The sequence below is a fragment of the Dyadobacter psychrophilus genome (assembly GCF_900167945.1).
GTDB classification, from domain to species: Bacteria; Bacteroidota; Bacteroidia; order Cytophagales; family Spirosomataceae; genus Dyadobacter; species Dyadobacter psychrophilus.
This window is the reverse complement of the sequence record NZ_FUZA01000010.1, coordinates 1-57671: the sequence shown is the minus strand read 5'-3', so window position 1 is coordinate 57671 and position 57671 is coordinate 1. Positions and strand designations below refer to the sequence as shown.

Sequence of the window (57671 nt, the reverse complement as noted above, 5' to 3'; positions counted from 1 at the left end):
GTAGATTGACCGAAAATTTCGGCGCAGCGAACCGTCAGATAAATGGTCAGGCAAATGCAGGAAATGTGGATATTCGGAAGCATAATAATGTAAGAAAGCTATTCGAATATACGGGCTGGCCGGGAATAAAGATTGCCTATTTTGCAAAATTGAATCTCAAACCTGCCATCGCCCAACGCCCCGGCATTTTAGAGCCCAGCAAGTCGCTGTACTGAACGTCAAATGCGTTGTCGGCCTGCACAAATACGGCCAGACTGCGATTGAGGAAAGCATATTCGGCCCTGGCATTGAGTAAAAAATAATCTTTTGAAATGTTCGCCTCAATGGCCGACGCTTCTCTCGCTGCCCGCTTTTTATACAACCCGTTTAGGCTGATTGAAAAACCGGAAACCTGGTAAATCGCAGAAAAGTTTCCCAGGAACTTGGCGTGGGAAGAAACATAAAAAGAAGGTTGCGCGTTACTGCTCTCACTTTTTAGCCACGTTAATCCAGCATTGAAAATCAACTTTTGATTGGTAGAAAGTGAGTTAACCGTTTGTAAATCAAGCTCAAATCCGGTTGTGTTCACTTCGGCAATGTTCAGTGCCAAGCCAAATGTCCCCGTGGGAGAAAGGTTCTCTTTACGCGGCATTTGCGCATAAGGCGTTGAAACGTAGTCGATCAGATCATTTTGCAATCTTTGGAAGAATGTGCCTGAAACTTTGAACTGATTTGTGCTGCTGTTGGTCAAAAACCAGTCGGCCCCGGCTTCGTAACTGAATGATTTTTCGGCCTTCAATGCTGGATTACCTACATTTCCGCCTGTTACCAATGCTTTTTGATAATTGTTAAACCTTTCGGTGAAATCGGCGTCCCGGATGGTTTTCCCGGCGCTCCCGCGCAGTTGCCAATTGTCCTTTTTGTAGGATAAATTAATCTGCGGCACCACTTCTGAGCCAATGCTTTCACGCCAATCCAATCTTACAGAAGGTGTTACAGTGAAATTGGGGCCAATATTTTGTACCAAGGAAACAAATGGCGCGAGCTGGCTCAGGGAATGGTCGCCGCGGTCATTGGATGCAATGTTCCTGTTTTGATAATTAAGTCCGGCAATCAGGTTCGTGCTTTGTGTGAATGTTTGTTGCCAGGTCAGTAAGCCTTGCCATAGTTGTGATTTGCTATTATTAGCAATTGAATGTGGATTGAATAAATATTGGTCTCGTACAAATTTATAGCCTCCATCAAGCGTAATGGCCGTTTTGTCTTTTTTATAACCTATTTTAATTTGATTCCAGGATGTTTTTACCTTTTCACTCGCCGTGTCGGATTTCAAGGCCGTGTAAAAGTTTTGGGCAGCGAAATCACGGTGGTCGTAGGAACTTCTGACAGCCACATTAAGGCTTGGAGAAAGCGCATAGTTGAGAGAAACGGACGCTGTGTTGTTATGAAAATATCCCTTAATGCCGCGCTGCTGAACCCCGGAAGCATTATTGGATAAAAAACCTGCTGAAACCGCCAGCTTATCTTTTTGTACAAACGCGCCCACATTGACATTTTTCAAACCATATTCACCGGCTGTCAATGCTGCATTAACGCTCGTTTTTTGGGTTTCTTCCACATTTTCCGCCTCACTCCCCGATTGTAATCTTGCAGCAAAGGTTTTGGAAATGACATGAATTACACCTCCTACGGCATCAGAACCATAAATAGCCGAAGAAGCGCCTTTTAAAACTTCAATACGCTCGATTTCAGAAGGGGAAATGGGGATATATGCATTAAAATGGCCTGTATTGGGATCATTCAGCCTTAGCCCATCCAGAATAATGAGCACTTGCTGGAATGTTCCGCCGCGCAGCACAATGTCACTTTGCGAGCCCATTGGCCCGCGCGCCTGGATTTCCACGCCTGGCACATAGCGGAGCAGATCATCAATGCTGTGCACGGGCAGGTTCTGAAAATATTCACCTTTAATGACGGCAATGTTCCGGCCGGTTTGAGAAGCACGTTTTTCAATAAGAGAAGAAGTGACAGTAACAGGATCAAGCGAAATATCCTGCGCAAAAAGAGGATTTGACAGAGCAAACAAACTAAAAAGTCCAAGACTTGTAGAAGCAAAAATTGCCGGGTTTTTCAAAACCCGGATCAGAAGAGAAAGGCAAGTTGTCATCATGGCGTGGATATCAGAATCAAATTATTTTCGACAAACTTACTATCTTGCCGGACTGTTAATATGCTCCGGTTTTAAGTTTATGAGTAGTCCGGTTGAAATTCCATTCCAAAGTATAGTGACCATTGACCGGCAAAATAGTACGCCGGTTTACCTGCAAATATCGCGGCAGATGATCAATGCGATCCAGCGTGGTGTGTTGTATACGGGTGCGAGGTTACCAGGAACCCGCTCGCTTGCGGAAATTTTGGAGGTGCACAGAAAAACGGTGGTTGCGGCTTATAATGAGCTCGATGCGCAAGGCTGGATCGAACTCAGGCCGAACAAAGGAACATTTGTCACCCAAAAATCACCTGCAAATTCAGCGAATCCGTTGCCTTTCAACGCTGATTATCTTATCAAATATCCTCAGAAAGCAGGATTTGCATTTGAGGAAAGCATGCTTTTGGACCGACCAGTGTCTGTTTCAAAAGCGGAGTTGGAATTCACCGACGGCCTTCCCGACGTGCGGCTGGCCCCTATGGACAAGCTGGCAAAAGCATATTCCAGCGTTTTGAGAAGGAATAACAACCGCAAATTGCTCAGCTATTCGCATGTGGAAGGTAATGCTTTTTTTAGAGCAAAACTCGCTGACTATCTGAACAATACGCGTGGTTTGCACATTGGAAAAGAGAACATTATCACCACGCGCGGCATTCAAATGGGCATTTATCTGGCCTCGATGCTGCTCCTCAAAAAGGGCGATAATGTGGTTGTCGGTAACCTGAGTTACTATGTTGCAAACATGATTTTTCAGCAGGCCGGAGCCAACATAATCTCTGTCCCGGTGGACGAGCAGGGCATTTCTGTGGAGGCTGTGCGGAAATTGTGCGAAACGAAACGAATCCGGATGCTGTACATTACGCCGCACCATCATTATCCAACCACCGTCACGCTGAGTGCGGAGCGGCGCATGGAATTGCTCAATCTTTCAGTGCAATACGGCTTCATTATTCTGGAAGACGATCACGATTACGATTTTCATTACAACAGCAGTCCGGTTTTACCGCTGGCAAGCGCTGATCCGGCCGGAATGGTGGTTTACATTGGCTCATTTTGCAAAGCGCTTGCACCCGGCTTGCGTTCCGGCTATATTGTTGCGCCGCAAAATCTGATCACCGAACTCGGGAAATTCCGCCGGATCATCGACAGGCAGGGCGATCTGATGATGGAACAGGCCCTGGGCGAACTGTTGGATGAAGGTGAAATTCAGCGGCATATTAAGAAAGCGCAAAAAGTTTATCACCAGCGCCGCGATCTTTTGGATACATTGCTGCGTACGCATTTTGACGAATATCTGAATTTCAAAACACCTCCCGGCGGGCTGGCGATCTGGACGGAGTGGCGAAAAGACATCAATCTGATGCGGCTCAGCAAAACGTGTTTGAAGCAAAACCTGCACTTACCGCAAACATTGCTCTTCCAAACCGGCCAGCTCAGCGCTATGCGGCTTGGATTCGGAAACCTGGACGAAGGAGAAATCAGGACAGCGGTTGAAATCCTGAATTATTCAATTAATTTGTGATTTAATCATATCCTTCTGGTTTTCACCTTGCTTTCTTTCCCAAACTATGAATAAGAGAACCTTTATTAAACTTTCATCTGCATTAATGACAGCTCCATTATTTTCACCATTAACTGGCTGGGCAAAAGCCGATAAACTGAAAAACTGGGCCGGAAACCTGGAATACAGCACAGAGCGTCTTGATCAGGCGAAGACTTTGGGACAAGTTCAGGAGCTTGTAAAGAAATATCCCAAACTGAAAGTGCTCGGAACGCGGCATTGCTTCAATAACATTGCGGATACGAAGGACCAGTTTATTTCATTGGTGAATGCGGAGGAACACATTGTTTTGGACGATAAAAACAAAACGGTGACTGTCAATTCCGGGATGAAATATGGTCAATTGAGTCCGTATTTGCATAAAAAGGGATTTGCGCTGCATAACCTCGCGTCGTTGCCGCACATCTCAGTTGCCGGCGCTTGCGCGACTGCAACCCATGGTTCGGGGGATAAAAATGGAAACCTTGCTACGGCAGTTTCGGCTATGGAAATCGTGACTGCTGGTGGCGACGTGGTGCAATTGAGCCGTAAAAATGATGGTGAAAAATTCAATGCCGCAGTTGTTAACCTCGGCGCTTTGGGTGTGGTTACAAAGGTTACGCTGGACGTGCAGCCGACATTTATGATGGGGCAATTTGTTTACGAGAATCTGCCTTTGGATCAACTGAAAGATAATTTTGAGAAAATAGAGTCGAGCGGATATAGCGTCAGTTTATTCACAAATTGGCAAAGTAAGGACATTACGGAGGTTTGGGTTAAGCAGAAAATAGAAGACGGGAGACCTTTGAAAGCTGAAAAAGAATTCTTTGGCGCGAAACTCGCCACCAAAAATCTCCACCCGATCCCTGAACTTTCTGCTGAAAACTGCACAGAACAAATGGGCGTTTCGGGACCCTGGTACGAGCGTATGCCGCACTTTAAAATGGGTTTTACGCCCAGCAGCGGCGTTGAGCTGCAATCGGAATTTTTTGTGCCGAGAAAAAACGCTGTGGATGCAATTATGGCCATTTCGAAACTGGGAAGCCAGGTTGGTCCGCATTTGCTTACTTCTGAAATACGGACTATTGCAGCGGACGATTTTTGGATGAGCCCTTGTTACAAGCAGGATTCTGTGGCCATTCACTTTACCTGGAAACAGGAATGGGATGCAGTAAGCAAGCTGCTGCCGATCATTGAGCGCGAACTGGCACCTTATGAAGTGCGCCCGCACTGGGGAAAACTGTTTTCGGTCTCTCCGGACCTGCTTGCAAAGCGTTATGTCAAAATGGAAGAATTCATAACATTGGCTATTGAAATGGACCCGAAAGGCAAATTCAGAAATGACTTCCTCAACCTCAATATTTTCCGGGTTTGAAAAATTATTAAGTGGTTTCGTGAATGATTACAGCCCTTTATTTTGTTGCTAAATAGTCCGCTATGAATATTTTATGCTGACTAACATTCGTTTTGTAAGCGTGGATTAACACATTGTAAACCAAGTAAAATAATGGCAGCAAAATTAAAGGAACTTCCGGACGCAGGACAACCTGCGGCAGCCCGCGAAATCACATCAGATAAGATTACGGAATTATATATGCACGATTGCCTTGAACACAACAAAAAGCCCGAGTCGGTTTATTTGTTCTGCAAGCGGCACGGCATTATTGAAAGGGAATTTTACAAGCATTTCTCTTCGATTGAAGCAATAGAAAAAAGCGTTTTTGTGAGTTTTCACAAGCTTGCCGTTGAGCTTATGGAGCAAAGCGGCGATATGCCCTCGCTTGGGTTCAGGGACAAGCTTTTGACCTACTACTTTACTATTTTTGAGATACTTACGGCCAACAGGAGTTATGTGGTCTTTGACCTGAAAAGTGAGAAAAACCGGCTGGCCGGATTGATGAAATTGAAGGATTTCAGAAACCAGTTCAAAACATTTGTCAGCGAGATCAGCGAAGGCTATCTCAAATCGAAAAGTGAGCGGATCCGCAAAGCGCAGCAGGAGGCATTGGAAGAAGGCGCGTGGATCCAGTTTATGGTAACGCTCAAATTCTGGCTGGATGACGAGTCCATCGGCTTTGAAAAAACAGATCTTTTCATCGAAAAATCAATCCGTGCAACGTTTGATCTCATTGATATTACGCCCCTAGAAAGTGTGATCGATTTTGGTAAATTTCTCATTAAAGAAAAGTTGAAGTAAGGAATGGAAACAATTGACAGCATACCTACTTCGAAAATTCAGCGTGCAACCAGATTGATTTCGACCGGTGTAAAAATCGGAGGTAATTATTTAAAATATTATGGTGAGAAGATCACCAATCCCGAGTCGGCGCGGGATAACTTGAATACCAACAACGCTGAGGATATTTACGACGGGCTTAAAAACCTGAAAGGCAGCGCTTTAAAAGTGGCGCAAATGCTGAGTATGGAGAAAAACTTCCTTCCGCAGGCGTACGTAGAGAAGTTTTCATTGTCCCAATTCTCCGTTCCGCCGTTGTCGGCCCCGCTGGTTGTGAAGACATTCAGAAAATATTTTGGCAAATCCCCATTGGATCTTTTCGATTCTTTCGACGCTAACGCAATCAATGCCGCCAGCATTGGTCAAGTGCATAAGGCGACGAAAGATGGAAAAGATCTGGCCGTCAAAATCCAGTATCCGGGTGTTGCGGAAAGCATTTCGTCCGACCTGGCGATGGTGAAACCGATTGCCATGAGCATGTTCAACATTCAGGCGAAGGATTCGGATAAGTATTTCAAGGAGGTGGAAACCAAGCTTAACGAAGAGACCAATTATTACCTTGAAATAGCACAAAGCACGGAAATCGCTGAGGCTTGTGCCCATATTCCAAACTTGCGTTTCCCGAAATATTATCCTGAGTTATCTTGCGAAAGGGTCATTTCCATGGATTGGATGACAGGCAGGCACTTGTCTGAATTTGCAAAAACCAATACGGATCAGCATTTAGCCAATAAGATCGGGCAGGCACTCTGGGATTTTTATATGTTCCAGGTTCATCAATTAAGAAAAGTGCATGCCGATCCGCATCCGGGTAACTTCCTGGTTGATGATGCCGAAAATCTTATCGCCATTGATTTCGGCTGCATTAAGGAAATTCCGGAGTCATTTTACACGCCTTATTTCGAGTTGGCGGAGCCAGAAAAACTGAATGACCCGGAAATTTTCTATTCGAGAATGGAAGCATTGGAAATTCTTTCAAGCAAGGATACGCCGCAGGAAACGGTTTATTTTTCCAAGCTATTCAAAGAGATCCTTTCGTTGTTAACGCAGCCTTTCCAATCCGAAACTTTCGATTTTTCGGATGAAGCATTCTTTGGAAAACTGGCAGCGCTGGGCGAGAAGTATGCCAATGATAAGGAGCTTCGGAAGATGAATGTGAACCGCGGATCCAAACACTTCATTTATATCAACCGTACGTTCTTCGGACTTTTCAGCTTATTGCACGATTTGAAAGCAACCGTTGAAACAAAGCAGTTTGTAGTGTAATTGATTGATTGTCAAATTATGTTGACCGGAGAAGATCTAAGCATCTTCGCCGGTTTTCTTTTTGAATTTCCGCTTGTTAACAAGCCTGAACAGATTATTATTGGCTTGTTCCGGTGTTTGGTCACCCAGTAAAATTCCCCAGGGTTTGACCCCGTCAATCCGGTCGAAAACCACTTTCATCATTGCAATAGCCGGGATGGAAAGGAACATTCCCGACAAACCTGCCAGCGCACCGCCCACCAACACGCCAACGATCGAAACCAGTGCATTGATCTTCACTTTGGAACCCACAATGAGCGGCACAAGCAAATTATTATCGACAAATTGAACCGCGATAAATACACCTACAACGCCAAGCAATGTATGCGCATCGGGATGGCTGATGAACGTCACCATAACGGCCAAAGCTGTGGCCACAAGCCCGCCAATGTAAGGGATAAGGTTAAGAATGGCGGCCATAATGCCCAAAAGCATGGCATATTGCACATTCAAAAGCAGCAATCCCACTGAGTTCAGAACCGCCACGGCAGTTGTTTCCAAGAGCAAACCCACCATATAGCTTTGAATAATGGATTTTATTTCGCCAAGCACTTCCAACACACGTGGTTTGTGTTCTTCCGCAAACAATACGACCATGAAATGCAGCAGCATTGTGCGATAATATAGCAGCAGAAATGCATATATAGGGATCAGGATCAATGTTCCCAGAGGGCCGGTAACGACGCCGAGCGTTTCAGCGCCCTGGAAATTTTCGAGCGTTTTGTCTTGGGCGTTTTTAAGATATTCGGCCTGTTTACTATAACTGACGCTATATTCCTGCCGTATCCATCGCCGTGCATCCCGGTAAAATTCATTGATGTTTCGTTTTAGCTTGGGCCATTCATCGGAGAAGTCGGAAAGCTGCATAGAAAGCAGGATCGCGACGCCAGAAACAAGCACCACGGTCAGCAACACCGCTAATGTGATCGCCAAAATCTTGTGCATCCCCATCCGCGTAAGCCAAGCCTCCACCGGCCTTAGCAAAACCGCTATCAACCCGGCCATCGCCAAAGGGACGATAATGTCTTGCCCCAGGTAAATTGCGAGCATTACCAGGCCAATGGCCAGGAGGGAATAGGCGAGTTTTTGGTGGAAGGGGGCTGGGGTGGTCAAGGTCTGAATGTTTAGCGATCTAATATAATGTAAAATAGATTGTTCTGGTTAAATCATTAACCAAGCCGCTTCCGCATAAACACGCTATGCCCGATTTCCTGGTTTTGATCGTGTTTTTCTGAATTTGAATAGCCGAGTTTGTGATACATGGCAATGGCTTCTGGTTGTCGGTTGCCTGTTTCCAGGACGGCTTCCAGGAAGCCAAGCTCCCTGGCCCAATTTTCTAATTCCTTGACCATAGCGGACGCCGTGCCCTTGCCTCTCCATGCCGGGTCCACGAACATGCGTTTTAATTCGATTGTTTTTTCGTCGTAAACTTTAAAGCAACCGCAGCCAATTGCCACATTATTTGCGAAGGCGAGAATCACGGTAGGAAGATTGGTGATGCGGTTATATTCTTCGTAATCCGCTTTTTTCGTATTATATAAAAAGCAAAGCTCATCGTCCAGAAGGTCGGTTAAGCGTTTGAAATCTGGATTTTCGCTGTTTGTTCGGATCATTGCGTATCGGGGAATGGATTGCGAAATTAGATTATAAGCAGCTTATTGTTTGTCGAGTTTGCTTAAAAAGTCATTGGCGTGCTGCAAATGTGCTTGTTGCTTTGTTTCTTCCATGTTGTCAAATGTCCTGATCAACATGCCTAGCCTGGGGTTTTTCAAGAAAAAGTTACGGTTTTTGTCCATGAATCGCCAAAACAGTCCGTCCCAGGTTTGCTGCCAGTCGCCTTTTGGGAAATCGCTCATTTTCATGAGATAATTGCTGCTGCTGATGTAGGGTTTGGTTGCCATGAGGCCGCCGTCTGCAAACTGGCTCATGCCGTAAACATTGGGCACCATTACCCAATCGTAAGCATCGATAAAAAGCTCCATGAACCAGCGATAAACGTCATCCGGATCGAATTCGCATAATAGCATGAAGTTTCCGATGACCATTAAGCGCTCGATATGATGGCAGTAACCAATGTCCAGCACCTTCTTGATGACGATATCAACAGGCTCAATGCCTGTTGTCCCAGTCCAAAACGACTTGGGGATTTTTCGTGTAAATCCCCAGTAATTTCGCGTCCGCTCTTTGCTGCCCTTGTACTCATAAACACCATGTATGAACTCCCGCCAGCCAATAATTTGACGGATAAAACCTTCCACTGAATTGAGCGGGATATCATGTTCTCGGGCATATTTCAATGCTGCGTTAATGACTTTTTTCGGCATCAGCAAACCTGTATTAAGCATAGGCGTTAATACGCTGTGATGGAGAAAATGTTCTGAAATGACCATCGCATCCTCGTATTTGCCAAATTCTTCAAAGCGTTTTGTCATGAACTGATCCAGCCAGGCATCGCTTTCCTCAAAGGTTATCGGGAACTGGACTTCGACCGGAATGTTTCCATAATTGGTCGGGTAATGTTTCTCAACGTAAATTTTTGCTTTGCTATAATGTTCATTTACAGCTGGAAAGCGAATTACAGGAGGTTTTTTTTTTTTTGGAAATTTTAAGCGGTTTTCCGTATCGAAACTCCATTTTCCTCCTTCCGGTTCACCGGCTTCGTCAACAAGGATTTTGTATTTTTTGCGCTGTACCGTATAAAAATCTGCCTGAAAATATCTTTTCTTGTTCAAAAAATACATTTCCAAGTCTTCTTTTGAATTCACAAACATCGGCGTTTCGAACTCGATAAGCTCGATTTGAGCCTTTTTCGCCGTCGTTGCCAGTCGCTTTTGAAGCCAGTTGTCTGTTACATCCACATAGAAAATCTCCTGGACTCTTTTATTTCTCAACATAGGAACCAGCTTCCTGACATCTGCGAGCGCATCCTGTGCCTCAATGTAATGCACATTCATTTTCTGGCTTTCCAAATGTGCTTTGTACGCTTGCATGGAAGCCCGGTGAAAAAGTAACTTATGCTTGTGAAATGAAAACTGGTTGAAAAACAAATCTTCTTCTACCAGAAACACGTCTCTTTCGGGAGCGAGCGCAGGATGTTTCTCAAATAATTGATGCGGAAAAATTAACGTAATTGACTTCATTTGTCTCTCCATTGTCGATTCATTTCGGCTTACTCCATTACTAAAATCATGCGAATCCATTTATCATTATTTTTCGCCTTTGTTGTTTCCATCGGTTTCTGCGCCGCACAGGGCGGTTTCCGCGTTGTGCCGTTGGGCGTGAGGGGAGGCGGGGACGATGGGAATTTGTCGGCCTACATGGTTGCGCCTGCCAATTCGAATGCATTTGTTTGTCTGGATGGAGGAACTGTAACAAATGGGATTGCAAAAGCAGTGGCAAATAAGGTTTTCCCTGTCCCGGCAGATGTTGTTTTAAGAAAATATATCAAAGCTTACCTGATCTCTCACCCGCATATGGACCATCTCTCGGGCATGGTTATCAATTCCGTTGAGGACACTGCAAAGAATATTTATGGGACGGAATATTGCATTGAGACATTAAAAAGCCACTATTTCAATTGGGAAAGCTGGCCCAACCTAACGAACGAAGGGGCCAGCCCGGCTTTGAAAAAGTACAGTTACAAAATGCTCGGCGAGGATCAGGAGGTGAACATTGACCAGACTGAAATGTCGGTTAAGATATTTAAACTGAGCCATTCCAATCCATATGAAAGCACCGCTTTCCTGATCAAAAAAGGGGGAAGTTATCTTTTATATTTTGGTGATACGGGTCCGGATGAAGTGGAGAAATCTGATAAGATGGCGACGGTTTGGAAAGCAGTTGCGCCACTGGTTAAGTCGAAGCAACTTGCGGGAATATTTTTGGAGGTTTCCTATCCTAATAAGCAGCTCGACAGACAGTTATACGGTCATTTGACGCCGAAATGGTTCATGAAAGAGCTCAATGTGCTGGCTGGATTATCGGGCGTAGGAAGTTTGAAAGGGTTGAGTGTTGTCGTTACACATATGAAACCAACCGGGGATAATGAGTCCGCAATCAAGGCGGAACTGGCTGGTGATAATGCGCTGGGATTAAATCTTATTTACCCGGAACAAGGCAAATCATTTGAATTGAAATAACAACTTCCGGCTCGAAAGTCACATTCGCCCCGGAAGTTGACAACATTATTTTTTAGCAGGAACAGGTGTAGGTTGTGCGGGCACTTTCAGCTCCATTCCCAGCTTCTCATTAAATTTCTCAATCAGGTAAGCAGAAAGCAGTGGCGACGCTTCTTCGTGGTTTTGGTGGACGAAAAAGTAAACATTTTCAATCCCTTCTTCCACCCACAGTTTCAGTCTTTCAAACCAATCGTCCAGTCTGGTGTAGTCAGAATCCACATTTGCACCATTATAGCGAACGAATGCAGTCGGTGTCGTCAACCGCATGTGCAGCAAGTCGCGGCGACCGGCTGAGTCTGTGACGATGTGGGTAATGTTGTTTTTTTCTAAAACTTTATAGAGTTCTTCGCTGTCAAACGAACCATCGTACCAGCCTGTGTGTCGAAGTTCCAATGCAAGCGGAAAGCCGGATGGCCATTCTTCCAGATATCCTTTTAACGCATCCCAGTTTTTCGGACCAAAATTATCTGGCATTTGCAGGAAGAGCATTCCCAGTTTTTCCTGCAAATGCGCAATGCCGTCCAGATACACTTCTGTCGGCTCTTTTGCGTCTTTCAAGCGTTTCCAGTGGCTTATTCCCTGGTGCAATTTTGGAAAAAACCGGAATTCCGCCGGTGTTTTGTTATACCAGCTTTCGATCGTTTCAACAGGGAAGTTGTTATAAAAAGTGGCATTCAATTCAATGCTGTTGAACTGTGTTGCATAATAACCCAGCTCATCTTTTGTTCCTTTGGGATAAAAACTTTTGAGGTCCGCCTTGTTCCATTTAGCACAACCAATGTAAATATTCGGCTTGCCTTTTTTAGCGTCGTTTAACAATTTCTTGTTTGCAGCAGCATCATCAGGCAATTTAAAATCAACGTCGTCTGGATTATCAACTTTTCCGAATTTCATGGTCCGATGTCTAAAATGATTTATAAATTAAATTTCCTTCTGTTTAAACAGACGGGAAAATTTTCTGTTTTTACCTGCCGAAATCGTCTTGAACACGGACGATGTCATCTTCGTCGGATGGATTTGCTGCATCTGTATGTTTCCAGATTTCAGCCACAAAGCCCCATTCGTCTACGCCTACCAGGCGGTGACGCTCCCCTTTTTGCAGTTCCACAACCGTTCCGATCGGTAACTGGCGCAATGGTGTTTCTTCATCCGTATCGCTGATCACGATGCCAGCATTGCCGCCAATCACTTTCCAGATTTCGGCACGGCGGTGGTGATATTGCCACGAAAGACGCTTGTTAGGCGCTACGACCAATATTTTAGGGCTCAATTTCTCATAACCCGCAAAGTCTTCCAGCGATAGATGCGGGAAAAATGTAGATATAAATTTCGGTGCTTCGGATTCTTCCAACACAAAAAAGCCGCCCCAGGGTCTTGAGTGATCTTTGCTGACTACGGTAAATCCCTGCTCGTCTATAAACTGCTGAACTTTCGCAAAAACAACATCCTTATCGGCTGTTGCTGTAAATGATTGTATCATAATATTGGATGTTGGTAAAATCAAGTGATGGTTTCAAAATTAGGATAAAAAACAAAAAGATGCCCCAAAATATTCAGGGCACCTTTTGAATTATATCTACTAATTTATACTATTTGTCCCACCATACTTTGGTGGTGAAGTCGTCAGGCAAGGTTGCGCCTGTTTGGTAATTCGGGTTACCTGCAACTTCGTTGGTTGGGTAGCGAAGCCTTACCGGAATTACGCCGCCTGTTACATTACCCGGGTAGTTGGTCGGTGTTAGTTTTGGATAGCCTGTTCTTCTCCAGTCGGACCATGCTTCCCACCAATTGAAGAACTTGTTAACCCACATTTGCTCACCAATCATCTCCAATGCAGGTTTTGTGACGCCATACGGATAGGTTGTCAGGTATTTGGCAACAGCCGCATCTGCCACAGTCAGGGTTGCATCAAATGGTGTATACATTTGCATAGAAGCTTTTACACCAGCATCGTAATGTGATTTTGCGGTGCCTGCGATTCCGGTTCCGATTTTTCTTTCAATCGCCTCTGCAAGGAGAAATTCTACTTCTCCATAATTCATAATCATGTACGGATCAGAGTCTTGCAGCATTTTCGTGTTGATACGTGAATATGTTTTGGCTACGTCAACTGTTTTGCCTTCCAGCTTGTCAAGCATAGCCTGATCGTAGCCGTTTGGCATTCCTTTTTGTTTCAATGGATCAACGATTGTTCCGTTTATGCCGCCGCTAATGATCATTAAACGTGGATCGTCATCCGTTGCAACACCTTGATTTGTGCCTTTCAAGAAGTTGACCAATGTTGCGCTCAGGTAAGTTGGCTGGCCGCCATCTCCCGGATCAAAAGCCCTTGAGATACCATTCTGGTTTGTCCATTCGTTTGGTCCGTCAGACATTTTAACCCAAACATTGTCGGCATTGCTGGCAAATACACCACCCGCTGCCGCTTTCGTAACATAGGTAGCTGCTTTGGCCGGATCTACATTGGAAATACGCATCGCAAGACGTAGCATTAACGAGTAACCCCATTTTTTCCATTTCGCAATGTCTCCGTTGTAAATAAAATCCGCTGCTTTAAATCCTTCATCCGGGTTGGAAGCGCTTAACGCTGCTGATGCCTCGTCAAGTTCTTTCAGCAAGTCGGCATATACCACATCTTGTGTATCATATTTTGGGAAAAATATTCCTTCAATGCCTTTATTGGCCTCCGAATATGGGATGTTACCGTAGAAATCTGTTAATCTGGCGAAACTGAACGCGCGGATAATCCTTGCTGCCTCACGCATGTTTTTGTATTTACCTTCTGCAAAACCGCCAGGACCCGACTGTTTCAGGATTTCAGCTACGTTTTTTAACTGGTCATTGTAAGTAAATTCAAAAGGCGCAGCATTGGTTTCTGCATTGCTTTGATATTTATCACCGGGCGCAATTCCGCCGCCTGAATTGGCCAATTGCTGGATCGCATAGGCACACATGCCAATGTTCGTACGCCAGTCGATGTATCTGTTATCACCGGTTGTACCATTGGAAGCGATGGCGAGCTCAGTAGAGGTGAAGATGAAGTTCAGGTCCACTTCGTTCAACGCCTGCGGGTTAATGTTCAGATCGTGCAATTGCTTGGTATCGCAACCCGTAACCAGCACCACTGCGAGACCGTATTTTATATATTTTTTCAAATTTTTCATTTCTCAATAATTAAAATGTTGCTCTCAAATTGAAACCGTAACTGCGTGTCGAAGGAAATCCGAAATAGTCAAAACCTTGTGAGTTTCCGTTTGAATAAGTCGATTCAGGATCAACATTGTCGATGTTCTTGAACAGGATAGCCAGGTTACGACCTACGAAAGAAAGCGTCAGATTTTGCAGCGGCGTTTTTTCCAACAATTTTTTAGGGAAAGAATATCCTAATGTCATTTGTCTCAATTTTACAAACGATGCATCATACAGATACATGGTGGTTACTGCATCCGCTTCACCACCCACAGACCCCCAATAGTTATAAGCTTCTTGCGGAGTAAGTGTTTTGTTAAATGGCTTGTAATCAGTGCCTTCCTGTGTAACACCAGAAACAGTCAACGGAGCTTCACCTTCACGGCCTTGCAGCGAACGCTTGCTTACTCCCCACTGATCCAGCCTCATGTTTGTTCCCGAAAGAATGTCACCGCCTACCTTGAAGTCAACCAGGAATGATAAGTCAAATCCTTTGTAATTGAATGCATTGGTAAGACCTCCGGTCAGCTTCGCGATACCATTACCAATCACTTCGTAGCCAGCTGAACCTACCGGACGTCCGTCGCTGTAAAATACGGGTTGTCCATCTGGTGAAAGTTTCTGCACGCGGCCCGTGATCATACCAAATGGCTGTCCGACGATGTTCTTAATGTAAGAATTTCTGGTGCGGGGTTCGTCCATAACCAGCTCATCCACACCATCGATCAGTGATTTTACCTTGTTGGAATTCCTGGCCAGGTTCAGGGTAAGATCCCATGTCACATTGCTGGATTTCAAAGGAGTCGCAGTCAGCAACAACTCGATCCCTCTGTTTTGCAATTTTCCAAGGTTTACAGAAGTGCTGCCAAATCCGGAAGCTCTTGAAATGGTTGCATTCAGGATATCGTCTGTGGTTTGCTGATCGTAATAGGTAAAGTCCACGCCGATTTTGTTGTTGAACAAACGGAAGTCAATACCGATTTCCGTTTCCGTAACTGTGAGCGGTTTCAGCATTGAGTTTGGAATGTTTCCGCCGTTGCCCATCGCAGAAGAGAAAGACGCCATTGGATATCCCAAATGCGGGTTACCATTCAATGAGTAAGTCAGATTGGTCGCATATGGTCCAATTGTAACATTGCCAACCTGTGCCCACGACGCCCGTATTTTACCGTAAGAGAGCCAAGCCGGCAATCCTTTGATCGCATCCGAGAATACAAAGCTGCTACCAATGGATGGGTAAAGAATGCTGTTCGTTTCAGGATTAAGAACTGAAAACCAGTCGTTTCTTGCAGTTGCGGTTAAGAATAGGAAACCGTTATAAGAAACTTCCGCCGATCCCAAAAGGGAATTAATGCCCGATTCTTCCGGTGTATAATCCCATGTTTTGCCTTTCAGGTTGTTAAGAGCAGGGAAGAACGCAACATTGAACCCGTTACCATACACATTGGTATATTCGTATTTCCTGCGCATTCTGTTACCGCCTCCAAATGCAGTAATGCCGAATTTGCCGAATTCTTTGGTTATCCCAATAGTATATTCCGCGTTGATTTCCTGCACATCCCAGTTACCCAGGTTTCTTGCGCCACCGCGTTGGTAACCAGTTCCTTCCGGCGTTAAGCCTTCCGCACGGCGGGAATATTTGTCCATTCCCACACGTCCTTGTATAAACAACCAGTCAGTAAGCTGGTATTTCAACTGTCCCGAGGTGATGATCCTGTTCTTTTGGTCGGATTTGATGAATTGATAGGCAGTCCAGTATGGGTTCTGGCCCCAGTTGTTATTGGCCTGCTGGAATTCTTCACCCACTTTTTTGCCCCAAAGGCTTAGACTTGCTTCGTCCGTTCCGGCCGGGATTGCGCCCGGCTTGTTGGGATCGCCATAGTAATCCAAAACATTCTGGTCTCCCGGAATTCTCCATATCGCTTGAATAGCATTACCCGGCGAATCGGATACATTCGGCCGGTTTTTTGCCTTTTCTTCTGAATAGAGCACTTTCGCATCTAATGTCAGTCTTTTACCAAATTTCGCATTGGTTGATAAGGAAAGGTTTAATCTGTCAAAACCTGAATTCGGAATGATAGAAGTGCTTTTCAGATTCGTTACCGATGCGCGGAAATTTTGGGTTTCGTTGCCACCTGAGAACGCCAGGTTGTTTGTAAAAGCATGGCCTGTTTTCAGATATCTGGAAAAATTGTCGCCTGCATGAGCATAAGGGCGCATTTTTCCGTCAAAACCGATTACCTGGCTGTTGTCGAATTTAGGCCCCCAGGAATCGTCGCCCCATTCGTAAGCCTGGTTTTGGTTGGCTGGCTTTGTTGCGACACGCTCAACATATGAGCCCGTTCCATACGTTTTTTGCAGATCCGAAAGATCATTCAGTTTTTCAAAAACGTAGTTCGTGCCAAATTCAATGCCTACGCCTTTTCTCTTGGTTCCGCGTTTGGTAACGACGTTAATTACGCCATTCGCAGCACGGGAGCCGTAAAGAGCAGCTGCATTTGCACCTTTCAAAACAGTGATCGATTCAATGTCATCCGGGTTGATACTTGAGAGGCCGTCACCTTCATCCGAACCACCCCAAAGGCCCGCTTGTCCGAAGTTGTTGTTGTCCATCGGGATACCGTCGATTACATACAATGGCTGGTTATTCCCTTGTAATGACTTATTACCGCGAATAATTACCCTGGAAGAACCCGCAGGACCGGTGGCGATCTTGCTCACATTCACACCTGCAACCCGTCCCGCAAGCGCGTTACCCAGGTTTGCTTCCCGTGCAGATGTAAGATTGTTGCCATTCACCTCTGTGATAGAATACGCCAGCGCGCGCTTATCACGGCTGATACCCAAGGCTGTAACTACTACTTCATTCAGTGCGGTGGCCTCAGCAGCAAGATTTACATCGAGGGCGCTCGCGTTGACGACAACTTCTTTGGAAACATAACCAATATAGCTGAATGTCAATGTTTTTCCTTTTTCCACAGAGATAGAATATTCTCCTTTATCGTTAGTTGTAGTTCCACGGGTTGTTCCCTTCACCACAACGTTCACACCGGCAATTTCACCGCCGGATGCGTCATTTACTTTCCCGGATACCGTCATTTCCTGTGCATAACTCCTGAGAGTGAGCATGGAGAGAAGTACCAACACAATGTTCAGTACATTTTTTTTCATACGCTTTCTTTTCTGGATAGGTTAATCGATTGGTAACATAGCAATGGTAATATAATCCGACTCAAATATACGTCTGTCAACAGCATACTCGTATAGTTCTTTTTTATCTAAAAATAACACATTTTTAACGGTTGCGTAATTTTTGAATTGAGCGTCGCTCATTCACATGGCTGTGTCGTTCATGGATATACGTTGCCTATTTTGGTTATATTGCCAGCAGCGTTTTTCGGGAATAGCTGAGGTTTTTCTCAATCAACGCATGTAGTGTTTTACGCGAAGCCGCAGCACTGAATCCGTCTGCCGGTGTATTGGAAACGTAATTTAAAAGTCTTTCTAATGTCGAAGTCGCCACGTGCGTTCGGCAATCGGAAGAAGCATAATAAATGAACACATGACCATCGTCATCCAGAATCCAGCCGTTGCAAAAAACTACATTGGAAACATCTCCAATACATTCTTCTCCTTGCGGTGCTAAGAAATACCCCGCAGGTTTGTGCGTAATTTTTGCGGGATTGAGCAAGTCCGTGAGGAATAAATACAGCACGTAGCGCAGCCCGGCAGCTGTTTGTCTTACGCCGTGTGCCAAATGAAGCCAGCCTTGCGTCGTTTTCAATGGAGGTGGGCCAAGGCCATTTTTTACCTCATAAATTGTGTGATATCGTTTTGGGTCAATAATATGTTCCAAATCGATTTTTGCATTTTCAATGCGTTCAGCAAATCCCATAGCAATGCCTCCGCCGCTTCCGGCTGTAATGAAACCGTCCTGCGGGCGGGTGTAAAAGGCATATTTATCCTGTATAAACTCGGGATGCAGCACTACATTCCTTTGCTGAGGCGAATGTGTTATAAGATCAGGAAGGCGTTCCCAATGTTTCAGATCGCGTGTCCGCGCAATCGCGCATTGCGCAATGGCAGCTGATTCGTCTCCTGGCTTTGCACCCGGATCCTTGCGTTCCGTACAAAAAAGTCCGTAAATCCAACCGTCTTCATGCTGCGTAAGGCGCATATCATAAACATTTCCATCCGGCTCGCCGGTTTCCGGCATATGCACCGGAAAGTCCCAAAAAGTAAACTGGTCAACCCCATTGGGGCTTTCTGCCACTGCGAAAAATGATTTCCTGTCAGCACCTTCAACGCGCGCCACCAGCAGGTACGTATCATTGAGTTTGATAGCACCCGCATTGAATGTTGCGTTAATTTCAAAACGTTTCATCAGAAACGGGTTTGTGTCCGGATCAAGATCGTATTCCCAAAATACGGGCGCATGGGCAGCCGTCAAGATCGGGTACTGATAGCGCTCATAAATGCCGTTTCCAAATTCAATCCGAACATTTGGACGGGATATAAGCTTCTCGTAGCCAGATTGAATTTGTTTCAGCCGTTTCTGAAAAATGTTCATACTGCGTAAAGCTTTTGTTGTTAGCTCAATTGTCGGGTAGTTTCTGATACCAGGTTTTCCAAAGGATCAATATCGAAACAGCCAGTATTATCGCTGCAATGGCTGTTTGGGTTGGCATAAGTAACACCAGAAATACAGGCAGTGCAGTAATGGAAGTTTGAGCGGCAATGCCTACCAGCACATTAAACATATCCCACCCGAAATTTCGGTTTGGAACGAATAATGGGTCTTCCGCCTGCACTACGGCAGTAACCGGCCCCCAAAATCCCCAGGGTCTCACTGTTTTATAAAAATTTTTCAATGTATCAAAGTCCGTCGCCGGGGTCAGCAATGAGCCTGCGACGGCCCCAATTGTGGAAATAAGCAGGATTATCGGGAAGTAAAAAAGCGGGACAGTGCCCGGGAAAATATAAGGAGCGGCCAATGCACAAATGATCCCTGAGAACATTCCCCAGAAAAACCCGCTGCTATTGAACCGCCACCAATGCCATTTCAATACATTGGAAGCGATATAGCCCCCAAATAAAGCTGACACGATCCATTGAAGAATAGTGTTGACGTCTTTCGCCAGAAAACCAAGCAGGATGCTGATCGTCACAACGGCGAGTCCCAGCAAGTAATTCATTGTCGAAATCTGTTTATTATTTGCTTTGGGATTAAAAGATTTTAAATAAATATCATTGACAAGATAAGCTTGCGCTGCGTTAAATGTTCCTGCAAATGTCCCCATAAAGGCACCCATCAGCCCAACCAGCACCAAACCCAGCAACCCAGGCGGAATATATGTGTTGAGCACTGCCGGCAGGATCCGCTCAAAATCGGTTTTATCTGCGATTGAAATGTTGAGGTCCTTATAAAACAACAAACCAAGAATGGTTACACCTATAATGAGCAAGTAGCGTGTGGGAAGCAGCACCACATTTACGATCATGCTCATCAGCGCAGCCTCCCGAGGTGATTTCGCAGAAAGTATTTTTTGCATATCGTAACTGGGAACCGGTCCGGCCAGACTTGCTAAAATGCCTTTGGCAGTCATTAAAGCAAAGAAGTAGCCAAATGGAGAAAATCCGTTTGCCCTGATCTTCTCATTCACTTCGGGAATATGCGCACTCCAATCCAAACCCAGCTCTTTGCCAAAAAGAATATTATTCCAGCCAATGGGAACCGGAAGCGACCGGGCGTTATACAAAGCCGTCATGGCAATTATCGCAATGACCACGGATACAAAAACCATGATTGCGTAATGGATCATATCAGCCCAGACGATACTTTTCATACCACCTAACAAAGAATAAAACACCGTGAACAATGTAAAAATGACACCGTAAAAATGCGCCGCATACTCTGGTGCGATTGCAAAAGGCAAATAGGGTTGTACAAAACGCCAGGGAATAAAGATTTCGATAAACTTGCCCAAACCGATAAATCCGTAAGCCATAAAACCCAGGCAGCTCAGAAGTGCAAATGCAATGATGGTCTTATGCGACGGCAATGCATCTTTTTTATTCCCAAACCGCGTTAGCATCCACTCGGCGCCGGTCGAAACATTGGATCGCCGCAACCATATCGACAGATAGACCATCATAAAAATCTGGTTGAAAACCGGCCAGAGCCAGGGAAGCCAAATGCTTTTTACGCCGTAAATAAACATGATGGAAACCATCCAAACGGTTCCCGAGATATCAAACATTCCGGATGCATTTGAAATGCCGAGCATCCAGAACGGCATTGACCTCCCGCCAAGCATGTAGTCATTTTTACTTTTCTGGGCTTGTTTTTTGAGAATAATCCCAATCACCGTTACCAGTATCAGATAAGCTATGATGACAAGGAAATCAACGGGTTTTATTTTCATGAAAAAGGTCAGGCATCCATGGTATTCTTATTTTGGTGAATTTAAAATACAAATGATAGATTACAATATGCAATGTGCTGCTCATCCTTTTTACAAACTTATGCACTATCACAGCCCGATGTATAGTACTATTTTATCTATCATTAGAATTTTTTGAACGGACCATACCTGATAATATTGGTTTAATGAAATTTTAGGCCTGCTAAATCGTGTTTTTCAAAATTTTCTATCACCATAGGTGAATATTTGTTGCGTATTCTGTTATTTTGGTATAATACATTTTAAACATTAAATGGTTATATTTAACATAACATGTTAACCTAGCTAATATATGAGTGAAATTTACCGCGAAATTACCCCTTTGACTCAGTACGACTGCTTTACAATCTTTGCCAGGAAAAAAACCGTTTTTGATTTTCCCTTACACAGCCACGATGAATTTGAATTGAACCTGGTGCTGTCTGGCAAGGGTGTGAAAAGGATTGTAGGGGATCATACTGAGGTCATTGATGACGCCGAGCTGGTGCTGGTTGGCAATAATTTGCCGCATGGCTGGCTCAATAATTCCTATAAATGGGAAGAAGGCGTGCCCGAAGTTCATGAAATTACCGTTCAGTTTCACCGGGACCTTTTCGACGACAAATTCCTGAAACGTAACCAATTGTTCTTTGTCCGTTCATTGCTCGAAAAGTCAGCGAAAGGCATTGCTTTTTCCAGGGAAACCATTGAACGCATTACGCCGCGACTTACGGCGCTCGTTCAGAAAAGCGGATTCGACTCTATTCTTGAACTCATGTCAATCCTGCATGATCTGTCGGTATCCAGAAACATGCGGACGCTTTCCAACAGCACATTTACGGGCGAAAATGTCAATTTTAACAGCCGGAGGATTGAAAAAGTGTTTATGTATATGCGTGACAATTATGACAAGGAAATTAATCTGGAAGGTGTTTCCAAACTGGCAGGAATGTCGGAAGTCTCATTCAGCCGCTTTATCAAGAAAAGGACGGGAAAGACTTTCATTGAAAGCTTAAATGAGATCAGGCTTGGGCATGCTTCGCGATCGCTGATCAATACTACGAACACGATTTCGGAGATTGCCTACAAATGCGGATTTAATAATTTGTCGTATTTCAACCGGATTTTCAAGAATAAAAATGGCTGCACGCCCAAAGAGTTTCGGGACAATTATTCGGGGACCAGGACATTTATTTGATTGGGTTAAAAAGTGAAAAGTTCAGAGTTTAAAGTCGGTTAGACCATCAACTCTGAACTTTCCACTGTAATCTCTTAACTCTATAATCTACACTTTAAGCATCCAGCCGAATGTATCTTCAACTTTGCCCGTGCGTAGGTCGGTCAAATAAGTTTTTACTTTATTAACAAACGAATCTTCTTTAATCTCGGGAAGCTGATAATCAACTCCTTCGTAAGCAATAGATGCAAATGGAGAGATAACAACAGCCGTTCCAGCGCCAAACGCAGCTTCCAGACTTCCATCTTTCAAGCCATCAATAATTTCTTTTACACTTACTCTGCGTTCTTCCACCGGAATCCCCCAATGTTGTGCAATGGCAACGATGCTTTTGCGGGTAATTCCGTCCAATGTGGTTTCGGAAACGTATGGTGTAACAAGTTTGCCATCCATAATAAACATAATGTTCATCGTTCCGGATTCTTCAATGTACGCATGCTCGCGGGCGTCGGTCCAGATTAACTGGTCGTAGCCTTCCTGCTGAGCAAGTTTGGCCGGATAAAGCGAGCCAGCGTAGTTACCGGCGCATTTTGTTCCGCCTACACCGCCTTCGGCAGCACGGATGAAATGCGTTTCAACCTTCACGCGCGGCGGTTTTGCATAGTAAGTGCCGACCGGGCTGGTGAATATGATAAAGTAATATGAATCAGAAGGTTTTACACCGATATATGGGTCCGTAGCAAACATATAAGGGCGAATGTATAGGGAGCAACCCTCTTGCGATGGCACCCAATCCGCATCCTGGCGCAGCAATTCTGTAAGCCCAGTCATGAAGACTTCTTCCGGGATTGTAGGCATGCAAAGGCGTTCAGCCGATTTATTCAGTCGTTTCCAGTTGTCGATAGCGCGGAAAAGAAGCACTTCACCTTCTGCACTTTTATAGGCTTTCATGCCTTCAAAAATAGCCTGGCCATAATGCAGGGCGGCAGTGGCAGGGCTTAGCGCGAGGTCACCGTAAGGGACAATCCGGAGATCTTGCCATTGGCCTTCGCGGTATTCGGCGATAAACATGTGGTCGGAAATGTTCCGTCCAAAAACGAGATTGTCGAAATCAACCTCTTGCAAACGTGATTTTGTCGTCTGCTGAACCTCTATTTGCAACGTGTCGGCTGTCATAGTGCCTAAAATTTAAATTGCGGATACTGATTTCAAGGATCTTTTTGTATCTTCCTTAAGTCCCGCAATTTAAAAAAATAAATCTATAATCAACAGATATTTAGTATAACAATTATTTTTTTGAAGCGACCCTTGGTTTCCACGTAACTTCCTCAATTTCCAGCTCATAAGTCATCGCGCGGCAGAGCATAAAAAGATAATCAGAAAGGCGATTCAGATAGCGAACCACAATGTCTTCTACTTCCTCGCCCTGTTGTAAATGGATCACCGCACGCTCCGCACGACGGCAAACTGTTCGTGCGATGTGCCCAAACGAAACGGACTGGTGTCCGCCAGGCAAAACGAATGCTCGCAGAGGTGGGATTTTCGAATCGATAATGTCCATTTCCGTTTCAAGAAGCGTCACATCATCATCCAGCAAATCAGGCAAAATCCGCTTCACCTGATCCGATTCCGAAGCCAAATGCGAGCCAATCGTAAAAAGCCGGTCCTGGATTTCTTTTAAAAGGTCGCGCCGCTGCTCATTGACGGGCTGATCGCGCAGCATGCCAATGTAACTATTCAGCTCATCCACAGTGCCATAAGCATCAATCCGAACATGCGCCTTGCTCAACCGCGTGCCGCCGATGAGGGACGTCGTTCCTCGGTCACCTGTTTTGGTGTAGATTTTCATTTTTACTCATTTCGATGGTTTCCTGCAGCGTGTATCTTTTGGCATTAGGATCTAAAAATAATTTCTCGATTTCTCGCATCTCTTCTTTTGTATGCTGATTTCTGATTACAGCAATAGCTTTACCTTTCGATGCTTTCATAGTATAATCTTTTAGTTTGTCTATTTGCAGGCCAGCAACTTATTGGTATAGTGTGTTATGAAAACGGCAACTTTCAAAGGTAACATTTATAATCATTAACGTTCTCAATTAGGTTTTAGAAACTCCCCAACCTAATTTTGCAGCCAAATTTACTATGGCGAAAAAACCTCTTGAAGGTTACTGATTCATGAAAGTTACAACATTTGGTATAAAAGTATGGCGCTGGTTGTCGTTGGTCCTGGTTATTGCTGCGCTCGTATGGACTTATTCGGTTTTTCCGCAAACGGTCGCTGTCGATTTCTCAGACAATGGTTTGGCGGAAAAATATCTTGAAAAAGAACACATTTTTTACATTGTAATGGCGCTGTTTCTGCTCAATAATGTGCTGATAACCGGCCTTGCCAGGCATATCCCCAATGTGGATCCGATGCATTTGCCTATTTTGAATAAGAAAGTCTGGGCGCAGCACCGCGAAGAGCTGAATGAGCACTTGATCAACTGGCTTTACTGCCTCGTTGCGGTCATCAACACGATCATCGGTATGAGCCTTTTTGCCCTTGCAACTATTAATAGTCAGCAATATAAGCTCGACGTTTTCGATTTTTCGTGGCTGTATTATGCTGGTTTGGGATTAATGATCATTGTTTTTCTTCTGCCGCTCCGACTTTTGTGGACGCCGACTCCTGAGGATAAATTGTAGAAGGGAAAATGAAAGAGGAAGAGTCCAAAGGCAGTGGAAATTGGCAAAATGACTGGCTCAAAGCGGCCGAATCGATTCGTTTGGAAGACTATACATATGATCTGCCTGACGAAAGGATCGCGAAGTATCCGTTAGAAAATCGCGATCAATCGAAGCTTTTAATCCATAATTCCGGCGAAATCGCGCACAAGTGTTTTACGGATCTGCCTGAAAATCTCCCTGCCGAAACGCTTCTCGTATTTAACGACACAAAGGTAATTCCCGCCAGAGCTTATTTTAAGAAGGAAACAGGGGCCGTTATTGAAATTCTCCTGCTGCATCCTGAGCTGCCGACGCGCGTGATTAATGATGCGATGTTGGTGAAAAATTCCTGCGTGTGGGAATGCATGATCGGGAATAAAAAGCGCTGGAAGTTAGCCGACACTTTAACAACAGAAATCAACATTAATGGTCAGCTTGTTACGCTGAGCGTGACTTACGAGGATTATGACCGGAATCTCGTTCGGCTTAATTGGAATGGGGACTTCGTTTTTCTAGACATTGTAAAAGCACTTGGTGAAATCCCATTGCCACCTTACCTGAACCGCGACACCGAGGCTCGCGATTCAGAAACCTATCAAACCGTTTACGCCCATCACGATGGCGCAGTCGCAGCGCCAACCGCTGGCCTGCATTTCACGCCGGAGGTTTTTGAAAAGCTCCAATCAAAAGGTGTAAAGAGATCGTTTCTCACCCTTCACGTTGGCGCAGGAACATTCCAGCCAATCAAGGTAAGCTCCGTAACCGAGCATCGGATGCATTCTGAGCAGGTTGTTTTTACTAAACAACTGATAAATGATCTGCTTGAAAATCTGGGAATGATTATTCCGGTCGGCACTACATCATTGCGGTCTTTGGAAAGCTTGTATTGGTTCGGCGTAAAGCTCTATCGTCAGGAGACGACTGATTTTTTCATAAAAAAGCTCTATCCCTATCCCTTCGAAGAAAAGGATCTTCCGTCTGCAAGCGAAGCATTGCATTCAATTTTAGCTTTCATGGAGCAACACAACACCGACCACATTGTAGGTGAAACCGAAATCTTCATCTTTCCCGGATACAAATTCCGCCTTTGCAAGGCAATAGTAACCAATTTTCACCAGCCAGGCTCCACGCTCATTCTCCTAGTTGCCGCGCTTACCGGGCAAGATTGGAAGCGGATTTATGCTGAGGCATTGGAGAATGATTATCGGTTTTTGAGTTATGGAGATTCATCGTTGCTGTGGCGGAAGGATTGAGCAGCTCAAAATCACTTCACCCCAACAACCTCACTCATTTTTGAAACGCCATTCTCATTAAACGCCTCAATACCAAAGTAATATGGCACACCCACATTTAAAGCTCTCAGCTCAAATGCATTAGGCTCATCATTCCAAAACTGATAAGTCTGATACAATTTATCCGGTGCGATTCCCCAAAGCACGTTATAGCCAATCACTCTCGGCACTTTTTCCCATTTCAAGTCTGCATTTCTAGTGTCTTTTTGGCGAATCACTGAGAAGTTTGCAGGCGTTTCAGGCGCTTTTCCAAACCCATTTCCAAAAACACGGAATTCGCTGATCGCCAGATTGGGTGAAGCAACATATATATGCTCATAGCGCACATAGCGTGCTTTTACCGGTTTGGCCAGCTCAATGTAGGCGCACGGCCGGTCGCGTTTTGGCTCCTGCGTTAGGTCGCTTACAACGTCCCATTTCTTGCCATCATTCGAAGTCAGGATCTTGAATTGTGTGTAAACGACTTCCGGCTTGTTGTCGAAAATGTCCGATTTGTAATCTGAATAATTTACCTGGACTGCCTTAATTTCCTGCTCTTTTTGCAGATCAATGGTCAACGTTTCGCCAGGTTTGTTTTGTTTGGCGACCCAGAATGTTCTTGGATTTTCGTCTGTGATTTTTGCGGCGGACATGGTGTCCATGACGGACGATGCCGTAACCGGTTTTTTGTAGGAAAGCAGCATCCAGCCTGTGAACAGTTCGTCGCCTTTTCCTTTCCATTTTTGCGTCGTCATTTTGTGCGGAAAGTCGCCGAACCGGGTGTTGGCGAACATTTGACCGTCTTTGTCGAAACCGGCTGCATATCTCACAATCCTTCTTTCCATGCCCCAATTGTAGCCGATCCAGGACGTTCCGGTGTTCCAGTAATTGCCATAATTATCCTGAAATGTATTCCCATGCCCTGCCCCGGTCGCGAAGCCGCCTGGCTTGTAGGAAACCGGATTGTAAGGCGTATAAGTGAACGGCCCGAGCGGGTCGTCGCCGACGTAAGTGCCATTGGCGTAAACATTGTATTCCGTGCCAGGAGCGCCGTATTGCAGGTAATATTTACCATTATGCTTGGTCATCCAGGCGCCTTCGGTGAATGGTTTAAAGGGATCGGAATGGTTTGGGCCGAAGCGTTCCCAGCCGTGCTCGTATTGATTTAACCAAAACATAGCCTTGTACTGATCCTTGAAAGCCAGCTTTTTACTATGATCCAGCTCGGCGCCGAAAATCGGATATACATTCGATGAACCCCAATACATAAACCATCTGTCCGTATCCGGATCGTGGTAAATGGCTGGATCCCACGGCCCAATATCCTTTGGCAAGCGCGGTGTCCAACGATTATAAAATTCCCAAATGCCCTTCTCCGGCGCAACGGAATAAAGGATTGGACGTGATTCGAAAGTGGATTGGAACAAAAAAAGCGTGTCACGAACAGAAACAGCCGCCGGAGCACACATATCCTCGAAAGGCCAGCGGTTTGCAGTCAAATATTTCCAGTTGATCATATCCTTGGAATGCCAGTAACCGCCCTGAATCGTCACAAACATGTAATAATCACTCCCTTTTCCTGAAACTTTGTGGTTAATGATCACCGGATCCGCGCCGGAACGGTAACTTATTTTCTCATTCAACTGCTCAAAATTGTATTTGTAATCAATGTCCATCGGATTGCAATAGGTCGTTTGTGCAACCGCAGGCTGGAAAACGAGGACAATGAATGCGCAGAAAATAGCTTGTAAAATGTTTCTGATCATTAGTATGTGAGGTTTGAATGCAGGAAAATCTTTTAATCATGCTAAAATAGGCACTTTCCCGGTAAACCGATAACGTTTACCTTTGCGCTTCGATTTTGAAATAAGAAACACCATTCATAATGACGATTGATTTTGTTGAAGAACTGCGCTGGCGCGGAATGCTTCATGATATGATGCCCGGAACGCATGAGCAACTGAAAAAGGAAATGACGGCTGGCTATATCGGTTTCGACCCAACGGCCTCGTCGTTGCACATTGGTAACCTGGCTACGATCATGCTTTTGGTTCACTTTCAACGTGCTGGCCATAAGCCATTTGCATTGATCGGCGGCGCAACGGGAATGATCGGTGATCCGTCATTTAAGGCATCGGAACGGTCGTTTTTAGACGAAGATACATTGCGCATAAATCAGGAAGGCATCCGCAAGCAATTGGAACAATTCCTTGATTTTGACTGCGGAGAGAATTCAGCCGAAATGGTGAATAATTACGATTGGTTTAAAGACATTGGCTTTCTTCAATTCCTTCGAGAGGCTGGTAAGTTTTTGAGCGTCAATTACATGATGTCAAAAGATTCAGTTAAGAAGCGTTTGGAGACAGGAATCTCATTCACAGAGTTTTCTTACCAATTGCTGCAAGGCTACGATTTTTATCATTTATACAAAAACAAGAATATCCGTTTGCAAATGGGCGGCTCCGATCAATGGGGCAACATTACAACCGGAACTGAAATCATCCGCCGCAAGGAAGGCGACGAAGAAGGCTATTTCAAAGCATACGCATTAACAACGCCACTTTTAACAAAATCTGACGGTTCGAAATTCGGCAAAAGCGAAGGCGGAAACATTTGGCTCGATGCTGAAAAAACGTCGCCTTACGAGTTTTACCAATTCTGGCTCAACCAAGCCGATGAGGATTTACCGCGTTATCTGCGGGTTTTTTCTTTCAAAAACAAAGAAGAAATCGAAGCCTTGGAAACCAGCCACGCCGCCGAGCCCCATTTGCGCATCATGCAAAAAGCATTGGCATCCGAACTCACAATCCGCATCCACTCCGAACGCGCATATCAAACCGTTTTGAAAGCATCAGAAGTGTTATTCGGCAAAGCAACATTAGAAACTTTGCAAAGCATCGAAGCCGACGAATTCGACACAATCTTCGCCGGCGTGCCGCAAACAGAGATCACAAAGGCCGAATGGAGCGAAACGGCCAACATTACAGATTTAATTTCAACAGTTACAAAATCCGAAATTTATGCATCAAAAGGTGAGGCTAGAAGAGCCATTCAGCAAAATGCGGTGAGTGTTAATAAGGTAAAAGTCACTTCTGCAGAGCAAGCTTTGAGTGATTTTAGTTTGCTGCAAGACCGGTTTTTGTTGATTTCGAAAGGGAAGAAGAATCATTTGGTAAGGGTTGTTTAGTTTGCGCTTGAAGACAATTTCGGAGGAATAACCTGTTTATAGAAAAAAAAATGAATTTGTTTGGGGCTCCGGTAGGAGCCTCCTTTTTACTATAGATTTTAAGGGTCCTTTTTCTAGATTTGAAAATTAATCTTAAAATGCTTGTAGGATTTTCTTACAAAAACTTTACTTTTGGATGTCAAAATCGTTTAATTCAATAGAGGAGGCTTTTGCCTGGTTTTTGGAACACGTTTACAAAAATCTTTCGCCGGAAGAGAAAAAAGGCGAATTGGTAAGTGCCTGGCGAAGTTTTACGTTTAAACAAGGCATATCTCAAAAACGTATGATTTCTATTTTGGAGCGCTATGGTTTTGATGTGAATATTTCAGTGACTTATAAAAAGTAAAAAATTTTTGTCCGGCTTTTGTAAGATTTTCATACATAATATTAACTCTAACCACTATAAGGGATGTTTATCAAATCTAACTTAAGAAATGAACAACGGTCTTTTACGGAAGCAGAGGCCCAACTGCTGATTCAGCAACATGAAACCGTTAAGGCGTTTTTCCGCAGAGATAGCAGTGTTGAAATAGTTAACTCGCTAAACACGCTGGTGGAAACTCTTTTGTTTTCGGAAGAATCAGATAATGTAACATCTGAAATGCGCGTGCACATCGCAAAACAGCTGCGCGTTGTGACATTGATTACCAAATTAGGCGAGACGACGGTTAAATGGTAAATCAATATCATTTCTTCGTAATTTGAATACGCTAGGAGGCTCCTCCGGAGCCAAAATCCAACTCGATTATGCTTCTAGAAACAGGGAATCCCTCTGGGATTCTTGCTTCGTAAATGTTCTGGAGGAACTTCCTGTTTCTAGACTTTGTGTAATGCGATTTTTCGACTCCGGATGGAGCCTCCTGATTTGTTAGATTTTGTCAAAACAAGTTTTCCGGCGTTTTTCACGACGACGAAATTTTACCGAAAAAAAGACAAGTTGCGCCGATCGTTCATTCTATATGGATATGCTCAATCAAAATGTTAAATTGAAGCATGGTTAGCACATCTATGTAGGCGAATTTATAATGCCAGTCAGTTGTTTGCGTATTGTCAACTTAAAATAAATCTATGCTACACACGATCACGATAGAAACAAAAGACGATGCCGAATTTGGTCAAATCAAGGATCTGGCGAAAAACTTGGGTGTTCCATTTAGAGAGTCGCATCAAAACTTACTTAGCAAAGAGGAACAGCTGAAATTGCTCAACCAGCTATCTTGGGAAGGCGATGAAACTGGTGATGAGCTCAATGCGATGATTTACGGTGCGAGAAGATCCAGCTCACGAGATGTTGAACTTTAATCAGTTTTTGCTGGACACTAATATTTGTATTCATGCGCTCAAAAGTGATTTTGGTATCAAACAAAAAATTGGCGAAGTCGGAATTGAATCGTGCTTTCTATCCGAGGTAAATATTGCAGAGTTGTTATTTGGAGTTGAAAACAGCGCTGTGCATCGTCGTCATTTAAACTGGCAGCAGTTTGAAAGTTTCCAGCGAATTTTTACAGGCCGGATTTTGCAGATTGGCAATGTTCTACACGAATACGCGAGACAGAAAACCAACCTCCGAAGAATGGGAAGGCCCATTGACGATTTTGATATATTAATTGGATGCACTGCTATTGTTCACAACTTGATCCTTGTAACGCGAAATACCCGACACTTTGTAAATATGCCGGGTATTCAACTTCAAAATTGGATTGATAATTAGATCAGGATTTCCCAGTAAAACTATTCAAAACCGGCGCAGCCGTCGGGTTATACTGATAGGACTGCCAAGTGCTGTCCTCGTAAATCTCCACAATCCGGTAACCTTTATAAGTCGTTCCCCAATTGCCGCCGAAGTGGCCGTCGAAGAAGTAGGGTTTTTTGCCGTAGATTTTGGTGCTGTCCTGGTCGTGGTCGTGGCCGTTGAAGATGGCTTTGATGTTGGGGGTGTTTTCGAAGAGGTCGATGACTTCTTTGCATTCGATTCCGTTCACGGTCCATTTGGCGGGGGTGATGTGCAGGAATACGAAAATGCCTTTTTTGTCTTTGTGTTTGGCGATTTCGTTTTTTAGCCAAGTTGCGTCCGGGCACACGTATTCACCTTTTTCGTTGGACGTGTCGCCGATGATGAATGCGTATTCGCCTTTCGCAAAACTGTGATTTGTAGGATAACCCCAAGTGCTCTGCCACACGTCCAAACCAACTTTATCGTGATTGCCGCGGCTTACATAAAACGGCACGCTGAGGTTGCTGATCGTGTTTTTGAAATCATATAACAATGTCGGGTCGTCGTGGATGAGGTCGCCGTTGAAGAAAAGTAAATCAACGCCTTTCTGCATTTTTTCTCGATTTACCCAGCTGATCAAATCCGTGTGGAATTGTTTGAAATCGGTGTTTGGCTGGCCGTAATGTCCATCGGAAGCAACGATGAACCGCATGGTAATTCTTGCGGGAACATTGTTTTCTGCTGGTTTTGATATGAATGAAAGGCCTGGCAATGCGGGTAAAAGTTTGAGAAAAGAGCGGCGTTTGAATGTCATCAGATCGTTCAGGTTTGGAGCGTTCGGGGTGTTTTTATTATTCCAAAAATAGTTATTCGCGAATGATATTTTCTTTATTCTTGCACCTTGTTAAGAATATTTAATATAAAAATCAATTCATGGATCGCCTAATCCTGCAAAAAGCTGCTTCCTATTGTGCTTATCAGGAAAGAACGCAAGATGAAGTGCGCCAGCGCCTGAAAAAGTGGAATGTATGGGGCGAAGAGGCCGACGAGCTCATTGCAGAGCTGATTTCCATGAATTATGTGAGCGAAGAACGCTTTGCGAAAACTTATGCTGGTGGAAAGTTCCGGATCAAAAATTGGGGCCGGATGAAGATCAGGCAGGAGCTTAACCGGCGTGGGCTGAGTCAATATAGCATTGAAAAGGGAATGGGGGAGATCGAGGATAAGGCTTATGTGGAGGGGCTGAGAACGCTGCTTACAAAAAAGAAAACGCTCCTGTCGAAGACAGAAGCGGATCCCTTTAAATTAAAACAAAAACTAGCCAGATTCGCCTTAGCCAAAGGTTATGAGAGCGAATTGGTTTGGCAAGAGCTTGAAAAGCTGGATTAAAAATCAGAGTCAAACGAGATCTTATGTCCTGAATCTTTATCCTTCACGCCGCTCATCACGCCAGCTTTCTGATATTCTCCAACGCGTTTTTCGAAAAAGTTGGTTTTTCCTGGAAGGGATATTAACTCCATGAAATCGAATGGGTTAGCGGAGCCGAATTGCTTTTCGCAGCCCAATCTTTCCAGCCAGAAATCGGCGATGTATTCGATGTATTGATTCATCAGGTCAGCATTCATGCCGATTAGGGACACTGGTAATGCTTCGCTTACAAATTCTTTTTCAATTGTAACTGCATCCATCATAATTTCAACCACCCGTTCTTGCGGTAACTGGTTCACAATGTGTCTTGTATAAAGCAAACATGCGAATTCACAGTGTAAACCTTCGTCGCGGGAGATAAGCTCGTTCGAGAAAGAAAGTCCGGGCATTAAGCCGCGTTTTTTGAGCCAGAAAATGGAGCAGAATGATCCTGAGAAGAAAATTCCTTCCACAGCTGCGAACGCAATGATCCTTTCTGCAAACACCGGGCTGTTGATCCATTTTAACGCCCATTCCGCTTTTTTCTGAACGCAAGGAATCGTGTCGATGGCGCGTAGCAGATGGTCTTTTTCAGACGGATCTTTAATGTATGTATCGATCAGCAGCGAATAAGTTTCGGAGTGAATGTTCTCCATCGCAATCTGGAAGCCGTAAAAGCACTTCGCTTCTGCATATTGCACTTCGCTCAGAAAGTTGACAGCCAGGTTTTCATTTACAATCCCGTCCGACGCCGCAAAAAATGCAAGCACGTGCGAGATAAAATGCCTTTCACCGTCGTTCAGGTTCTCCCAGTCTTTCATATCCTGAGAAAGATCGATCTCCTCAGCCGTCCAGAAAGATGCTTCATGGCGTTTGTACATTTCCCAGATATCGGAATGTTTGATTGGAAATAGCACAAACCGCAAAGGATCTTCAACTAACAGGGGTTCCTGCCTGGTAAGTTCTTGTGACATAAGTATTTAAAAATTTTAACGGGGACCAGATGTATAATTTTTTGATTTGCCCTGGCCGGATTTGCAGGGCTGGAGAAAACAAATCTACACGCTTTGCCCCGGAAATTCAAGGAGAAACTGATCAAATTCAATTCTAATCGGGCGAATATTCTTAGGACGAATAAGCTAACTTTGTCACGCTCACATTACTTTAAATTTCGCTTACATTGAAGATTTCCGGCTTTACAATTATCAGGAATGCAATTATAAATGATTACCCGATCGTGGAGGCAATAACGTCCATTTTGCCCGTTGTGGATGAAATGCTAGTGAGTGTGGGGCATAGCGATGACGGTACATTGGGGCTGATCAGATCCATTCCTTCGGAAAAAATCAGGATTGTGGAATCGGAGTGGGACATGTCTTTGCGGGAAGGTGGGAAAGTGCTCGCTGTGGAAACGGATAAGGCTTTGAAACAGATTTCGTCCGATTCTGATTGGGCGTTTTACATTCAGGGCGATGAGGCTGTGCATGAAAAATATCACAAAACAATTATTGACTCATGCAAGGAACATCTTGACGACGAACGGGTGGAAGGATTGCTGTTTGATTATGTGCATTTTTATGGCACCTATGATTATATCGGCGACAGCAGAAAGTGGTACAGACGTGAAATCCGCATTATAAGGAATGAGCAAAATCCGAAAGGTGAACCCATTTCGGCTTATCGCGATGCACAGGGATTTCGTCGGGGGAATCAAAAATTGAATGTCATGCATTCCGGTGCGGCGGTTTATCATTATGGCTGGGTGAAAAGTCCGGCGCAGATGAAAACCAAGATGAAAAATGTGAGCCGTTTCTGGAATGAAGGAGAGGCTTGGGAAAAGATCCTCGAATCGGAAGATTTTTTCAATTATGAAGAATTTGACTCGCTAACCCATTTCAAAGGATCGCACCCTTCGGTGATGGAAAACCGGATCGCACGGCAGAGCTGGAAGGTGGATTTGGACACTTCCAAAAAGAAATTCAAGTTGAAGGATGCGCTGCTTTACTGGTATGAAAAACGCACGGGAAGGCGTCTTTTTGAATTCAGAAATTACCGCCTATTGTGACGCAAATGTGCAAATCCGTGTAATGGGATAACAAAATTTAGCGTTTTAATACTTAATATTGTAATTTCAGTTACTCACAAAATTCTTTCTGTTGCATGTTTGAGTATTTTAAAAATTCATTGGCTCGTAAAAAAGCCCGTCGCCAGTTTCAGGAATATCCCCATAAAACGGATAAATTTTTACTGGCGGAAGAAGGTGAAATATCATTTGCAAACTGGAAAAATCCATTGGTTAATCCAAAAGTCATTACGCAGGAAGAAGTCAATTTTTTCAAAAAATTTATCCCAAAAGGAAGTCTTTGTATTGACATTGGAACCAATATTGGCGACACGACCGTGCCTATGGCGCTGGCAACTGGAAAAACAGGCACAACTATCGGTTTTGATCCTAATCCGCACGTTTTCAAAATCCTGGAAAAAAATGTTGCATTAAATGTTGATAAAACCAACATTATCCCGCTGCCTTACGCGATAACGAAAGAAGACGGTGAGTTTTTTTACAGCTCATCGGAAGCGTCATTCGGCAATGGGGGCATTTCGAACGAAATTGTTGAAGACCAGGGCGCGTTCCAACTTCCAGAAAAAATCAAGGGCATTAATCTCGAAAAGTTTTTGAAATCCAACTACACGTCTCTTTTATCAAAGCTTTCGTTTATTAAAGTGGACGTAGAAGGCGCTGATATGGAAGTGATTAGGTCGATTAGCAACTTGATCAGGCAATTTAAACCAGTGCTTGTGGCTGAGTGTTTTCCAAAAGCAACCACAGAAGAGCGCGCCGAATTGTATCACATTGTTTCCGAATTTGGCTACACATTACATTACTTCTCCGATTTCAACGAACACGCAAAGATTATCAAAATTGAAGGCCCACGTGATATGAACAAGTGGAAAACCTTCAACTTCTACGCCATTCCTACTGAATAGCGGCTAAATCCAGCGTTTTCGGCGGAAAAACCAGAGTACAACCAGCGAAGATAGCAACATCAATAGCAGCGAAACCCAGAATCCCCATGGTTCGGCCGTTGAAGGAATGTGGTTGTAATTCATACCAAAAATCCCCGCAATAAGCGTTGGCGGCATGAAAATGATGGTCACCACCGTGAAAATTTTGATCACCTGGCTTTGTTCAATGTTGATCAAACCCATGAATGTATTTTGCAGATATTCAAGGCGTTCGAAATTGAAAGTGGTGTATTCCAATAGCGAGCTGATGTCTTTGAGAATAATTCGCAAATGTTCCTTCCTGTCCTCCGGAAAATACTGACTTCTTAAAATTCCTGACAAAACGCGTTGCTTGTCAATGCTCGTTTCCCGCAACATCATCGTAATTTCCTGCAATCCACTAATACGGATCAGCACTTCCTGACGGGCTTTTTGTTCTCGGGTAAGATCTTTACTAATCGCAGAAATATCACGGGAAATGCCTTCGAGCGAATCTGCATCGGCTTCAATGCGCGTTTCGAGCAGTAACAGCATAAAATCCACACCGCTCTGAATGCCTTCGGGGCTGACTTTCATCTTTTTAACCGTATCGGCAAAAGTTTTGGAATCCCCACGGCGATACGTGAAAAGCACATTTTGGTATAAAATGAATGAAACGGGATAGGTTTCGTAGCCATGCCGATCAATTTTCAGGAAGTTGGAGTTGGCATTAATCGTATCATTTTGTTCAAAAAACCGCGAACTGCTCTCAATTTCAACGATTTCCTGCGGCGTCTGAAAGCTGATGTTGCATTTATTCTCCACCCATTCCTCTTCCTCCGCACTCGGCGATTGCAAATCAACCCAAACCAGATTTTTAACTTTCCCAAGCTCGCGAATATCATTCTCGCGCTTGATCAGCCGACCTTCTTTATAAAATATGCGTACCATTTTTTAAAATTGGGAAAAAAGAAGCAACCACAAAAACCGATTTCCAAAAATGCAGATTTAAGTTAACTTGCAGACTAATTCAATACTCAATCACACACTATTTTGAAACACAACTTTTACCCCTTCCGGGCGTCGAAGGACTTCCTGCGCTTTACATTTGAAAGTGAGTCTGCACACAAGCGAATCAACAAAGTAGTTGAATTTGTTCTTATCGAAGACGAACTGTACAATCTCGCTTTGGGTGACTTGGGTGAAAATGGAATGTATGATGACTTGTCTGTCAGTAATAACAATGACATGAATTTGGTTTTGGCAACAGTTATTCAAACCATTTTCAATTTCTTTGAAATATATCCCGACAAAAAACTGTTCTTTCAGGGAAGCACACCAGCTAGAAGCCGACTTTATCAAATTATAATCGCCAAAGAGCGGGAGCAATGGCAGGATGATTATGTCATTGAAGGAGTATTTGGTGATGAAAGGGAAGTGTTCCAATTGACACGAAACTATAATGCTTTCATTCTAAGTTTAAAATCATACAAATGAAGACAACGTCGAAATATACAGTTGACCGGTCCAAGGTGACAATCGATGATACCATTAAAAGCCATGCAAATGATCCATTTGTCATCAAAAAAATGGAAATGGCTAGGGAGACTTTAAGCAAGCTAAAAAAGAAACCCTGAACCTGACGTTCACGAACTTTTGAGATTTGCGATCTATATTTTATAGGATCGTCGTACTTTTGTGTAATGCAAAGTACAAGTTCTCCAAGTATCTTCACAACGCAATTCTGGTTACTTGGCCTCAGTTCGTTTCTTTTTTCTTCCAGCTTCAATATGCTCATTCCCGAGCTTCCGGGATATCTTTCGGAGATGGGCGGCGCTGAATATAAAGGCGCGATCATTGGTCTATTCACATTAACAGCCGGTCTTTCCCGTCCATTCAGTGGTCGCTTAACCGACCGGATTGGCCGTGTTCCTGTGATGGCCTTCGGCTCGATTGTCTGCTTTGTTTGCGGATTTTTATATCCGATTTTCACAACAGTAATGCCTTTCCTGCTTCTCAGGTTGGTGCACGGCTTTTCAACCGGCTTCAAACCAACCGGAACTTCGGCTTACGTTGCGGACATTGTTCCTGCCGATAGGCGCGGGGAGGCAATGGGCGTGCATGGCATGTGTATGGGCGTTGGTTCAGCGTTCGGGCCGGCGGTGGGGAGCATGATTAGCGAGGCATTTTCACTGAATGCATTGTTTTACACGTCTTCGTTATTTGCATTTCTGTCCATTGCGATCTTATTGAATATGAAAGAAACGCTCGTTAAGAAAGAGCGACTTTCCTGGAATGCATTTCAAATTACCAGACGCGATATTTTTGAACCTGCCGTATTCAGTCCTGCGCTTGTGACATTCCTTTGTTATTTTGGTTACGGCGCTGTGGCGACGGTTACGCCCGATTTTAGCGGTTATCTGGGACTGCAAAATCGTGGTTTTTACTTCATGTTTTTCACAATTTTCTCGATTTTGATCAGGCTTTTTGCTGGAAAGATTTCTGATCGGCATGGACGGATTCCTGTGACCATTGCTGGTTGCATTGTGCTTATCATTGCGATGATTTTAACAGGCTATGCTAATTCTGTTCCGATGTTTTTTGCCGGCGCTGCATTCTTCGGGATGTCGATGGGGATTTTGTCTCCGGTGCTTTCTGCGTGGACGGTGGATTTGAGTCGGGATGATAACCGTGGGCGGTCGATTGCCACAATGTTTATTTCTCTGGAAGCAGGCATTGGGTTAGGCGCGTTTTTATCGGCTGAGCTTTTTGCAAATCAGCGCGGGAATCTGCCGTTGGTTTTCTTCGTCATGGCTGGTTTTGCATTGGCTGCATTGATTTATACTGTCTTGATTTATCAACTTAAAAAACGCCGCGCCCGTGTTATTTGACGATAGTTACCAAACCGTCACCGGTCCAGCGGAAGGGTTTTTCAAAGATAAGGGCAGCAAGTTTCTGGCTTATAGCTTTCCAATCGAAGGTGAAACGGATGCAAAAACGCACCTCGCAACATTGCGGGAGCTGCATCCCAAAGCCGTGCATCATTGTTATGCTTACCGGCTTGGCGCGGATAGGATGAGTTACCGGATGAGCGATGATGGCGAACCCTCGGGAACTGCGGGCAGACCGATTTTAAACACATTGTACTCAAAGAATGTAACGAACATTCTCGTTGTGGTCGTTCGTTATTTCGGAGGGACATTATTGGGTGTTCCGGGCTTGATTAATGCATATAAACTGGCGACGGAGGATGCTTTGAACCAGTCAGAAGTTGTTACCCGGCATTTTTACAATTTATATCAGCTCAATTTTTCCTATCCGCAAATGAATGATGTCATGCGGATTGTGAAGGAAATGGAACTGCCTGTGAGAGAGCAGGTTTTTGAAATGGAATGTCGGTTGGTTACAGAAGTTCGTGTGGCTACCACGGAAAGGTTTATCGCTCGCTGTGAGCAGATTGAGGGACTTAGTCATTCTCTTTTAACATCCGGATAAAATCGTCTTCATAATCTTTGATCGCTTTTAACAGCTCTTTCAACTCCTGTTCTTCCGGTGTGCCTTTTTTCGCACCAAAGATTTCATCCGCCCTTTCAGAGGCCTTTTCGTATTCGCTTTCGTTGTTGATTTTCATGATCTTCACATTTGAAATAAGAATTTGACGCACCTTTGGCAGCAAATTTTTGCTAAAATAATAAAGAACACGCAGGCAACATTACTTATTATCTATTTTAGCAGCCGGTGATTTATACGGCGCATGCAAGCCGGAATGTTGTCAGGAAAGTTTGCAACTCTGAGCCGATTTTTTGGGTTATCCAATAACCAGTTTTACTGAACTTTATCGCAAACGGAAATATCATTTTGGAACATTTGAATGCAACTGAGCTCGAAGGCCAGGATTTAATTGAAGTAGAAGGCGCACGCGAGCATAATTTAAAGAATATCGACGTCAATATCCCGCGGAACAAGCTTGTGGTGGTCACGGGCATCAGTGGCAGCGGGAAATCTTCTCTGGCTTTTGACACCATTTATGCCGAGGGTCAGCGCCGTTATATGGAGAGTTTTTCTTCCTATGCGCGTGGTTTTATTGGTGAAATGGAGCGGCCGGATGTCGACAAGATCAGCGGTTTGTCGCCTGTTATCAGCATTGAACAAAAAACAACTTCCCGCAATCCCCGCTCAACTGTTGGGACGGTTACAGAAATTTATGACTTCCTGAGGTTGCTTTACGCGCGTGCGGGCGAAGCATTCTCGTATGTTACAGGCCGTAAAATGGTCAAGCAGTCGCAGGATCAGATCATTAATCAATTATTTACACAGTTTTTAGGCAAAAAAATCAGCTTGCTCGCTCCTGCGGTGAAAGGGCGGAAAGGACATTATAGGGAGCTTTTTGTTCAAATTGCGCGACTTGGTTATAACAAAGTGCGGGTGGACGGCGAAGTGCAGGAAATTACGCCAAAAATGCAGCTCGACCGCTATAAAGTGCATGACATTGAGATCGTTATCGATCGTGTTGTTCCAAAGAAAGAATCCGAAGATCCGCAATCGCGCTATCGTTTGAGTCAGTCTGTTGCGACTGCGATTAAGCAGGGAAAAGGCGCCTTAATGGTTTTGGATGAAAAAGGAGAAACTTACTATTTTTCCCAAAACCTGATGGACCCGGAATCGGGGATTAGTTACGATGATCCGGCACCTAATGCATTCTCTTTCAACTCGCCTTATGGCTGGTGCCCGACTTGCCAGGGTTTGGGGATGATTGAGGAAATCACGGAAGAGTCTATTATGCCGGATAAATCTTTGAGCATTACCAAAGGCGGCATTGCACCTATGGGTGAATATCGGGAAGCGTGGATTTTCAAGCAGTTGGAGGTTTTGTTGAAGCCTTTTAAAGTGACATTGGCAACGCCTTTGGATAAATTTCCCGAGGACGCCATGAAACTCGTGCTTTACGGAAGTGAAGATGCTGTGCCTGTTCCTTCCAAAAAATATCCTGGAACGGAGTGGGAAACCAAGTTTGACGGCATTATTAACTTCCTGAAACGCCAGCAGGAGAGTGGAAATGACAAAATCCAGGATTGGTTAAAGGATTTCATGACCGTCCAAACCTGTCCGGAATGTAATGGCAAACGCCTGAGAAAGGAATCACTGCATTTCCGCGTGGATGGGAAAGACATTGCCGAACTCGCCGACAGCGATATTCGTGTGTTGGCGGAATGGCTTGTGAATCTTGAAGACAGATTGGAGGAAAAGCAACGCGTCATCGGTCACGAAGTCCTGAAAGAAATCAGGAAAAGAGTCGGTTTCCTGCTTGATGTAGGACTTGATTATCTGACATTAAACCGTGCATTAAGGACACTTTCGGGTGGAGAAGCGCAGCGGATCAGACTTGCCACGCAGATCGGAACGCAGCTGACGGGTGTGCTTTACATTATGGATGAGCCTAGCATTGGTTTGCATCAACGTGATAATGTGCGGCTTATCAATTCTTTGAAAAGCTTGCGCGATCTTGGAAACACCGTTTTGGTTGTGGAGCATGATAAGGATATGATGCTGGCTTCCGACTACATTCTGGACATTGGTCCAGGTGCTGGGCGTCATGGCGGCAATGTTGTGGGAGCGGGAACGCCGGAAGTTTTCCTTCAAAATGGCTCATTAACTGCTGAGTATTTAAGTGGAAGAACTGCGATTGATGTGCCAAAAAAACGCCGGAAAGGAAGTGGTAAAACCATTTCTATCAAAGGCTGCACGGGACATAATTTGAAAAATGTAAACATGTCGTTTCCGCTGGGAACGATGGTTTGCGTGACGGGTGTGAGTGGAAGCGGAAAGTCGTCGCTGATCCATGAAACGCTGTTTCCATTGCTGAATCAGTTCTTTTATAAATCAAGAAGAGAGCCGCTGCCTTACAAATCGGTGGAAGGTTTGGAAAATATCGATAAAGTCATTGAAGTGGATCAATCGCCGATTGGGCGCACGCCGCGCTCGAATCCAGCGACTTATACGAACTTGTTTACAGACATTCGGACGCTTTTTGCGGAATTGCCCGAAGCGAAAATTCGAGGTTACAAGCCGGGACGTTTTTCGTTTAATGTCAAAGGCGGGCGTTGTGAAGATTGCGAGGGTGCGGGGATGAAGAAGATTGAAATGGACTTCTTGCCGGATGTCCATATCAATTGCGAAACCTGCAAAGGAAAACGCTTCAATAGGGAAACATTGGAAGTGCGCTTTAAAGGAAAATCGGTTGCTGACATTCTGGATATGACCGTAGAATCTGCACTTGAATTTTTCGAGAATCAGCCCAGGATTTTGCGTAAAGTGCAGACATTGAATGATGTAGGTTTGGGTTATATTACATTAGGCCAGCACGCAACAACATTGTCCGGCGGAGAAGCGCAGCGCGTTAAGCTGTCAGAAGAGCTTTCAAAACGTGACACCGGAAAAACACTTTACATTCTCGATGAGCCCACGACCGGCCTTCATTTTCAGGATATCAGGCATTTGCTTAATGTTTTGAACAAACTGGTTGAAAAAGGGAATACAGTCCTCATTATCGAGCATAACCTGGATGTCATCAAAGTTGCAGATCACGTCATTGACGTTGGTCCCGAAGGCGGCGCACAAGGCGGCCGCATCATTGCCGAAGGAACGCCTGAAAAAGTGTCGAAAGTGAAAGGAAGTTACACCGGATATTTCTTGAAGGAAGAGCTTAAATAAGCCTTCCTTTTACATCCATTTGCTCAAAAACTGATTAAAACCATCCTTATGCTGGTCGCTGACGGGAATTGTCATGCTGCCGATCTGGATGGTATTTTTTGTTACAGCACTGATCTTGTCCAGATTTACGATGAATGAGCGGTGTACGCGCATGAATTTTGACGCGGGAAGCTTTTCTTCCAATGCTTTCAGACTGGTTAGCGAAAGAACCGGCTTTGGATCCGATTTCAAATGAACTTTCACATAATCCTTCAATCCTTCCATATAAAGAATGTCATCGTAGGCGATCCTGACAAGCTGATATTCAACTTTAAGAAAGAGGTAGCCGTCTTTCGGATCAGGGACGCTGGCGGAAGATGCCTTATTCAATAGCTCGCTGTAAGCTTGCGCTTTGGAAGCTGCGCGCAGAAATTCTTCGTAATTGAAAGGTTTCAGGAGATAGTCAAGTGCGTCGACGCGGAAGCCGTCCAGCGCATATTGGTTAAATGCAGTCGTAAATATGATCCTGGGCGCTTTATTATCGGCTTTATCTATAACCCGTGCAAGCTCAATTCCAGTCAAATCCGGCATCTGAATATCAAGAAAAATGACATCAATGTGTTTCGAATGAATGGCTTGTAGCGCTTCGACTGCGCTGGAATAACGCCCTGCAAGAGTTAAAAAGGGTGTTTTTTCAATAAAGGAGCAAACTAGTCCCAGCGCTAACGGCTCGTCGTCTACTGCTATGCATTGGAGTACGCTCATGCAGTTTCTAATTCCAAATGAACTTCAAATTCCTTTTCTTCTTTATTCTCAGTCACTTCCAGCTGGTATTTTCCCGGATATAAAAGGTCAAGCCTGCGCTGCGTGTTGACCAGCCCGATGCCATTACTTTCGTCCAGAATCGCCCTTTTATCCGTAAATAATGTGTTTTTCACTTCCACATGAATTTTGTGTTTGTCTTGTCGGATCTGAATGTCTATCCGGCTCGGTTGAACAGCGCTCACACCGTGTTTGAATGCATTTTCAATAAACGGCAAAAATAGCATTGGCGCAATAGAAACGTCATGCAAAGGATGCGGCGGATCAAGGTGAACAGTCACTTTGTCGGTAAGCCGCAATTGCATTAATTGAATATAGTCCTGTGCAAAAGCGATTTCCTGACTCAGTAAAACAGTTCCGTGCTGGGTTTCGTAAAGTACATAACGCATCATTCGGGAAAGTTTGTGCAGGGCTTCCCTCGCCGCTTCCACATCAATCACCGTTAAAGCATATATGTTATTTAATGTATTGAAAAAGAAATGCGGGTTGATCTGCGCTTTCAAAAACGAAAGTTCGGAGTTTATTTTCTCCTTTTCCAGGTTTTCCCTGTAATGCTTATCGCGTTGCGCATCCTTAACGGCCGCCACACTGGTGCTGATGCCGATGATCAGCAGCGCAGTCATAAGTGAGAAATAATCGAGTTTGTCCTGAGGTTTCTTTGCTCCGTTTGCCTCGCGAGCGGTTTTGAATGCCCTGTCCATTTGTTCGCCATGGTTAATAGCGATTTTAACCTGTTCTATAATTACAGCCAGCATGATTACCGATACAAGATTGAGCAATATAAAGCGGCTGTAACGATTCTTAGCAAGATATTGGGGAAACCAAAAGTAATAGTTAAGATAAAAAATGCCGATGAGCAATGTGAATAACACTGCTTGCTTCACCCAAAAAGTCACTGGGAATTGAATTTGCCAGCTGAGCGGTTGCCACATTAAAAATAAAGCCAAGAAGCTCCATCCTAAAAGATGCAGGAAGAACGGAGGATATTTTCGTGCGGTACTAGCATCCATCTTATTATGAATTAGGTTATTGCAGTAGAGTAGTTTGCAATTACAATCATACGGGTAATATATCAAAGTGCCTAGTGCAATCGATCAACACGCGGCAAATACCGACTGATTACCGCCGACACTCTATAAAGCAACTTGTCGTCACAATTACTTATTCTGTACTATTCCAAGAATTAGAACGGAGGACTTATCGGCTAAAAACACGTTTTGATCGGTAGAAGTGTCCGTTCCATCTATTGCCCGGATTATTGTCAAGTTAAGGTATTTACTTTGAAATTGAATCGAACAATTATTTGCAATACAACCATGAACATGATAAGAAAAATTACTCCTGTTATAATCCTGATGGTGCTCAGCCTTTCGGCTTCTGCACAATTTCCCGGCGGTGGTGGCGGGGGCGGCGGATTCGGAGGAAATCGCGGAGGCGGTGGAAACGACAGGCCGCAAAGGCAGACGGTGATCCCGGGAACTGCGGAAGACACGCCCAAGGGAAATGGTAAGATACGAGGAATCCTTGTTGATTCGGTTAGCAAGAAGCCGGTGGAATTTGCCGCGCTTTCATTGGTGGACATTAAAACCAACAATCCTATCGACGGAACTACGACAAACGAAAAAGGGGTTTTCGAGCTTAACAAAGTGGCGTCCGGAAACTTCAAAATTTTGATTTCCTTCATTGGCTACAAGACTAAAACCATTAATGACATTAAAATTGAACGTAAGACAGAACTTGACCTGGGTAATGTAAGCCTTGGGCCGGATGTGGTTCAGTTGAATGAAGTGGAAGTTGTGGGAATGGCCCAATTGATTGAGGAGAAGGTTGACAGGCTTGTTTATAATAACGAAAAAGACATTACCAGCAAGGGTGGTGACGCTTCGGATGTGATGAAGAAAGTGCCGATGTTGACGGTCGACCTGGACGGAAACGTTTCTTTAAGAGGAAGTTCCAATGTTCGGGTTTTGATTAATAATAAACCTTCGACCATTATCGCAACCAGCGTTGCGGACGCATTGAAGCAAATTCCTGCCGATATGATCAAATCTGTTGAAGTAATTACCTCACCATCAGCAAAATATGATGCAGAGGGTTCTGCCGGGATCATTAACATTGTTACCAAAAAGAGCACGATCCAGGGTGGGACATTGAATTTGGATACTGGAATTGGAAACAGGGGTTCAAATCTTGGGTTAAGAGGAAATTACAGAGTTGGCAAGATGGGTTTCAGTTTAGGCGGTTTTGGCAGGTTTAATTATAATATGCCAGGAAAATCAGAAAACCTGCAAGTCGGTAAAATTGATAAATTCTCAATTCGCCAAATGGCCGAGTCCAACAATAAAATGGCTTTCGGTTCTTACAATTTTGGATGGGACTATGAGATCGATTCTAAAACGTCACTTTCTGCCGGGGTGCGTTATGGAATGCGTAACATGCGTAATTCACAGGAGTTATCAACATTCAACACACAAAGCGACGGTACAACGCGTAACAGTTTCCGCGACGTAAATACAAAAGATTTGTCAGGAACGTGGGATGTGAATGTGGATTATATCAAAACATTGAGCAAGCCACAACAAGAACTTAGCATTTCGACTCAGTTTAGTCGCAACAACAGGACTAATGATTTTGATGCAGACATTTATTCGCTAAATAATAATGAATTGCGCGAACTGCTGGGAAGCCAGGGCAATAACAACGCCAGCCACAACCAGGAAAGCACTATTCAGGTGGATTACCAAACGCCGGTTAAAGACAATCAGTTGGTTGAATTCGGTGGAAAAGGCATTTTCCGTCAGGTGGTTAGTAATTTTGATTATTATAACACAGTGGATACGCCGCAAGCAGCGAGCAGTTTGAACTACGATCAGAATGTTGCGGCGGGATATTTTTCATACACTTATACGACCAAGAGCAAATTTACGGTGAAGGCAGGTTCGCGTTATGAATACACGAGCATTGACGCAACGCAAGGTGAGCAGGGCGATTTAAATATTCCGGCTTACAGCAATTTGGTGCCAAGTCTTAATTTATCCCAAACTTTTGGTAAAGGACAAACGATCAAACTTGGTTACAATCGTCGCCTTCAACGTCCAGGCATTCAATTCCTAAACCCTAATAGAAATGCGGCGAACCCACAGAACATTACTGTGGGTAACCCGCAACTCCGTCCGGAATTAACGGATCAGGTGGAATTGGGAACAAGCTTTTTCAAGAATTCACTTTATGTGAATGTTTCAACATTCGCCCGTTTTACCAATAGTTCTATCGAAAGCATTCGTACAACGGACGACGAAGGTGTGATTACGACAACTTATGGCAACATTGGCTCGAAGAAAAACTATGGTGTGAATGTTTTTGGAAACATGACATTTTTCAAAAGATGGCAAGTAGGAGGAGGTTTTGACGCTTACTACGCGGATCTTACTAATAATAATCCTGATCCTTTATTGGCAGCTTCAAACACCGGCTTCGTATTAAGCGGCCGTTTCAGAACCAGCCTTAACATTAAAAATGGTTGGGGATTGCAGGCAGGTGGTTTTATGAGGGGACGCGATGTTCAGCTGCAAGGAACACAAGCCGGATTTCGAATGTATGATCTGGGAATCAAGAAAGATTTTACGAACAAGCGCGGAAGCATTGGATTTGGAATGGAGAACTTCCTGGCTCCATCATTCAAAATGAAAACCCAGCTTGAAACAGCGACATTCACGCAGAACAACACGAACTTCCTGTACAACAGGGGTTTCAGGGTCAATTTCTCTTACCGTTTAGGAAAAATGACATTTGTTGAGCAGAAATCACGCAGACGTAAATCAGTTAATAATGATGACCAGAAAAGCGACGGCGGCGGAATGGACGCAGGTGGAGGCGGCGGAGCGGTGCAAGGAGCAACACCAGCCATCACAGTTCCATCACCAAGGACAGGCGCGCCAGCGGGTGGCGCACCAGCGGGTGCCGCACCAGCGGCTGGCGCACCAGCGGGTGCCGGTCGCCCACAAGGAGCAAGGCCAGCAACAGCAGACAGCACAGCAAGGCCAGTAAGACAGGGGATGCCAATGCAGCAAGGTGCTCGTCCGGATTCAGTGGCTCGCCCGGATTCAGTATTGAAAGACTCAACTGCAAGACCATCGGTCCTGCCAGCTGATTCAACTGCAAGGCCAGTGATTCCAGCTGATTCGACTTCAAAACCAATTATACCAGCTGATTCGACTGCAATTCCTGCAAAACCAGCAGTGCCAGCCGATTCAACTAAGAAGCCGTAATTCTTTTAGATGATATTGAAAAAAGCGAAGCCCGGATGTTTGTCCGGGATTCGCCTTTTTTGTGAGGCAAACATGCATCTACTTAATTTTTTCAAAAACCAGCCCAGAACCATATCCCCGCAAAAGTTCGTGAGTGTTAATATCAAGAATGCTCACTTGTACAACGAATTGGTTAGGTTCTAATGGATTAAATTCACCTCTTCCCTGTAACACTTTCTGGGAGGGTGTATCTACGCTGCTGCCTTCAAAATCAAGAAAGTAGTGTCCGTCAAACTTGATCTTTACGTCTCGGTAAATCCGCTCGAACGACTTTCCATTTCCAATGTTAACAACTGTTTCATGGATCGTTACGGTGTTCATAGCGGATTTTTCTACAACCCAATTTCGCTTGGAATTGTGTAGCGAATCGTCTGTTGACTGAAAATGGGAGATTAGGTGTGATGAAGCGGCAAAGTCTGGATCAACTTTTTGATCCTCTTTTGAGCAAGCAAAAACCAATGATAGAATAAAAAGTGAACTCAGTAAGTGAAATGATTTTTTCATCGCGAATAATTTTTATATTACTTGCGATGATACTCATCCTGCTTTTCACATTCCTAATCCAGTGAATGAACGTAGGCTCTCGGTTATTTAACGGGAATTTGTTCTCTAATCTCTCTCAAAATTCGATCTGCACCAGCTTCCAATAATTCATCTGCTAATGCTGTCCCAAGTTCTTCCGGGAAAGAAATAGAGCCAGTTTTCGTCCTTCTTATCAATTCCTGACCGTCCAAACTGATTATGCCGCCGGTAATGTTGATTTGATCTTCATTTAATGTTGCCAGACCGAAAACAGGGATGCTGCATCCGCCTTGGAGGCGTTTGAGGAATGCTCTTTCTGCTAGGAGGCAAGTTTCAGTTTGCGGGTGATTGATCAGTTCTCTGATTATGACTTTCTTTTCCTTGGCTAAATTTACAGCACACTCAATGGCGACGCTTCCCTGGCCTACGGCCGGCGTAAATTCATCTAATAGCAGATGCTCCGCGATTTTATCGTCATATTCCATTCTGTGCACGCCGGCATAGGCGAGGAGCAAAGCGTCACATTGACCTTCTTCCAGCTTGCGCAAGCGGGTTTGCAGATTTCCACGCATGTCAACTGTTTTGATATGCGGATAAAAATGTCTCAAAACGGCGATCCGGCGGGTTGAGGACGTTCCTACCACGAAAGGTTCGCCGTTTTTGAGCGAAAGTTCAGTATTATGGCTTACTAAAACGTCATTTGCCTTCTCGCGTTCTGTGTAGGCAATTAGCTCAAAAGCATCGTCCAGTTGAGATTGAAGATCCTTGGCACTGTGCACTGCGATGTCAATGCTGCCATCCAGCAGCTGATCTTCCAATTCTTGCGTAAAAACACCCTTACTGCCGATTTTGGACAAAGAACGATCCAGGATTTTGTCCCCTTTAGTTTCAATAATTACAATTTCCGTGTCAACACCGCCTTTTTTCAAAAGCCCTTCCACATAATGCGCCTGCCAAAGGGCTAACTTGCTGCCGCGCGTTCCTATTTTTATATGCATGGTTTACTCAATTTTCTTTTCAAACTCCAACAGTATCCCCTTCGTCTGTAACAATCTTATCTTCAATGTAAGCAACAATTAATGAGGCGATATCGATTCCACTTACTTCTTCAATGCCGCGGAGGCCGGGGGAGGAATTTACTTCCATAACCAGCGGGCCTCTTTCCGATTGCAAAAGATCTACACCTGCGATCCTGACACCCAACGCTTTGGCTGCCGCAATCGCTGTGTGCTCTTCTTCCTCGGTGAGCTCAATAAGGCAGCCTTCGCCTCCGCGGTGCAAGTTAGAGCGAAAATCCCCCTCTGCACCTTGTCGCTTCATAGCCGCAATAACCTTATTTCCAATGACAAATGCCCGAATATCGGCGCCTTTGGATTCTGCAATATATTCCTGGATCAAAAAGTTGGCTTTTAATCCATAAAATGCTTCAATAGTAGATTTTGCAGCCTTGATGGTCTCCGCCAAAACCACTCCTACGCCTTGCGTTCCCTCTAATAATTTAATGATTACAGGCGGACCGCCAACCATATGGATCAGCTCGTTTACCTGGGCCGGGTTTTTGGCAAAAACAGTTTTTGGAATATCCACACCCGATTTGGCCAGGACCTGCATGCTACGCAGTTTATCGCGAGAACGAAGAATCGCCTGTGATTTTACAGTCGTAAACACCTTCATCAATTCCAATTGACGCACTACTGCACAGCCGAATGCATTCACCGACGTCCCGATTCTGGGAATAACCGCGTCGATTTCGGTGATCGGTTTCCCTTTATAAATAATGGTCGGTTTTCCCCCTTCGATCATCACAAAGCATTTCACATGGTCGATTACCACTGCCTGATGACCTTTTTGTTTAATTGCCTCCACCAGACGCTTTGTTGAATAAAGGTCGGGATTGGTGGATAATACGGCGATTTTCATATAAATAATTAAAAAATAAAATGGGGAAAATTCACGGTTGGTGTCTGGCGTGAGAACGATGAGATGCCTTTGAGCGCTTGATAGCAGATAAATCTTTTTGCGAGACGTCCACCAGAAACCGCTTCTTCAGCAATTTCCGCCCGAGCAGGATCGGATATCTCATTTTACGTCGGTTGGCAAGTGAAAACTCTGTGCGAATTTTTTTGCCAAAGATTGTAATCTTTGTTTTGATCACATAACGTTTTTCTTCTTTTCCCGACGAATTTCGGACAATGGTTTCTTTAAAGTCCGTTACAGTGAAGGATTGTTGAGGTGCGCCTTTTTTTGTATCTAAATAAAAACATAGCTGAGGTTTGTCGCCTTCTTTAATTAGCCTCACGCGGGAACAATGTATAGCGGAAGTGGTGGCTCCCGAATCAATGCGGACGGGCACATCATACCAGCCCAAATCCGGCAGATCGACAATGTCTGTTGCCCCGATAATGTCCAAAGATTGCTTCATTTGCGTTGAAAGAAATGGGCGACTGTCAATGACAGATCCAGAAAAACCATTTTTGCCCGCACATTCCGCTCCATATGATAATACGCCAGATTCACTTCTTCGATCATTTTTTCAAGCGAATCAAAGTTAACTGTTTTTGAAAAGTTCTGAACAAAAGTTAACTCCTCCTCTGGAACCCGCAGTAGTTCACCGGCGCCGTGACTCCATATCAGCATATCCCGAAAAAGCCTTAATGCGTATTCCAGCAGCCCTTTCTGCTTTTCCTTGTTCATCACATCAAAATTATCCGCCAATTTTACCAGATGTGAAACGTCGTACTTGTAGCAGGAACGCATCCACGCTGCAAACCATCCGGAACGATCATCCTCCGCGTCCTGAACCAGTTTTAATGCTTCCGATAAATTGCCGTCGCATAAATAGGCAATCTGATTGGCCGCCGTGTCAGTAACTTGTTGTAATTTGAGAAAATACCGGACTTCTTCATCTGAAAATGCAGGCACCGTAATACGTTGCGCCCGGGAAATAATGGTTGTCAACAGCTTGTCCGACTGGTCACTGACAAGAAGAAACAATGTCTTTTCAGGCGGTTCTTCGAGGATTTTTAAAATCGCATTTGAAGAAGCTGCATTCATAATGTCCGGCTTCCAGATGAGCAGGATCTTGTATTCACCTTCATAAGACTTTACGGATAACTTTCTTAAAATGCCCCGTGCTTCTTCCACCGAAATATTCCCCTGCTTATTTTCGGCACTAATATGATCGAGCCATTCGGGGAGGACGCGATAAGGATTTTCCAGCAAGAATGTGCGCCATAAGCCCAGAAAAGCCTCGCTGGTTTTCCCATCGATCTTTTTCGACGTCGCAATCGGGAATATAAAATGGAAGTCGGGATGGATCAGCTTGCTCATTTTTGCGCAGGATGCACAAACGCCGCAAGCGTCTTCCTCGCTTTTATTTTCGCAATTGATGTAGGTTGCAAATGCTAAGGCAAGCGCGAGACCGCCGCCACCCGCGGGAGAGTCAAAGAGCTGTGCATGAGCCAAATGGCTATTCTTAACCGAGCGTGTTAACGTTGATTTTATATGTTCAAGTCCCGGTATTTCTCTGAAAAGCACGTAGGGTTATGTTTTAACTAAAAGTGAATCAATGGTCTCAACATTCAAAATCGCGCTGCTCGCGCGTCTGCTCGAACACGGCTTTTAAAATCCTTTCGTCATCTTCTCCAAATGTGACATTGCGGCGACTAACCGTGTCCTGCGCCACATGAAGCGCCTTTTGAAAACGATATTCTGCAAACCCTTCTGCATTGCCGCCCCAGGAAAATGAGGGTGTATGCTTCGCCTGAAAACCGGCACCGAATACATTAACACTTACGCCAACGACGGAGCCTGTGTTGAACATTGTTGAAATTCCTGCCTTGGAATAATCGCCCATCATCAAGCCGCAAAACCTTAAACCTGTGTCAACCAGATTATTGGATACGTAACTATGCAATTTTACACTGCTATGGTCATTTTTTAAATTGGAATTGTTCGTGTTAGCGCCCAGGTTACACCATTCCCCCAAAACCGAATTGCCGAGATATCCATCATGCCCTTTGTTACTATAACCGAATATTACACAATTACTTACCTCGCCACCTAATTTGCTGAACGGTCCTACGGTTGTATTGGGCCGTATTTTTGTTCCCTGTGCCAGCACGCCTCCTTCCCCAATTGAAAAAGGTCCCTGGATCATAGAGCCCTCCTGAATTAATGCATCTTTTCCAATGTAAATGGGACCATTTTCGGCATTTAGAATTGAAGCTTTTACCGTTGCGCCACTTTCAATGAAGATATTCGCAGGGTTATAACAATGTGTAAACGGATCGTTAAGCGCTTCAGAAACTCGATTGGCAGTGATTTTTCCAAAGTCAGCCTTAATCTGCTCACCATTCAAAGCGAATATATCCCAAACATTCCGTATCAATGTAAATGGTTTGGCATAAATCAGCTGAGCGAAATCTGAAACACCCATATCAGACTGCCAAGCAGCATTACTTCTAACGGTGAGAATATCATTTCCGGAAACCAGTGCAGATTGCGGAGGCAGTTTCTGTATTTCTTCAACAAGCCCTGCATCGGGGCAAAGTCCGCCGTTAATATAAATGTTATCCGAAGAGCTTACGAGTGGAAATGCTGCTGACAAGTAGTCCGCAGTTTGGTATGAAACATCTTCATCCAGCCAAGAACTCCATTTTTCAGAAATTTTACTGATTCCGCAACGAATTGCTGAAACCGGTCTCGTGTATGTAAATGGTAAAAGTTGAAGTCGGATTACTGGGTCGTCAAACAGAATAATTGTAGGCATAGGTAATGCTAGTATGTGGTGCCAAAGTTCGCCCATTTTTTTGGTTAGGGCAAAAAAAGAAGCAGTCTCTTGTAAAATGTACAAGAGACTGCTTCTTTTAATTTCGGGTATTGAAAGAGAATCATGACCTTCCGGTCAATCATATGCTGATTAAGCTTCTTTCTGCTGTCCGTAACGTTTTCTGAATTTGTCTACACGGCCGGCAGTATCTACAAGTACATTTTTACCTGTGTAGAAAGGGTGCGACTGAGAAGAAACCTCAACTTTATAAACCGGATAAGATTTGCCATCTTCCCAAGTAATGTTTTCGTTGGTTTCTATTGTGGAGCGCGTAATGAATTTAAAATCGCTTGATAGATCCCAGAAAACTACGTCTCTATAATTGGGATGAATATCTTTTTTCATTGGTATATGGTATTATGTGTTTCGATACAATTCTCAAAAAGGATTGCAAAAGTAAAAATTCTTATTTAGTAAACCAAGAAATGAAAGGCTATCTTTTTGATAAAACTTTGATTGACTAAACTATAAGTAATTAAACTTCACTCAATTGCTGTTTAAGCACTTCCACGCCCCTGCGTGCTTCTTTATCAAAATCTGTGTAAACGAAGCATTCAATAGATAGTCCACCCTTATAACCGATTTTTTTCAAAGCGCTTAAATAAGGCCTGAAATCGTCTCCCTTTACGCCAGGAGGTGTGCGGTTTTCTTTTTCGGCAATGTGGCAATGTACAATGTGTTTGCCAAATTTTACGATTTCATCCGGCGATTCGTCTTCTTTTAACATGTGAAAAATGTCACATAACAGCTTCACTTTCGGGCTTTTAACGGCGTCAACAATTTCAACGCCTTCTGCCAAACTGTTTATGAAATTAGTCTCTCCGCGGTTTAATGGCTCTACGGCAATGGTAACGCCATATTTTTCGGCGAGCGGCGCCATTTTTTTGGTCAGCTCAATATGCTGTGCCTTTGCTTTATCCCGGTCAAAACCTTCTGGAATGATGCGTGAAGCGCCGCTTCCAAACACCACATATTGAGAGCCGCATTCCTTAGCGCGCTTTAAAACAAGGTCTGTTCTTTCCAAAATCGCCTGATGGTTCGCATCCGGGCCCAATGTTTTCAGACTTCCCGGGAGCAATATTACGTACGATTTGATCGGAAACTTCTCTTGATGAAGTTGTTGAAGATTTTTGGCATACTGCGCATCACCATCTTTCGGGATCAGGAAGTTGCCTACGGACTCCTCTATATAAGTACAGCCCGATTCTCTCAGATAGTCGGCCTTATCATATGCTGCAAAAACGCCCAGTTGTAAGGAATAGCCAGGCCCGATATTTTTGGCAAAAAGAATCTCGGGCACTGCAAGTCCCGCAGCAATTCCAGTCACCATCCCTGTGGATGTTTTAAGGAAATTTCGGCGCGATGGAAAATCAATAAGCTTAGTCATAATATACTAGTTTTGATCAGTATTGAAATGAGTTTATATAGTAGTAAATTCTATAATATGGAACGTGAAATATTAAATGTTTGCCTGTTTAGAATAAATTTAAATAATGTTATTGTTGTAACAAGCTGATATTCAAATTTTTGTTAGCAATCATCGGTATAATGTCCTAGATCATTGAAAATAAAAGTTTGCAAATTTTAAACATTAAATTTCTGTAAATTTTTTTTCGGTTCCATTTTAATGTTGATAAATCGTAAATCGCTAGCATTTAGAATATTACAATTTACACGATTTGGATTATCCCTATAAACCCAAAAGAGCCCTGGTAATACTGGTTGCGAATGCGATTAATTTATTGTTATTTCAAGGACTGTTAAGCTCCTCCAAAGAACAATTTCAAGTTTAAGATACATCACTAACTTCCTTAAAAACAATCTATTAACATGTCAATGTATGTAATAAAGCGCGACGGGCGCCGGGAATCGGTTAAATTCGATAAGGTAACCGCGCGAATTGAGAAATTGAGCTATGGGCTTGATACAAACTATATCCAACCCATAGAAGTCGCTAAAAAGGTCGTCTCCGGAATTTACGACGGGGTAACCACTGCGGAACTGGATAATCTTGCTGCTGAAACTGCGGCCTCCATGACCACAAAGCATCCTGATTATGCGATTCTGGCTGCCCGCGTAGCAATCTCAAATCTCCATAAAAATACATTAAAGTCGTTTTCAGCCACCATGAAACGCCTTTATACATATGTTGACGGCAAAACCGGCGAGAATGCTTCCCTCATTGCCAAGGACGTTTACGACATTATCCGCCAGAATGCTTCTCTTCTCGATTCTACTATTATATATGACCGTGATTATGCCTATGATTATTTCGGTTATAAAACGCTGGAAAAGTCTTATCTGTTAAAGGTTGACGGCAAAATCGTGGAAAGACCCCAGCATATGTTGATGCGTGTTGCTGTGGGCATTCACCAGGACGATGTACAGGCAGCGATTGAAACTTATCATTTGCTTTCTGAAAAATGGTTTACACATGCGACGCCTACACTATTCAATGCAGGAACGCCAAAACCGCAAATGTCATCATGCTTTCTGTTGACTATGAAGGAAGACAGCATCAACGGAATTTATGACACGCTTAAAAATTGTGCATTGATTTCTCAATCAGCCGGTGGCATTGGTTTAAGTATTCACGATGTGCGTGCAACGGGTACTTATATTAAAGGAACAAACGGACAATCGAATGGAATCGTCCCCATGCTTCGCGTATTTAATGATACGGCAAGATATGTGGATCAGGGAGGCGGAAAGCGCAAAGGTTCTTTTGCTATATATATGGAACCCTGGCATTCCGACATTTTTGATTTCCTAGACTTGAAGAAAAATCACGGGAAAGAAGAGCAGCGTGCAAGGGATCTTTTCTACGCATTATGGATTCCGGATCTTTTCATGAAACGCGTGGAGGCAAATGACACCTGGTCATTATTCTGTCCGCACGAATGCCCCGGACTTTCAGATACGCATAGCGAAGATTTTGAAAGACTATATGAAAGATATGAGCTTGAAGGCAAAGCTCGAAAAACTATAAAGGCACAGGATCTATGGTTTGCGATCATGGAATCGCAAATAGAAACCGGTACTCCTTATATGCTGTACAAGGACCATGCGAACAGCAAGTCAAACCAGAAAAATTTGGGAACGATTAAGTCATCCAACCTGTGCACAGAGATCATTGAATATACGGCACCAGACGAAGTGGCAGTTTGTAACCTTGCTTCCATTGCATTGCCAAAATTCATCGAGCAAGGACCAAATGGTTTCATGCGTTTTGATCATCAGAAATTGTACGAGATCACAAAGGTGATCACGCGCAACCTGAATAAAATCATTGACCTGAACTACTACCCTGTTCCCGAAGCTGAGAAAAGCAATAAAAGGCACCGTCCAATCGGGATTGGAGTACAAGGACTGGCAGATGCATTCTGTATGATGCGCATGCCGTTTGACTCTGATGAAGCGCGTCAGTTGAATAAGGACATTTTCGAAACCATTTATTTCGGTGCCATGGAATCTTCTATGGAACTTGCTGAAAAACTGGGGCCGTACGAAACCTGGGCTGGAAGTCCTGTTTCACAAGGAATTTTCCAATTTGATATGTGGAACGTAACGCCCGACAGCAATCGCTGGGACTGGGAAAGGTTGAGGAAAGATGTTATCCGACATGGTGTGCGCAACTCGCTGCTGCTAGCGCCGATGCCAACTGCTTCCACAAGTCAGATTCTTGGAAACAATGAATGCTTCGAGCCGTTTACTTCTAATATATATGTGAGAAGGGTTTTGTCAGGTGAATTTGTTGTAGTGAATAAATATCTGCTCAAAGATCTGGTAAGGCTTGGGCTTTGGAATGAGGAAATGAAAAATAACCTTGTTCGTGCAAGCGGATCTGTTCAGGCTATTCCAAACATTCCGCAGAACGTTAAAGACCTGTATAAAACGGCTTGGGAAATTAAGCAGCGCAGCTTGCTGGATATGTCAGCCGACCGCGGTGCATTCATCTGCCAGTCACAGTCGCTGAATATCTTCATGGAGGAAGCCAATTTCGGTAAACTCACTTCCATGCACTTCTATGCCTGGAAGAAAGGACTAAAAACGGGAATGTACTATCTCCGCACCCGTGCAGCCTCTGATCCGGTTCAATTCACATTAAGTAAGCAAGCAGAGCCGCAGATCGAGCCTGCGACGGTTGTGGTTGCTGAGAAGGAACTGAATTACGTTCAATATGCAGAAGACCATGCTAAGTCTGTTGCTCCAAGAGATAATAAGGCGGATATGCAATGCTCGCTGGACGATCCTGAAAGCTGCGAGGCTTGTGGTTCGTAATTAATAAAGATGGTTTATAAAACGAGCCTTTGCTTTTCGAAGCGAGGGCTCGTTTTTTATAGTACTTATATAAGATTTTCTATAATGGCTGTTTCTGCCATCCTGGACTAGTTAATGAGGGGTTTTGGAAAAATAAAAAATCTTTGAAAATAATTTCCGTTTAGTAATATTGGTTATCAGGCGGTTAGAAAAATTCTGCAAAAAAGTTGATAAATATTTTCGCCGGGGACTTGCGTATTAAAAATAAAGCCTGCACTTTTGCACTCCCAATCGGGAACAACGGTCTTGCAGACGGCGAGACAACGAGTTCTGAAAGATTCAGAGCAACGTTCTTTGACATGATGAAGAGAGCAAAAAGAAAGTTCGTTTAAGAAGATTCGGTCCTCTTAGCGATAAGAGAGACCACAACAAAATTTACAATGGAGAGTTTGATCCTGGCTCAGGATGAACGCTAGCGGCAGGCTTAATACATGCAAGGCGAGGGGGCAGCAATGTCACCGTCGTACGGGTGCGTAACGCGTATGCAACCTACCTTCAACTGGGGGATAGCCCGGGGAAACCCGGATTAATACCGCATAACACAGGGGTACAGCATTGTACTATTTGTTAAAGATTTATTGGTTGAAGATGGGCATGCGTTCGATTAGCTA

At 44.1% G+C, this 57671-nt stretch carries 51 protein-coding genes and 1 rRNA gene (1 of these 52 running past the window's edge); 23 read left to right on the top strand and 29 right to left on the bottom strand.

Annotated features, from left to right (window positions below; translation table 11 throughout):
* Together B5X68_RS25700 and B5X68_RS25695 are read right to left on the bottom strand one after the other, a co-directional pair.
* Positions 1-83, bottom strand: the beginning of a protein-coding gene (locus B5X68_RS25700) for an alpha/beta fold hydrolase (protein WP_082217639.1). The gene continues 793 nt to the left of window position 1, outside the view; only the first 83 of its 876 coding nucleotides appear in the window; it begins with the start codon at positions 81-83; its stop codon lies off the left edge, out of view.
* Positions 84-136: 53 nt separating this feature from the next.
* Positions 137-2149 (bottom strand): TonB-dependent receptor plug domain-containing protein, encoded by a 2013-nt coding sequence (locus tag B5X68_RS25695; protein ID WP_229208565.1) that lies wholly within the window; start codon positions 2147-2149, stop codon positions 137-139.
* Positions 2150-2228: 79 nt separating this feature from the next.
* Here B5X68_RS25695 and pdxR point away from each other — a divergent pair, with 79 nt between their 5' ends.
* The 4 genes from pdxR to B5X68_RS25675 all read left to right on the top strand — a co-directional run bounded on the left by pdxR (position 2229) and on the right by B5X68_RS25675 (position 7230).
* On the top strand, positions 2229-3710 hold the full coding sequence (gene pdxR, locus B5X68_RS25690) for a MocR-like pyridoxine biosynthesis transcription factor PdxR (protein ID WP_082217637.1): 1482 nt from the start codon (positions 2229-2231) through the stop codon (positions 3708-3710).
* 46 nt (positions 3711-3756) lie between these two features.
* Positions 3757-5103 carry a D-arabinono-1,4-lactone oxidase gene (locus B5X68_RS25685; protein WP_082217636.1) on the top strand — a complete coding sequence of 449 codons (1347 nt, stop codon included), beginning with the start codon at positions 3757-3759 and terminating at the stop codon, positions 5101-5103.
* Positions 5104-5235: 132 nt separating this feature from the next.
* Complete coding sequence (locus B5X68_RS25680; RefSeq protein WP_082217635.1) at positions 5236-5925, top strand: TetR family transcriptional regulator C-terminal domain-containing protein; 690 nt, start codon at positions 5236-5238, stop codon at positions 5923-5925.
* Between the two features lie 3 nt (positions 5926-5928).
* Complete coding sequence (locus B5X68_RS25675) at positions 5929-7230, top strand: ABC1 kinase family protein (RefSeq protein WP_082217634.1); 1302 nt, start codon at positions 5929-5931, stop codon at positions 7228-7230.
* A gap of 36 nt (positions 7231-7266) precedes the next feature.
* Here the strand turns inward: B5X68_RS25675 and B5X68_RS25670 are convergent, their stop codons facing one another.
* From B5X68_RS25670 to B5X68_RS25660, 3 genes are all read right to left on the bottom strand, one after another.
* Positions 7267-8319: an AI-2E family transporter gene (locus B5X68_RS25670; RefSeq protein ID WP_082217633.1), complete on the bottom strand. Its 1053-nt coding sequence runs from the start codon at positions 8317-8319 to the stop codon at positions 7267-7269.
* Between the two features lie 119 nt (positions 8320-8438).
* Positions 8439-8882 carry a GNAT family N-acetyltransferase gene (locus B5X68_RS25665; protein ID WP_082217632.1) on the bottom strand — a complete coding sequence of 148 codons (444 nt, stop codon included), beginning with the start codon at positions 8880-8882 and terminating at the stop codon, positions 8439-8441.
* A gap of 42 nt (positions 8883-8924) precedes the next feature.
* Positions 8925-10409, bottom strand: a complete 1485-nt coding sequence (locus tag B5X68_RS25660) for a cryptochrome/photolyase family protein (protein WP_082217717.1) — start codon at positions 10407-10409, stop codon at positions 8925-8927.
* 48 nt (positions 10410-10457) lie between these two features.
* On the opposite strand from B5X68_RS25660, the gene B5X68_RS25655 reads away from it, so the two are divergent.
* Positions 10458-11408, top strand: a complete 951-nt coding sequence (locus tag B5X68_RS25655) for an MBL fold metallo-hydrolase (RefSeq protein ID WP_082217631.1) — start codon at positions 10458-10460, stop codon at positions 11406-11408.
* A gap of 45 nt (positions 11409-11453) precedes the next feature.
* On the opposite strand, the gene B5X68_RS25650 is transcribed toward B5X68_RS25655, so the two are convergent.
* From B5X68_RS25650 to B5X68_RS25625, 6 genes are all read right to left on the bottom strand, one after another.
* Positions 11454-12341, bottom strand: coding sequence for a DUF72 domain-containing protein (locus tag B5X68_RS25650; protein WP_082217630.1), 888 nt, complete (start codon positions 12339-12341; stop codon positions 11454-11456).
* A 70-nt stretch (positions 12342-12411) separates the two neighbouring features.
* Positions 12412-12927 carry a cupin domain-containing protein gene (locus B5X68_RS25645; protein ID WP_082217629.1) on the bottom strand — a complete coding sequence of 172 codons (516 nt, stop codon included), beginning with the start codon at positions 12925-12927 and terminating at the stop codon, positions 12412-12414.
* Between the two features lie 109 nt (positions 12928-13036).
* The gene (locus B5X68_RS25640) at positions 13037-14611 is read right to left on the bottom strand and encodes a SusD/RagB family nutrient-binding outer membrane lipoprotein (RefSeq protein ID WP_082217628.1); all 1575 of its coding nucleotides are present in this window, start codon (positions 14609-14611) and stop codon (positions 13037-13039) included.
* Positions 14612-14621: 10 nt separating this feature from the next.
* Entirely contained in the window at positions 14622-17807 is a 3186-nt protein-coding gene (locus B5X68_RS25635) for a SusC/RagA family TonB-linked outer membrane protein (protein ID WP_082217627.1), read from the bottom strand.
* A gap of 205 nt (positions 17808-18012) precedes the next feature.
* On the bottom strand, positions 18013-19206 hold the full coding sequence (locus B5X68_RS25630) for a glycoside hydrolase family 130 protein (RefSeq protein ID WP_082217626.1): 1194 nt from the start codon (positions 19204-19206) through the stop codon (positions 18013-18015).
* A gap of 25 nt (positions 19207-19231) precedes the next feature.
* A complete protein-coding gene (locus tag B5X68_RS25625; protein ID WP_082217625.1) occupies positions 19232-21061 on the bottom strand; it encodes a sodium:solute symporter family protein in 1830 nt (609 codons plus the stop codon).
* Between the two features lie 331 nt (positions 21062-21392).
* Here B5X68_RS25625 and B5X68_RS25620 point away from each other — a divergent pair, with 331 nt between their 5' ends.
* Complete coding sequence (locus B5X68_RS25620; RefSeq protein WP_082217624.1) at positions 21393-22277, top strand: AraC family transcriptional regulator; 885 nt, start codon at positions 21393-21395, stop codon at positions 22275-22277.
* A gap of 87 nt (positions 22278-22364) precedes the next feature.
* Here the strand turns inward: B5X68_RS25620 and B5X68_RS25615 are convergent, their stop codons facing one another.
* From B5X68_RS25615 to B5X68_RS29020, 3 genes are all read right to left on the bottom strand, one after another.
* The gene (locus tag B5X68_RS25615; RefSeq protein ID WP_082217623.1) at positions 22365-23432 is read right to left on the bottom strand and encodes a branched-chain amino acid aminotransferase; all 1068 of its coding nucleotides are present in this window, start codon (positions 23430-23432) and stop codon (positions 22365-22367) included.
* Between the two features lie 112 nt (positions 23433-23544).
* On the bottom strand, positions 23545-24105 hold the full coding sequence (locus B5X68_RS25610) for a cob(I)yrinic acid a,c-diamide adenosyltransferase (RefSeq protein ID WP_082217622.1): 561 nt from the start codon (positions 24103-24105) through the stop codon (positions 23545-23547).
* A complete protein-coding gene (locus B5X68_RS29020) occupies positions 24080-24244 on the bottom strand; it encodes a hypothetical protein (RefSeq protein ID WP_170916725.1) in 165 nt (54 codons plus the stop codon). Before B5X68_RS29020 ends, B5X68_RS25610 begins: the two co-directional genes overlap by 26 nt.
* Positions 24245-24431: 187 nt before the next feature.
* Here B5X68_RS29020 and B5X68_RS25605 point away from each other — a divergent pair, with 187 nt between their 5' ends.
* Complete coding sequence (locus B5X68_RS25605; protein WP_082217621.1) at positions 24432-24944, top strand: hypothetical protein; 513 nt, start codon at positions 24432-24434, stop codon at positions 24942-24944.
* A gap of 8 nt (positions 24945-24952) precedes the next feature.
* Positions 24953-26218, top strand: coding sequence for an S-adenosylmethionine:tRNA ribosyltransferase-isomerase (locus tag B5X68_RS25600; protein WP_082217620.1), 1266 nt, complete (start codon positions 24953-24955; stop codon positions 26216-26218).
* Between the two features lie 11 nt (positions 26219-26229).
* Here the strand turns inward: B5X68_RS25600 and B5X68_RS25595 are convergent, their stop codons facing one another.
* Positions 26230-28002 carry a discoidin domain-containing protein gene (locus tag B5X68_RS25595; protein ID WP_082217619.1) on the bottom strand — a complete coding sequence of 591 codons (1773 nt, stop codon included), beginning with the start codon at positions 28000-28002 and terminating at the stop codon, positions 26230-26232.
* 125 nt (positions 28003-28127) lie between these two features.
* Between B5X68_RS25595 and tyrS the strand changes: the two genes are divergently transcribed.
* The 5 genes from tyrS to B5X68_RS25570 all read left to right on the top strand — a co-directional run bounded on the left by tyrS (position 28128) and on the right by B5X68_RS25570 (position 31173).
* Positions 28128-29423, top strand: a complete 1296-nt coding sequence (gene tyrS / locus B5X68_RS25590) for a tyrosine--tRNA ligase (protein WP_082217716.1) — start codon at positions 28128-28130, stop codon at positions 29421-29423.
* 175 nt (positions 29424-29598) lie between these two features.
* Positions 29599-29808 (top strand): hypothetical protein, encoded by a 210-nt coding sequence (locus B5X68_RS25585; protein WP_082217618.1) that lies wholly within the window; start codon positions 29599-29601, stop codon positions 29806-29808.
* A gap of 63 nt (positions 29809-29871) precedes the next feature.
* Positions 29872-30141 carry a hypothetical protein gene (locus B5X68_RS25580; RefSeq protein ID WP_082217617.1) on the top strand — a complete coding sequence of 90 codons (270 nt, stop codon included), beginning with the start codon at positions 29872-29874 and terminating at the stop codon, positions 30139-30141.
* 389 nt (positions 30142-30530) lie between these two features.
* Positions 30531-30764 carry a hypothetical protein gene (locus B5X68_RS25575; RefSeq protein WP_082217616.1) on the top strand — a complete coding sequence of 78 codons (234 nt, stop codon included), beginning with the start codon at positions 30531-30533 and terminating at the stop codon, positions 30762-30764.
* Positions 30727-31173 (top strand): type II toxin-antitoxin system VapC family toxin, encoded by a 447-nt coding sequence (locus tag B5X68_RS25570; protein ID WP_229208564.1) that lies wholly within the window; start codon positions 30727-30729, stop codon positions 31171-31173. The genes B5X68_RS25575 and B5X68_RS25570 overlap by 38 nt, the downstream gene beginning before the upstream one ends.
* Position 31174: 1 nt before the next feature.
* Here the strand turns inward: B5X68_RS25570 and B5X68_RS25565 are convergent, their stop codons facing one another.
* Entirely contained in the window at positions 31175-31990 is an 816-nt protein-coding gene (locus B5X68_RS25565; protein WP_082217614.1) for a metallophosphoesterase family protein, read from the bottom strand.
* 119 nt (positions 31991-32109) lie between these two features.
* Here B5X68_RS25565 and B5X68_RS25560 point away from each other — a divergent pair, with 119 nt between their 5' ends.
* On the top strand, positions 32110-32565 hold the full coding sequence (locus B5X68_RS25560) for a regulatory protein RecX (protein WP_082217613.1): 456 nt from the start codon (positions 32110-32112) through the stop codon (positions 32563-32565).
* Here B5X68_RS25560 and B5X68_RS25555 read toward each other — a convergent pair.
* The gene (locus B5X68_RS25555) at positions 32562-33557 is read right to left on the bottom strand and encodes a ribonucleoside-diphosphate reductase small subunit (RefSeq protein ID WP_082217612.1); all 996 of its coding nucleotides are present in this window, start codon (positions 33555-33557) and stop codon (positions 32562-32564) included. The two genes, B5X68_RS25560 and B5X68_RS25555, sit on opposite strands and share 4 nt — an antisense overlap.
* A gap of 206 nt (positions 33558-33763) precedes the next feature.
* Between B5X68_RS25555 and B5X68_RS25550 the strand changes: the two genes are divergently transcribed.
* Both B5X68_RS25550 and B5X68_RS25545 read left to right on the top strand, forming a co-directional pair.
* Entirely contained in the window at positions 33764-34648 is an 885-nt protein-coding gene (locus tag B5X68_RS25550; RefSeq protein ID WP_082217611.1) for a glycosyl transferase, read from the top strand.
* A gap of 95 nt (positions 34649-34743) precedes the next feature.
* A complete protein-coding gene (locus B5X68_RS25545; protein WP_082217610.1) occupies positions 34744-35571 on the top strand; it encodes an FkbM family methyltransferase in 828 nt (275 codons plus the stop codon).
* Between the two features lie 3 nt (positions 35572-35574).
* Here B5X68_RS25545 and corA read toward each other — a convergent pair whose 3' ends face one another.
* The gene (gene corA / locus B5X68_RS25540) at positions 35575-36519 is read right to left on the bottom strand and encodes a magnesium/cobalt transporter CorA (protein ID WP_082217609.1); all 945 of its coding nucleotides are present in this window, start codon (positions 36517-36519) and stop codon (positions 35575-35577) included.
* Positions 36520-36621: 102 nt separating this feature from the next.
* Between corA and B5X68_RS25535 the strand changes: the two genes are divergently transcribed.
* The 3 genes from B5X68_RS25535 to B5X68_RS25525 all read left to right on the top strand — a co-directional run bounded on the left by B5X68_RS25535 (position 36622) and on the right by B5X68_RS25525 (position 39063).
* Positions 36622-37065 (top strand): DUF6934 family protein, encoded by a 444-nt coding sequence (locus tag B5X68_RS25535; protein ID WP_082217608.1) that lies wholly within the window; start codon positions 36622-36624, stop codon positions 37063-37065.
* 206 nt (positions 37066-37271) lie between these two features.
* Positions 37272-38459, top strand: coding sequence for an MFS transporter (locus B5X68_RS25530; protein ID WP_082217607.1), 1188 nt, complete (start codon positions 37272-37274; stop codon positions 38457-38459).
* Positions 38449-39063: an IMPACT family protein gene (locus B5X68_RS25525; protein WP_082217606.1), complete on the top strand. Its 615-nt coding sequence runs from the start codon at positions 38449-38451 to the stop codon at positions 39061-39063. The genes B5X68_RS25530 and B5X68_RS25525 overlap by 11 nt, the downstream gene beginning before the upstream one ends.
* Here B5X68_RS25525 and B5X68_RS29015 read toward each other — a convergent pair.
* On the bottom strand, positions 39035-39199 hold the full coding sequence (locus tag B5X68_RS29015) for a hypothetical protein (RefSeq protein ID WP_170916724.1): 165 nt from the start codon (positions 39197-39199) through the stop codon (positions 39035-39037). The genes B5X68_RS25525 and B5X68_RS29015 overlap by 29 nt on opposite strands.
* Before the next feature lie 227 nt (positions 39200-39426).
* Here B5X68_RS29015 and uvrA point away from each other — a divergent pair, with 227 nt between their 5' ends.
* Positions 39427-42279 (top strand): excinuclease ABC subunit UvrA, encoded by a 2853-nt coding sequence (gene uvrA / locus B5X68_RS25515; protein WP_082217604.1) that lies wholly within the window; start codon positions 39427-39429, stop codon positions 42277-42279.
* A gap of 9 nt (positions 42280-42288) precedes the next feature.
* Here the strand turns inward: uvrA and B5X68_RS25510 are convergent, their stop codons facing one another.
* Both B5X68_RS25510 and B5X68_RS25505 read right to left on the bottom strand, forming a co-directional pair.
* On the bottom strand, positions 42289-43023 hold the full coding sequence (locus tag B5X68_RS25510) for a LytR/AlgR family response regulator transcription factor (RefSeq protein WP_082217603.1): 735 nt from the start codon (positions 43021-43023) through the stop codon (positions 42289-42291).
* On the bottom strand, positions 43020-44090 hold the full coding sequence (locus B5X68_RS25505) for a sensor histidine kinase (RefSeq protein WP_082217602.1): 1071 nt from the start codon (positions 44088-44090) through the stop codon (positions 43020-43022). Before B5X68_RS25505 ends, B5X68_RS25510 begins: the two co-directional genes overlap by 4 nt.
* 306 nt (positions 44091-44396) lie before the next feature.
* Between B5X68_RS25505 and B5X68_RS25500 the strand changes: the two genes are divergently transcribed.
* The gene (locus B5X68_RS25500) at positions 44397-47348 is read left to right on the top strand and encodes a TonB-dependent receptor (RefSeq protein WP_082217601.1); all 2952 of its coding nucleotides are present in this window, start codon (positions 44397-44399) and stop codon (positions 47346-47348) included.
* 78 nt (positions 47349-47426) lie between these two features.
* Here B5X68_RS25500 and B5X68_RS25495 read toward each other — a convergent pair whose 3' ends face one another.
* The 8 genes from B5X68_RS25495 to B5X68_RS25460 all read right to left on the bottom strand — a co-directional run bounded on the left by B5X68_RS25495 (position 47427) and on the right by B5X68_RS25460 (position 54127).
* The gene (locus tag B5X68_RS25495) at positions 47427-47891 is read right to left on the bottom strand and encodes a hypothetical protein (protein ID WP_082217600.1); all 465 of its coding nucleotides are present in this window, start codon (positions 47889-47891) and stop codon (positions 47427-47429) included.
* Positions 47892-47974: 83 nt separating this feature from the next.
* Entirely contained in the window at positions 47975-48907 is a 933-nt protein-coding gene (hemC, locus tag B5X68_RS25490) for a hydroxymethylbilane synthase (protein WP_082217599.1), read from the bottom strand.
* Between the two features lie 19 nt (positions 48908-48926).
* Positions 48927-49829: a 30S ribosomal protein S6--L-glutamate ligase gene (rimK, locus tag B5X68_RS25485; protein ID WP_082217598.1), complete on the bottom strand. Its 903-nt coding sequence runs from the start codon at positions 49827-49829 to the stop codon at positions 48927-48929.
* 31 nt (positions 49830-49860) lie between these two features.
* Complete coding sequence (locus B5X68_RS25480; protein ID WP_082217597.1) at positions 49861-50331, bottom strand: ATP-dependent zinc protease family protein; 471 nt, start codon at positions 50329-50331, stop codon at positions 49861-49863.
* Positions 50328-51446 carry a DNA polymerase III subunit gene (locus B5X68_RS25475; RefSeq protein ID WP_082217596.1) on the bottom strand — a complete coding sequence of 373 codons (1119 nt, stop codon included), beginning with the start codon at positions 51444-51446 and terminating at the stop codon, positions 50328-50330. Before B5X68_RS25475 ends, B5X68_RS25480 begins: the two co-directional genes overlap by 4 nt.
* A gap of 37 nt (positions 51447-51483) precedes the next feature.
* Positions 51484-52680, bottom strand: a complete 1197-nt coding sequence (locus tag B5X68_RS25470) for a putative sugar nucleotidyl transferase (RefSeq protein WP_082217595.1) — start codon at positions 52678-52680, stop codon at positions 51484-51486.
* Positions 52681-52830: 150 nt separating this feature from the next.
* Entirely contained in the window at positions 52831-53085 is a 255-nt protein-coding gene (locus B5X68_RS25465; RefSeq protein WP_082217594.1) for a type B 50S ribosomal protein L31, read from the bottom strand.
* 130 nt (positions 53086-53215) lie between these two features.
* Complete coding sequence (locus tag B5X68_RS25460; RefSeq protein ID WP_082217593.1) at positions 53216-54127, bottom strand: sugar phosphate isomerase/epimerase family protein; 912 nt, start codon at positions 54125-54127, stop codon at positions 53216-53218.
* Positions 54128-54576: 449 nt separating this feature from the next.
* Here B5X68_RS25460 and B5X68_RS25455 point away from each other — a divergent pair, with 449 nt between their 5' ends.
* Entirely contained in the window at positions 54577-57021 is a 2445-nt protein-coding gene (locus tag B5X68_RS25455; RefSeq protein ID WP_082217592.1) for a ribonucleoside-diphosphate reductase subunit alpha, read from the top strand.
* Positions 57022-57437: 416 nt separating this feature from the next.
* Positions 57438-57671, top strand: a 16S ribosomal RNA gene (locus tag B5X68_RS25450); the annotation flags it as partial.

Bases quoted from the DNA above. Each gene is read 5' to 3' on its own strand.
- B5X68_RS25650 (WP_082217630.1), bottom strand. From the start codon at position 12,341: ATGAAATTCGGAAAAGTTGATAATCCAGACGACGTTGATTTTAAATTG.
- hemC (WP_082217599.1), bottom strand. From the start codon at position 48,907: ATGCATATAAAAATAGGAACGCGCGGCAGCAAGTTAGCCCTTTGGCAG.
- corA (WP_082217609.1), bottom strand. From the start codon at position 36,519: ATGGTACGCATATTTTATAAAGAAGGTCGGCTGATCAAGCGCGAGAAT.
- rimK (WP_082217598.1), bottom strand. From the start codon at position 49,829: ATGAAAATCGCCGTATTATCCACCAATCCCGACCTTTATTCAACAAAG.
- B5X68_RS25620 (WP_082217624.1), top strand. From the start codon at position 21,393: ATGAGTGAAATTTACCGCGAAATTACCCCTTTGACTCAGTACGACTGC.
- B5X68_RS25505 (WP_082217602.1), bottom strand. From the start codon at position 44,090: ATGGATGCTAGTACCGCACGAAAATATCCTCCGTTCTTCCTGCATCTT.
- B5X68_RS25565 (WP_082217614.1), bottom strand. From the start codon at position 31,990: ATGACATTCAAACGCCGCTCTTTTCTCAAACTTTTACCCGCATTGCCA.
- B5X68_RS25480 (WP_082217597.1), bottom strand. From the start codon at position 50,331: ATGAAGCAATCTTTGGACATTATCGGGGCAACAGACATTGTCGATCTG.
- B5X68_RS25685 (WP_082217636.1), top strand. From the start codon at position 3,757: ATGAATAAGAGAACCTTTATTAAACTTTCATCTGCATTAATGACAGCT.
- B5X68_RS25555 (WP_082217612.1), bottom strand. From the start codon at position 33,557: ATGTCACAAGAACTTACCAGGCAGGAACCCCTGTTAGTTGAAGATCCT.
- B5X68_RS25660 (WP_082217717.1), bottom strand. From the start codon at position 10,409: ATGAAGTCAATTACGTTAATTTTTCCGCATCAATTATTTGAGAAACAT.
- B5X68_RS25510 (WP_082217603.1), bottom strand. From the start codon at position 43,023: ATGAGCGTACTCCAATGCATAGCAGTAGACGACGAGCCGTTAGCGCTG.
- B5X68_RS25630 (WP_082217626.1), bottom strand. From the start codon at position 19,206: ATGAACATTTTTCAGAAACGGCTGAAACAAATTCAATCTGGCTACGAG.
- pdxR (WP_082217637.1), top strand. From the start codon at position 2,229: ATGAGTAGTCCGGTTGAAATTCCATTCCAAAGTATAGTGACCATTGAC.
- B5X68_RS25470 (WP_082217595.1), bottom strand. From the start codon at position 52,680: ATGCCTACAATTATTCTGTTTGACGACCCAGTAATCCGACTTCAACTT.
- B5X68_RS25595 (WP_082217619.1), bottom strand. From the start codon at position 28,002: ATGATCAGAAACATTTTACAAGCTATTTTCTGCGCATTCATTGTCCTC.
- B5X68_RS25625 (WP_082217625.1), bottom strand. From the start codon at position 21,061: ATGAAAATAAAACCCGTTGATTTCCTTGTCATCATAGCTTATCTGATA.
- B5X68_RS25580 (WP_082217617.1), top strand. From the start codon at position 29,872: ATGTTTATCAAATCTAACTTAAGAAATGAACAACGGTCTTTTACGGAA.
- B5X68_RS25665 (WP_082217632.1), bottom strand. From the start codon at position 8,882: ATGATCCGAACAAACAGCGAAAATCCAGATTTCAAACGCTTAACCGAC.
- B5X68_RS25530 (WP_082217607.1), top strand. From the start codon at position 37,272: ATGCAAAGTACAAGTTCTCCAAGTATCTTCACAACGCAATTCTGGTTA.
- B5X68_RS25695 (WP_229208565.1), bottom strand. From the start codon at position 2,149: ATGATGACAACTTGCCTTTCTCTTCTGATCCGGGTTTTGAAAAACCCG.
- B5X68_RS25560 (WP_082217613.1), top strand. From the start codon at position 32,110: ATGGATCGCCTAATCCTGCAAAAAGCTGCTTCCTATTGTGCTTATCAG.
- B5X68_RS29020 (WP_170916725.1), bottom strand. From the start codon at position 24,244: ATGAAAGCATCGAAAGGTAAAGCTATTGCTGTAATCAGAAATCAGCAT.
- B5X68_RS25455 (WP_082217592.1), top strand. From the start codon at position 54,577: ATGTATGTAATAAAGCGCGACGGGCGCCGGGAATCGGTTAAATTCGAT.
- B5X68_RS25680 (WP_082217635.1), top strand. From the start codon at position 5,236: ATGGCAGCAAAATTAAAGGAACTTCCGGACGCAGGACAACCTGCGGCA.
- B5X68_RS25645 (WP_082217629.1), bottom strand. From the start codon at position 12,927: ATGATACAATCATTTACAGCAACAGCCGATAAGGATGTTGTTTTTGCG.
- B5X68_RS25600 (WP_082217620.1), top strand. From the start codon at position 24,953: ATGAAAGAGGAAGAGTCCAAAGGCAGTGGAAATTGGCAAAATGACTGG.
- B5X68_RS25465 (WP_082217594.1), bottom strand. From the start codon at position 53,085: ATGAAAAAAGATATTCATCCCAATTATAGAGACGTAGTTTTCTGGGAT.
- B5X68_RS25575 (WP_082217616.1), top strand. From the start codon at position 30,531: ATGCTACACACGATCACGATAGAAACAAAAGACGATGCCGAATTTGGT.
- B5X68_RS25635 (WP_082217627.1), bottom strand. From the start codon at position 17,807: ATGAAAAAAAATGTACTGAACATTGTGTTGGTACTTCTCTCCATGCTC.
- B5X68_RS25675 (WP_082217634.1), top strand. From the start codon at position 5,929: ATGGAAACAATTGACAGCATACCTACTTCGAAAATTCAGCGTGCAACC.
- B5X68_RS25615 (WP_082217623.1), bottom strand. From the start codon at position 23,432: ATGACAGCCGACACGTTGCAAATAGAGGTTCAGCAGACGACAAAATCA.
- B5X68_RS25655 (WP_082217631.1), top strand. From the start codon at position 10,458: ATGCGAATCCATTTATCATTATTTTTCGCCTTTGTTGTTTCCATCGGT.
- B5X68_RS25610 (WP_082217622.1), bottom strand. From the start codon at position 24,105: ATGAAAATCTACACCAAAACAGGTGACCGAGGAACGACGTCCCTCATC.
- B5X68_RS25585 (WP_082217618.1), top strand. From the start codon at position 29,599: ATGTCAAAATCGTTTAATTCAATAGAGGAGGCTTTTGCCTGGTTTTTG.
- B5X68_RS25500 (WP_082217601.1), top strand. From the start codon at position 44,397: ATGAACATGATAAGAAAAATTACTCCTGTTATAATCCTGATGGTGCTC.
- B5X68_RS25495 (WP_082217600.1), bottom strand. From the start codon at position 47,891: ATGAAAAAATCATTTCACTTACTGAGTTCACTTTTTATTCTATCATTG.
- B5X68_RS25670 (WP_082217633.1), bottom strand. From the start codon at position 8,319: ATGCTCGCAATTTACCTGGGGCAAGACATTATCGTCCCTTTGGCGATG.
- B5X68_RS25545 (WP_082217610.1), top strand. From the start codon at position 34,744: ATGTTTGAGTATTTTAAAAATTCATTGGCTCGTAAAAAAGCCCGTCGC.
- B5X68_RS29015 (WP_170916724.1), bottom strand. From the start codon at position 39,199: ATGAAAATCAACAACGAAAGCGAATACGAAAAGGCCTCTGAAAGGGCG.
- B5X68_RS25605 (WP_082217621.1), top strand. From the start codon at position 24,432: ATGAAAGTTACAACATTTGGTATAAAAGTATGGCGCTGGTTGTCGTTG.
- B5X68_RS25460 (WP_082217593.1), bottom strand. From the start codon at position 54,127: ATGACTAAGCTTATTGATTTTCCATCGCGCCGAAATTTCCTTAAAACA.
- B5X68_RS25640 (WP_082217628.1), bottom strand. From the start codon at position 14,611: ATGAAAAATTTGAAAAAATATATAAAATACGGTCTCGCAGTGGTGCTG.